This is a genomic window from Streptomyces sp. NPDC050528 (assembly GCF_044457795.1).
Lineage (GTDB): Bacteria > Actinomycetota > Actinomycetes > Streptomycetales > Streptomycetaceae > Streptomyces.
Genome location: NZ_JBITHH010000001.1, coordinates 279,735 through 336,401, shown reverse-complemented (window position 1 = coordinate 336,401; position 56,667 = coordinate 279,735). Strand labels below are relative to the sequence as shown.

At 69.9% G+C, this 56,667-nt stretch carries 50 protein-coding genes and 5 tRNA genes (2 of these 55 running past the window's edge); 40 read left to right on the top strand and 15 right to left on the bottom strand.

Features of this window, described 5'->3' with window-relative positions; translation table 11 throughout:
* Positions 1–3,519, bottom strand: partial view of a nitrate- and nitrite sensing domain-containing protein gene (locus ACIBK4_RS01650; RefSeq protein ID WP_398991096.1) — the 5' portion only. The gene continues 414 nt to the left of window position 1, outside the view; only the first 3,519 of its 3,933 coding nucleotides appear in the window; the start codon lies at positions 3,517–3,519; its stop codon lies off the left edge, out of view.
* Positions 3,520–4,091: 572 nt separating this feature from the next.
* Between ACIBK4_RS01650 and ACIBK4_RS01645 the strand changes: the two genes are divergently transcribed.
* The 10 genes from ACIBK4_RS01645 to ACIBK4_RS01600 all read left to right on the top strand — a co-directional run bounded on the left by ACIBK4_RS01645 (position 4,092) and on the right by ACIBK4_RS01600 (position 8,777).
* Complete coding sequence (locus tag ACIBK4_RS01645; RefSeq protein ID WP_019058645.1) at positions 4,092–4,277, top strand: hypothetical protein; 186 nt, start codon at positions 4,092–4,094, stop codon at positions 4,275–4,277.
* 79 nt (positions 4,278–4,356) lie between these two features.
* A complete protein-coding gene (locus ACIBK4_RS01640; RefSeq protein WP_390156818.1) occupies positions 4,357–5,133 on the top strand; it encodes a fumarylacetoacetate hydrolase family protein in 777 nt (258 codons plus the stop codon).
* Entirely contained in the window at positions 5,126–6,601 is a 1,476-nt protein-coding gene (gene gltX, locus ACIBK4_RS01635; RefSeq protein ID WP_398991093.1) for a glutamate--tRNA ligase, read from the top strand. The genes ACIBK4_RS01640 and gltX overlap by 8 nt, the downstream gene beginning before the upstream one ends.
* A gap of 114 nt (positions 6,602–6,715) precedes the next feature.
* Positions 6,716–7,375 (top strand): DUF4241 domain-containing protein, encoded by a 660-nt coding sequence (locus ACIBK4_RS01630; RefSeq protein WP_398991091.1) that lies wholly within the window; start codon positions 6,716–6,718, stop codon positions 7,373–7,375.
* A gap of 49 nt (positions 7,376–7,424) precedes the next feature.
* Positions 7,425–8,156, top strand: a complete 732-nt coding sequence (locus ACIBK4_RS01625; protein ID WP_398991089.1) for an HAD family hydrolase — start codon at positions 7,425–7,427, stop codon at positions 8,154–8,156.
* A 91-nt stretch (positions 8,157–8,247) separates the two neighbouring features.
* Positions 8,248–8,319: transfer RNA gene (locus ACIBK4_RS01620), tRNA-Gln, on the top strand.
* Between the two features lie 42 nt (positions 8,320–8,361).
* A tRNA-Glu gene (locus tag ACIBK4_RS01615) sits at positions 8,362–8,434 on the top strand.
* Between the two features lie 61 nt (positions 8,435–8,495).
* Positions 8,496–8,568, top strand: a tRNA-Glu gene (locus ACIBK4_RS01610).
* Between the two features lie 20 nt (positions 8,569–8,588).
* Positions 8,589–8,660 (top strand) — tRNA-Gln (locus ACIBK4_RS01605).
* A gap of 44 nt (positions 8,661–8,704) precedes the next feature.
* Positions 8,705–8,777, top strand: a tRNA-Glu gene (locus ACIBK4_RS01600).
* Between the two features lie 50 nt (positions 8,778–8,827).
* On the opposite strand, the gene ACIBK4_RS01595 is transcribed toward ACIBK4_RS01600, so the two are convergent.
* Positions 8,828–9,472 (bottom strand): MerR family transcriptional regulator, encoded by a 645-nt coding sequence (locus ACIBK4_RS01595; RefSeq protein ID WP_398991087.1) that lies wholly within the window; start codon positions 9,470–9,472, stop codon positions 8,828–8,830.
* 288 nt (positions 9,473–9,760) lie between these two features.
* Positions 9,761–10,477: an IclR family transcriptional regulator NdgR gene (gene ndgR, locus ACIBK4_RS01590; RefSeq protein ID WP_019068721.1), complete on the bottom strand. Its 717-nt coding sequence runs from the start codon at positions 10,475–10,477 to the stop codon at positions 9,761–9,763.
* A gap of 192 nt (positions 10,478–10,669) precedes the next feature.
* Here ndgR and leuC point away from each other — a divergent pair, with 192 nt between their 5' ends.
* The 4 genes from leuC to ACIBK4_RS01570 all read left to right on the top strand — a co-directional run bounded on the left by leuC (position 10,670) and on the right by ACIBK4_RS01570 (position 13,962).
* Positions 10,670–12,094 carry a 3-isopropylmalate dehydratase large subunit gene (leuC, locus tag ACIBK4_RS01585; RefSeq protein WP_398991085.1) on the top strand — a complete coding sequence of 475 codons (1,425 nt, stop codon included), beginning with the start codon at positions 10,670–10,672 and terminating at the stop codon, positions 12,092–12,094.
* Between the two features lie 5 nt (positions 12,095–12,099).
* A complete protein-coding gene (gene leuD / locus ACIBK4_RS01580) occupies positions 12,100–12,693 on the top strand; it encodes a 3-isopropylmalate dehydratase small subunit (RefSeq protein WP_398991083.1) in 594 nt (197 codons plus the stop codon).
* Between the two features lie 276 nt (positions 12,694–12,969).
* The gene (locus tag ACIBK4_RS01575; RefSeq protein WP_033282690.1) at positions 12,970–13,200 is read left to right on the top strand and encodes a hypothetical protein; all 231 of its coding nucleotides are present in this window, start codon (positions 12,970–12,972) and stop codon (positions 13,198–13,200) included.
* A 138-nt stretch (positions 13,201–13,338) separates the two neighbouring features.
* Positions 13,339–13,962 (top strand): HU family DNA-binding protein, encoded by a 624-nt coding sequence (locus tag ACIBK4_RS01570; protein WP_318019046.1) that lies wholly within the window; start codon positions 13,339–13,341, stop codon positions 13,960–13,962.
* Between the two features lie 104 nt (positions 13,963–14,066).
* Here ACIBK4_RS01570 and ACIBK4_RS01565 read toward each other — a convergent pair whose 3' ends face one another.
* Together ACIBK4_RS01565 and cofC are read right to left on the bottom strand one after the other, a co-directional pair.
* Positions 14,067–14,270 (bottom strand): hypothetical protein, encoded by a 204-nt coding sequence (locus ACIBK4_RS01565; RefSeq protein WP_033282688.1) that lies wholly within the window; start codon positions 14,268–14,270, stop codon positions 14,067–14,069.
* A 19-nt stretch (positions 14,271–14,289) separates the two neighbouring features.
* Positions 14,290–14,928 carry a 2-phospho-L-lactate guanylyltransferase gene (gene cofC, locus ACIBK4_RS01560; RefSeq protein ID WP_398991077.1) on the bottom strand — a complete coding sequence of 213 codons (639 nt, stop codon included), beginning with the start codon at positions 14,926–14,928 and terminating at the stop codon, positions 14,290–14,292.
* Positions 14,929–15,072: 144 nt separating this feature from the next.
* Here cofC and ACIBK4_RS01555 point away from each other — a divergent pair, with 144 nt between their 5' ends.
* The 3 genes from ACIBK4_RS01555 (at position 15,073) to ACIBK4_RS01545 (ending at position 18,232) form a co-directional block, all read left to right on the top strand.
* Positions 15,073–15,882 (top strand): lysophospholipid acyltransferase family protein, encoded by an 810-nt coding sequence (locus tag ACIBK4_RS01555; RefSeq protein ID WP_398991075.1) that lies wholly within the window; start codon positions 15,073–15,075, stop codon positions 15,880–15,882.
* Positions 15,879–16,889, top strand: coding sequence for an NAD(P)H-dependent glycerol-3-phosphate dehydrogenase (locus tag ACIBK4_RS01550; protein WP_033282685.1), 1,011 nt, complete (start codon positions 15,879–15,881; stop codon positions 16,887–16,889). The genes ACIBK4_RS01555 and ACIBK4_RS01550 overlap by 4 nt, the downstream gene beginning before the upstream one ends.
* A 185-nt stretch (positions 16,890–17,074) precedes the next feature.
* The gene (locus ACIBK4_RS01545; RefSeq protein WP_398991073.1) at positions 17,075–18,232 is read left to right on the top strand and encodes a D-alanine--D-alanine ligase family protein; all 1,158 of its coding nucleotides are present in this window, start codon (positions 17,075–17,077) and stop codon (positions 18,230–18,232) included.
* A gap of 23 nt (positions 18,233–18,255) precedes the next feature.
* Here the strand turns inward: ACIBK4_RS01545 and ACIBK4_RS01540 are convergent, their stop codons facing one another.
* The gene (locus ACIBK4_RS01540) at positions 18,256–18,747 is read right to left on the bottom strand and encodes a DUF3515 domain-containing protein (protein WP_398991071.1); all 492 of its coding nucleotides are present in this window, start codon (positions 18,745–18,747) and stop codon (positions 18,256–18,258) included.
* A gap of 20 nt (positions 18,748–18,767) precedes the next feature.
* Entirely contained in the window at positions 18,768–19,001 is a 234-nt protein-coding gene (locus ACIBK4_RS01535; protein ID WP_003997603.1) for an Lrp/AsnC family transcriptional regulator, read from the bottom strand.
* A 212-nt stretch (positions 19,002–19,213) separates the two neighbouring features.
* On the opposite strand from ACIBK4_RS01535, the gene ACIBK4_RS01530 reads away from it, so the two are divergent.
* Together ACIBK4_RS01530 and thiD are read left to right on the top strand one after the other, a co-directional pair.
* Entirely contained in the window at positions 19,214–20,179 is a 966-nt protein-coding gene (locus ACIBK4_RS01530; protein ID WP_019058663.1) for a thiamine-phosphate kinase, read from the top strand.
* Entirely contained in the window at positions 20,176–20,970 is a 795-nt protein-coding gene (gene thiD / locus ACIBK4_RS01525; protein ID WP_398991069.1) for a bifunctional hydroxymethylpyrimidine kinase/phosphomethylpyrimidine kinase, read from the top strand. The genes ACIBK4_RS01530 and thiD overlap by 4 nt, the downstream gene beginning before the upstream one ends.
* Positions 20,971–21,093: 123 nt before the next feature.
* Here the strand turns inward: thiD and rpmB are convergent, their stop codons facing one another.
* Positions 21,094–21,279, bottom strand: a complete 186-nt coding sequence (gene rpmB, locus ACIBK4_RS01520) for a 50S ribosomal protein L28 (RefSeq protein WP_003973430.1) — start codon at positions 21,277–21,279, stop codon at positions 21,094–21,096.
* Positions 21,280–21,539: 260 nt separating this feature from the next.
* Here rpmB and ACIBK4_RS01515 point away from each other — a divergent pair, with 260 nt between their 5' ends.
* Positions 21,540–23,228 (top strand): DAK2 domain-containing protein, encoded by a 1,689-nt coding sequence (locus ACIBK4_RS01515; protein WP_398992898.1) that lies wholly within the window; start codon positions 21,540–21,542, stop codon positions 23,226–23,228.
* A gap of 26 nt (positions 23,229–23,254) precedes the next feature.
* Here the strand turns inward: ACIBK4_RS01515 and ACIBK4_RS01510 are convergent, their stop codons facing one another.
* Positions 23,255–26,206, bottom strand: coding sequence for a tetratricopeptide repeat protein (locus tag ACIBK4_RS01510; protein ID WP_398991066.1), 2,952 nt, complete (start codon positions 26,204–26,206; stop codon positions 23,255–23,257).
* Positions 26,206–28,032, bottom strand: a complete 1,827-nt coding sequence (locus ACIBK4_RS01505) for an HSP90 family protein (protein ID WP_398991064.1) — start codon at positions 28,030–28,032, stop codon at positions 26,206–26,208. Before ACIBK4_RS01505 ends, ACIBK4_RS01510 begins: the two co-directional genes overlap by 1 nt.
* Before the next feature lie 168 nt (positions 28,033–28,200).
* Here ACIBK4_RS01505 and recG point away from each other — a divergent pair, with 168 nt between their 5' ends.
* The 8 genes from recG to mutM all read left to right on the top strand — a co-directional run bounded on the left by recG (position 28,201) and on the right by mutM (position 35,549).
* Positions 28,201–30,414, top strand: coding sequence for an ATP-dependent DNA helicase RecG (recG, locus tag ACIBK4_RS01500; protein ID WP_398991062.1), 2,214 nt, complete (start codon positions 28,201–28,203; stop codon positions 30,412–30,414).
* 106 nt (positions 30,415–30,520) lie between these two features.
* Positions 30,521–31,108: a 16S rRNA (guanine(966)-N(2))-methyltransferase RsmD gene (gene rsmD, locus ACIBK4_RS01495; RefSeq protein ID WP_398991060.1), complete on the top strand. Its 588-nt coding sequence runs from the start codon at positions 30,521–30,523 to the stop codon at positions 31,106–31,108.
* Entirely contained in the window at positions 31,105–31,614 is a 510-nt protein-coding gene (gene coaD / locus ACIBK4_RS01490; RefSeq protein ID WP_398991058.1) for a pantetheine-phosphate adenylyltransferase, read from the top strand. Before rsmD ends, coaD begins: the two co-directional genes overlap by 4 nt.
* Before the next feature lie 99 nt (positions 31,615–31,713).
* On the top strand, positions 31,714–32,790 hold the full coding sequence (locus ACIBK4_RS01485; protein WP_398991056.1) for an ATP synthase F0 subunit B: 1,077 nt from the start codon (positions 31,714–31,716) through the stop codon (positions 32,788–32,790).
* Positions 32,791–32,923: 133 nt separating this feature from the next.
* The gene (locus ACIBK4_RS01480; protein WP_266776768.1) at positions 32,924–33,577 is read left to right on the top strand and encodes a DUF177 domain-containing protein; all 654 of its coding nucleotides are present in this window, start codon (positions 32,924–32,926) and stop codon (positions 33,575–33,577) included.
* A 2-nt stretch (positions 33,578–33,579) separates the two neighbouring features.
* A complete protein-coding gene (gene rpmF, locus ACIBK4_RS01475) occupies positions 33,580–33,753 on the top strand; it encodes a 50S ribosomal protein L32 (protein WP_015657589.1) in 174 nt (57 codons plus the stop codon).
* A gap of 19 nt (positions 33,754–33,772) precedes the next feature.
* Entirely contained in the window at positions 33,773–34,615 is an 843-nt protein-coding gene (gene rnc, locus ACIBK4_RS01470; RefSeq protein ID WP_398991053.1) for a ribonuclease III, read from the top strand.
* Between the two features lie 79 nt (positions 34,616–34,694).
* Complete coding sequence (mutM, locus tag ACIBK4_RS01465) at positions 34,695–35,549, top strand: bifunctional DNA-formamidopyrimidine glycosylase/DNA-(apurinic or apyrimidinic site) lyase (protein ID WP_398991051.1); 855 nt, start codon at positions 34,695–34,697, stop codon at positions 35,547–35,549.
* A 15-nt stretch (positions 35,550–35,564) separates the two neighbouring features.
* Here mutM and ACIBK4_RS01460 read toward each other — a convergent pair whose 3' ends face one another.
* Both ACIBK4_RS01460 and ACIBK4_RS01455 read right to left on the bottom strand, forming a co-directional pair.
* Entirely contained in the window at positions 35,565–35,966 is a 402-nt protein-coding gene (locus tag ACIBK4_RS01460; RefSeq protein WP_398991050.1) for a winged helix-turn-helix transcriptional regulator, read from the bottom strand.
* A 104-nt stretch (positions 35,967–36,070) separates the two neighbouring features.
* Positions 36,071–37,342 carry a CAP domain-containing protein gene (locus ACIBK4_RS01455; protein WP_398991047.1) on the bottom strand — a complete coding sequence of 424 codons (1,272 nt, stop codon included), beginning with the start codon at positions 37,340–37,342 and terminating at the stop codon, positions 36,071–36,073.
* 155 nt (positions 37,343–37,497) lie between these two features.
* Here ACIBK4_RS01455 and ACIBK4_RS01450 point away from each other — a divergent pair, with 155 nt between their 5' ends.
* The 4 genes from ACIBK4_RS01450 (at position 37,498) to ACIBK4_RS01435 (ending at position 43,865) form a co-directional block, all read left to right on the top strand.
* The gene (locus ACIBK4_RS01450) at positions 37,498–37,779 is read left to right on the top strand and encodes an acylphosphatase (protein ID WP_398991045.1); all 282 of its coding nucleotides are present in this window, start codon (positions 37,498–37,500) and stop codon (positions 37,777–37,779) included.
* A gap of 392 nt (positions 37,780–38,171) precedes the next feature.
* Positions 38,172–38,372, top strand: a complete 201-nt coding sequence (locus tag ACIBK4_RS01445) for a hypothetical protein (RefSeq protein ID WP_019068749.1) — start codon at positions 38,172–38,174, stop codon at positions 38,370–38,372.
* Between the two features lie 218 nt (positions 38,373–38,590).
* Positions 38,591–42,196: a chromosome segregation protein SMC gene (gene smc / locus ACIBK4_RS01440; protein WP_398991043.1), complete on the top strand. Its 3,606-nt coding sequence runs from the start codon at positions 38,591–38,593 to the stop codon at positions 42,194–42,196.
* Positions 42,197–42,443: 247 nt separating this feature from the next.
* Complete coding sequence (locus tag ACIBK4_RS01435) at positions 42,444–43,865, top strand: sugar porter family MFS transporter (RefSeq protein WP_398991041.1); 1,422 nt, start codon at positions 42,444–42,446, stop codon at positions 43,863–43,865.
* A gap of 97 nt (positions 43,866–43,962) precedes the next feature.
* On the opposite strand, the gene ACIBK4_RS01430 is transcribed toward ACIBK4_RS01435, so the two are convergent.
* The gene (locus ACIBK4_RS01430; protein WP_398991039.1) at positions 43,963–44,322 is read right to left on the bottom strand and encodes a hypothetical protein; all 360 of its coding nucleotides are present in this window, start codon (positions 44,320–44,322) and stop codon (positions 43,963–43,965) included.
* 70 nt (positions 44,323–44,392) lie between these two features.
* Entirely contained in the window at positions 44,393–45,364 is a 972-nt protein-coding gene (locus tag ACIBK4_RS01425; RefSeq protein WP_398991037.1) for an LLM class flavin-dependent oxidoreductase, read from the bottom strand.
* Between the two features lie 190 nt (positions 45,365–45,554).
* Here ACIBK4_RS01425 and ftsY point away from each other — a divergent pair, with 190 nt between their 5' ends.
* Complete coding sequence (ftsY, locus tag ACIBK4_RS01420) at positions 45,555–46,757, top strand: signal recognition particle-docking protein FtsY (RefSeq protein WP_366434071.1); 1,203 nt, start codon at positions 45,555–45,557, stop codon at positions 46,755–46,757.
* Between the two features lie 150 nt (positions 46,758–46,907).
* Here ftsY and ACIBK4_RS01415 read toward each other — a convergent pair whose 3' ends face one another.
* Positions 46,908–47,573 (bottom strand): bifunctional DNA primase/polymerase, encoded by a 666-nt coding sequence (locus ACIBK4_RS01415; protein ID WP_398991035.1) that lies wholly within the window; start codon positions 47,571–47,573, stop codon positions 46,908–46,910.
* 446 nt (positions 47,574–48,019) lie between these two features.
* Here ACIBK4_RS01415 and ACIBK4_RS01410 point away from each other — a divergent pair, with 446 nt between their 5' ends.
* From ACIBK4_RS01410 to ftsH, 7 genes are all read left to right on the top strand, one after another.
* On the top strand, positions 48,020–49,504 hold the full coding sequence (locus ACIBK4_RS01410; protein ID WP_398991033.1) for a hypothetical protein: 1,485 nt from the start codon (positions 48,020–48,022) through the stop codon (positions 49,502–49,504).
* Positions 49,505–49,760: 256 nt separating this feature from the next.
* Positions 49,761–50,402, top strand: a complete 642-nt coding sequence (locus tag ACIBK4_RS01405; RefSeq protein WP_398991031.1) for a hypothetical protein — start codon at positions 49,761–49,763, stop codon at positions 50,400–50,402.
* 311 nt (positions 50,403–50,713) lie between these two features.
* Positions 50,714–52,042, top strand: coding sequence for an ammonium transporter (locus ACIBK4_RS01400; protein ID WP_398991029.1), 1,329 nt, complete (start codon positions 50,714–50,716; stop codon positions 52,040–52,042).
* Positions 52,039–52,377 carry a P-II family nitrogen regulator gene (locus tag ACIBK4_RS01395; RefSeq protein ID WP_003997576.1) on the top strand — a complete coding sequence of 113 codons (339 nt, stop codon included), beginning with the start codon at positions 52,039–52,041 and terminating at the stop codon, positions 52,375–52,377. The genes ACIBK4_RS01400 and ACIBK4_RS01395 overlap by 4 nt, the downstream gene beginning before the upstream one ends.
* Before the next feature lie 26 nt (positions 52,378–52,403).
* Entirely contained in the window at positions 52,404–54,854 is a 2,451-nt protein-coding gene (locus ACIBK4_RS01390; RefSeq protein ID WP_398991027.1) for a [protein-PII] uridylyltransferase, read from the top strand.
* A gap of 105 nt (positions 54,855–54,959) precedes the next feature.
* Positions 54,960–56,519, top strand: coding sequence for a signal recognition particle protein (gene ffh, locus ACIBK4_RS01385; RefSeq protein ID WP_398991025.1), 1,560 nt, complete (start codon positions 54,960–54,962; stop codon positions 56,517–56,519).
* Positions 56,520–56,665: 146 nt separating this feature from the next.
* Positions 56,666–56,667, top strand: a 2-nt sliver of a protein-coding gene (gene ftsH, locus ACIBK4_RS01380) for an ATP-dependent zinc metalloprotease FtsH (protein WP_398991023.1). Its footprint extends 1,936 nt past the window's final position; a 2-nt sliver of its 1,938-nt coding sequence is all that appears in the window; only part of the start codon is in view: it crosses the right edge, with 2 bases visible at positions 56,666–56,667; the stop codon falls past the right edge of the window.

The following is a 56,667-nucleotide window of genomic DNA, read 5'->3' as shown; positions in this document are numbered from 1 at the left end:
GTGGAACCAGTTGGTCTCCAGCGTGTCGTACAGCGGCGTCCTGCCGTCACCGGGACCCGTGGCAGGCGGCAACGCCTCGGGCTCCTGGCGGGTGGGACGCTGCGGGGCGGGCGGCCGCTGGGCGCCGAGGTCGGCGCCGTTGCGGTTCCCGTTGACCTGCGGCCGCTCGAACTGCCCGGTGTTCGCGGGGTTCTGACGGTTCGGCAGATTGTGCTGACCGGTGGAGCCGTTGTCAAAGCCGGGTGTCGCGAACTGGCCCGTGGAGCCGGCGTCGTACGCCTGCGGGACGGCGAACTGTCCCGTGTTGGCCGGGTTCGACGGGTTGTTGGCCGGGCTGTTCGGGGCGCCGAAGACGTCCGAGCGGACGAACTGGCCGCCGTTCTGCGGGGAGTTGGCGCCGGGACGCGGGGCGTCGAAGTCCGGCCGCGGGAACGAACCCGTGTCCTGCGGTCCGCCCGCACCGGGGCGCGGGAACTGCCCCGAGTCCTGCGAGCCGTTCGCGCCCTGGCGGGGGAACTGCCCGGTGTTCTGCGACCCGTTGGCGCCGGGACGCGGGAACTGGCCCGTGTTCTGCTGCCCGTTGGTGCCCGGGCGCGGGAACTGACCGCTGTCCTGGGCGTCGAACCGCGGTATCGCCGGCATCTCCGTCGTGGCCGCGGGGCCCTGGTGGTCGTCGATGCGCGGCATCCGCGAGGTCTGCTCGGCGTCCCGCTCGTCGTGACCGCGCGGGGCGTCGAGGTTGCCGCGGCCCAGCGGGGGCTGCGCGTTCTCGTCGCTCCAGCTGGGGCGCTGGTTGTTGTTGCCGCCGGGCAGTTCGGCCCGGGCACCACCGCGCGGCGGGAGCTGCGGCTGACGGCCCCGACGCCGGCCACCACCGCGGGGCGGCTCGGGCTCGTCGTTGCTCGTGCGCTGCGGGGGCACCGGGTTGCCCTGCGGCGGGGGTCCGCCGAAGGCGTCCTGGCGACCGTCGCCGAAGCCCTGCGGGGCACCGGGACCGGCGGCCTGCAGACCCTGCGGGGCACTCGGGGCCTGGCCGAAGAGACCGGCACCGGAACCCGCGGTCGGACGGCCCTGCGGCGCCGAGGGACCCTGGGGCCCACGCGCACCGCCCGGACCACCGGGACCGCCGGGTCCACCCGGACGTCCGCCGCCCGCACCGGGCAGCGCGGCCCGCGGGCCCTGACCGGCACCGACCTGGCCGCGCGGAGCGGCCCCGGCACCGAGAAGTCCACCGTTGCCTGCGGGCGCACCCGCGCCGAGCGCGGAGCCCTGCTGGCCGTTGCCCCGGCGGGCCGCACCGGCACCGGCCGCGGCAGCCGCCGCGGCGGAACCGACGGCGGCCTGACCGGGCTTGCCCGGAGCGGGCTTCTTGCCGCCCTGGGCGACGTCGACGGGGAGCATGACCAGCGCGGTCGTACCACCGGAGTCGGACGGACGCAGCTGGATGCGGATGCCGTGGCGCTGCGAGAGGCGGCCGACCACGAACAGACCCATGCGGCGGGAGACCGAGACGTCCACGGTGGGCGGCGAGGCGAGCCGCTCGTTGATCGCCGCGAGGTCCTCGGGGGAGAGGCCGATACCGGTGTCGTGGATCTCGATCAGCACGCGGCCGTCGGGCAGCGCGTGACCGGTGACCTTGACCTTGGTCTGCGGCGAGGAGAAGGAGGTCGCGTTCTCCAGCAGCTCGGCGAGGAGGTGCACGAGGTCGTTGACCACACGGCCGGCGACTTCGGTGGTCGGCACGGAGGAGAGCTCGATGCGCTCGTACTGCTCCACCTCGGAGGCGGCGGCGCGGAGCACGTCGACCAGCGGGACCGGACGGGTCCAGCGGCGGCCGGGCTCTTCACCGGCGAGGACCAGGAGGTTCTCACCGTTACGGCGCATGCGGGTCGCGAGGTGGTCGAGCTTGAAGAGCGAGGACAGCTGGTCCGGGTCGGCCTCGCGGGACTCCAGCTCGGAGATGAGCGAGAGCTGACGCTGGATGAGGCCCTGGGAGCGGCGCGAGAGGTTGGTGAACATCGCGTTGACGTTGCCTCGCAGGAGGGCCTGCTCGGCGGCGAGGCGGACGGCCTCGCGGTGCACGTCGTCGAAGGCCGCGGCCACCTGGCCGATCTCGTCCCGGGAGTGCACACCGACCGACTCCACGGACGTGTCGACGTCCTGCGGGTCGGACTCGGACAGCTGCTTGACCAGCTCGGGCAGCCGGTCCTGGGCGACCTTGTTGGCGGTCTCCTGGAGGCGGCGCAGCGAGCGGATCATGGACCGGGCGATGACGAAGGCGCCGACGAGGGAGACACCGAGCACGAGCAGGATCAGCGCACCGGAGATGATCGCCTCGCGCTCGGAGGCGGAGCGCAGCTCGCGGGCCTTCTGCTCCATGTCCTCGAGGAGCGTGTGCTCGATCTTCTTCATCTGCTCGATCTTGGTCGAGCTGTCGTCCACCCAGTCCTTGTAGGACCGCTTGTCCAGCGAGGCCAGGCCGTTCTGGTTGTCGAGGACACGCTGGGCGTAGGTGTCGGCCGACTCGATGGTCGGGTTACCGTCCTCGATGGGCGCGATGAGGTCCTCGGCGCCCTGGTTGCCGTAGATGTTGCGGAAGATGCTCAGTTCCGACTTCTCGCTCTCCAGGGCGGAGTCGGCGTAGAGCCGGTCGTTCGGGGAGAGGGTGCCCAGCTCCGTGTTGTTGTTCGGCAGGGCCGCCGCGATCACGGCCCGCTGCACGGAGGAGAACTCCTTGGCGGCGGAGAAGGCCGCCAGGGCGCGGGTGCGCTGGATCATCTCCGGGTTGCTGGTCGCCTCGGCCATGTCCTGCGACAGGTCCAGCAGCTGGCTGATCAGCCGGTGGTAGGCGTCGACCGTCTGTGTCGAGTTGCCCTTCGACTGGTACGCCGACTTGCGGATCTTGTCGAGGTTGTCCAACTCGGTCGCGAGACCGACCAGGCTCTCCCGGACGCCCTGGAGCTGGCCGGACTTGCTGGCGCTGTCCACCTCTTCCGAGGCGTTGATGAAGTTGTCGCGGGCGCGGTCGGTCTTCTCCTCGTACCCCTTGACCTCGTAGTCGGTGGCCTTGCCACCGTGCGAGAGGGGACCGGCCGACTGGTCGCGCTCCTCCTGGAGCGCGGTGGCCAGCTCGGTGGCCTGCTTGGTCATGTCCGTCAGCAGCTTCATGTTGTCGAGCTGCTGGATGTCGGTCATGGAGTCGCTGATGCGCAGCGCGCCCAGCGAGGTGGCCGCGACCACCGGAAGCGCGAGCAGCGAGACCAGGCGCGTGGAGATGCGCCAGTTACGCAGAGCGACGCGCGATCCGGGTCCTGGCGCGCCCGACGGCGGCTTCACCGGGGGCGCGGGGGTCGGGGCTGCGGACACACCGGGGCGCCCGGGGCCTCCACCGTCGCCTGACGGTGCCGGGCCCGGGTTCTGGGCGTGCTGGGGCGAGGAGCTGCCGGTCTTGGGGCCAGCCCCGCCATGCGGCTCCGGCTCCGCCGAAGCACTGCCATCCCTCTTGAAACGTCCCTGCACTAGCGTCGCAACCTCTGGACCAGGCGCCCCTCCGCGCGAACGGAAGGACGGTGTCGGCGTCTTAGGGAGCGCCCTGAACGCGCCCCCCAGTGTGTGGTCGTGAGTGACCGGCGCTGCTCCCCCTTCCGCCGCCCCTGGCGCTGCGTTGCGCCCTCTGCGCGCCGGGCTGATTCTGCGGCGGTCCGTGGAATTCCAGCACAGTGCCGGATCTCCAACAAGGCCCGTAGGCCAGGCTGTGACCTGTGTGACACCGCGTGAGGGGTGCGTCACGAGACGTAGAAAGCTATTCACTCCAAAGGGGGCATATCCCTACGACCCCTGAGGGCATGGTGGGTGCCCAAGTCGCCATGATCAGGAGCGGAATGACAGCTTCAGGGGGTCAATGTCCGTTTCGTTGAGGTGAGTTGGGGGTCCGAATTGGACGCTTTGCCCATGCGGCCGTGAGCAAACTCACATGCAGATCAGGGGCTCTTCGCGTCTTCGGACGGGAATTGGATGTTTAGCCTGACGCTTTACATGAGGGCACATACTGCCAACCATCCACCCACGGACGACGAGGGTCGAGTACAACAGTGAAGACCACGATGATGTTCCGCAACATTGCCAACCCGCGACGCACGACGCTGGCGCACCTCACGGACGCCGAGCCGCTGCAGACGCCGGAGCTGCAGGAACACTCGCTCGACCTGCCGGCCCAGACCGCCAACCCGCGCCGGACGATCCTCATGGAGATCCCGGTCACCGCCGCCGCGGAGTAATCGCGCGAGCAGGGGTCCCGCACCGCGTTAGCCTGGAGCGTCAGACTCCAGCCAGCTCAGTGAGGGGCGCCAGGATCCCGTGCGCATCGCCAGATTCTCCATCGACGGGAACGTCGCCTTCGGCGCGGTCGAGGGCGACAAGCCGGACGAGCTCGTCCTCGACATCATCAAGGGCATCCCGTTCGCGGACTTCGAGCTCTCCGGTACGAAGGTCCCGCTCAGCAAGGTCAGGCTGCTGCCGCCGGTCCTCCCGAACAAGGTCGTCGCCTACGGCCGCAACTACGCCGAGCACGCCCGGGAATTGGGCAACGAGGTGCCGGACGTCCCCTTCGCCTTCTTCAAGCCCTCCACCTCGGTGATCGGCCCCGGCGACGACATCCAGTACCCCTCCTTCACCGAGGACCTCCACCACGAGGCCGAACTGGCCGTCGTCATCGGCCGGATGTGCCGCGAGGTCCCGCGCGAGCGCGTCAAGGACGTCATCCTCGGCTACACCTGCGCCAACGACATCACCGCGCGGGACGTCCAGAAGCGCGAGAAGCAGTGGGCCCGGGCCAAGGGCTTCGACACCTCCTGCCCGCTCGGCCCCTGGGTGGAGACGGACCTCGACCCGAGCGACCTCACCATCCAGCTCACCGTCAACGGACAGCAGCGACAGCTCGGCCGCACCAGCGAGATGATCCACTCGATCGAGGATCTGATCGTCAACATCACCGAGGCCATGACGCTGCTCCCCGGCGACGTGATCCTCACGGGCACCCCGGCAGGCGTCGGACCGCTCACCGTCGGCGACGAGGTCGCCGTCTCCATCGAAGGCATCGGCACTCTCACCAACAAGGTTGTCAAGCGTGGCTAGCGCACCCGTACGCGTCCGTTTCTGCCCCTCGCCGACCGGTAACCCGCACGTGGGCCTGGTCCGCACCGCCCTGTTCAACTGGGCGTTCGCCCGACACCACCAGGGCACGCTGGTCTTCCGCATCGAGGACACCGACGCGGCCCGCGACTCCGAGGAGTCCTACGGCCAACTCCTCGACGCCATGCGCTGGTTGGGCTTCGACTGGGACGAGGGCCCCGAGGTCGGCGGCCCGCACGCGCCGTACCGCCAGTCGCAGCGGATGGACCTCTACAAGGACGTCGCGCAGAAGCTCCAGGACGCCGGCCGCGCCTACCCCTGCTACTGCTCCACGGAGGAGCTGGACGCCCGCCGCGACGCCGCCCGCGCCGCCGGCCGCCCGTCCGGCTACGACGGCCACTGCCGAGACCTCACGGACGAGCAGAAGGCCGCCTACGTGGCCGAGGGCCGCACGCCGATCATCCGCTTCCGGATGCCCGACGAGACGATCACCTTCACGGACCTGGTCCGCGGCGAGCTGACGTTCACCGCGGAGAACGTGCCGGACTACGGCATCGTCCGCGCCAACGGCGCCCCGCTGTACACGCTGGTCAACCCGGTCGACGACGCCCTGATGGAGATCACCCACGTCCTGCGCGGCGAGGACCTGCTCTCCTCCACCCCGCGCCAGATCGCCCTCTACAAGGCGCTGATCGACCTGGGCATCGCCAAGGAGATCCCCTCCTTCGGCCACCTGCCGTACGTGATGGGCGAGGGCAACAAGAAGCTCTCCAAGCGCGACCCGGAGTCCTCGCTCAACCTCTACAGGGAGCGCGGTTTCCTCCCCGAGGGGCTGCTCAACTACCTTTCCCTGCTGGGCTGGTCGCTCGCCGCCGACCGGGACGTCTTCTCGATGGACGAGATGGTCGCGGCCTTCGAGGTCTCCGACGTGAACCCGAACCCGGCGCGCTTCGACCTGAAGAAGTGCGAGGCGATCAACGCCGACCACATCCGCCTGCTCGACGTGAAGGACTTCACCGAGCGCTGCACCCCGTGGCTGAAGGCCCCCTTCGCCCCCTGGGCGCCGGAGGACTTCGACGAGGCCAAGTGGCAGGCGGTCGCGCCGCACGCGCAGACCCGCCTGAAGGTGCTCTCCGAGATCACGGACAACGTCGACTTCCTGTTCCTCGCCGAGCCGGTCGAGGACGAGGCGTCCTGGGCGAAGGCCATGAAGGAGGGCTCCGACGCCCTTCTCCGCACGGCCCGCGAGAAGCTGGAGTCCGCGGACTGGACCTCGCCCGAGTCCCTCAAGGAGGCCGTCCTGGCCGCCGGTGAGGCCCACGGCCTCAAGCTCGGCAAGGCGCAGGCCCCGGTCCGTGTCGCCGTCACCGGCCGCACGATCGGCCTGCCGCTCTTCGAGTCCCTGGAGATCCTGGGCAAGGAGAAGACCCTCGCCCGGATCGACGCGGCCCTCGCCAAGCTGGCCGCGTAAGGCACGCACGCGTGAAGGGGCGGCAGCCGCAACGGCCTGCCGTCCCTTCGGCGTTGTCAGTGCGGGGCGTTAGGGTTCCGGATCATTGAAGATCGTTCAGGAGAGGCGCCTTTCATGCCGATGACCGCTCGTGACTACGCCTGGCTGTTCACGCCGGGCAGCGAGTTCAGGGAGGACGAGACCGGCACGGTCGGCGTGATCCACCTCGTCGACGGCGGCCAACTCTGGCTCCCCACCGGCCAGGTGGTGGCCTGCGACCCGTTCGTCGGCCTCGGCCAGGGCGAGGCGGAACCCTTCACGGTCGCCGTACCGCCCGGCCACTACCGAGTCGAAGCGGCCGTCGCCACCCTCACCCAGCCCGACCAACTCCCCTCCGACGACCCGCACTTGCGCGTGGCCGCCGCCCGCCTGGTCATACGGGACGAACCAACCGCCGCCTGGGAACTCGCCCTTCAGCCCGGCCAGGACCTCGCCGAACTCACGGAGGACGAGTTCTACGGCTACGGGGTCGACGCCGGTACGGGCGCGTTCTACGACGCGTCGGTCGACGGCTCCTTCCCGGAGTGCGAGGGCGACGAGGGCCCGCTGTGGGACGCCTTCGAGCAGAACAAGTGGGCCCCGGGACCCCACCTGATCACCGCCCCCGACACCGGGCACAACCTGATCGCCTTCACCTCGGGCTGGGGCGACGGCGCGTATCCCACCTGGATCGGCCGTACGGCGACCGGTGAAGTCACCTGCTTCGTCACGGACTTCTTCGTCGTCCCCGAGTGACGGCGGCCGGGGGCAGACGTGCCCCCGGGCTCCGGGTTACCGTCGGATCATGACCATTAGGGCCGTTGTCTGGGACGTCGACGACACCTTGTTCGACTACACCGGTGCGGACCGCGCGGCCATGCGCGAGCACCTGCTGGCCGAGGGCCTGGCCGACGGAGAGGCGAGCCTGGCGGAGGCCCTGGAGCGCTGGCGGGTGGCCACCGAGTTCCACTGGGCGCGCTTCGCGGCCGGCGAGGTCACCTTCGAGGGACAGCGGCTGGACCGCGTCCGGCTGTTCCTGGACCGGGAGTTGACCGACGCCCAGGCCGAGGACTGGTTCGGGCGCTACAAGGCCCACTACGAGACCGCCTGGGCCCTCTTCCCCGACGTCCTGCCCGTCCTCGACGCCCTCGCGGCCAGCCACCGGCACGCCGTCCTCTCCAACTCCAGCCGCACCGTCCAGGACCGCAAACTGCGCACCCTCGGTGTCCACGACCGCTTCGAGGCCGTCCTGTGCGCGGCCGAGCTGGGTGTCTCCAAACCCGAGGCCGGCGCCTTCCTCGCGGCCTGCGAGGCGCTGCAACTCCCGCCGCACGAAGTCGCGTATGTCGGAGATCACCCCGAGATCGACTGGAGGGGCGCCGCGGACGCCGGGCTGCTGTCCGTGTGGATCGACCGGCGCGGTGGGCACACCCCTGGTGAGGCCCTCGCTGGCCGGCACCGGATCGCCTCGCTCGCCGAACTTCCCGCGATCCTCCGCGCTGATACCCGTTTTGGAGCCCCGTCCACCTTCAGGTAATGTTCTTCCTGCGCCGCCGGAGAACAGACCGCAAGGTCCGGTAACCGGAAGCGCACGCTAGAACAAGATCCCTACGGGGGTTGAGTCTTAGTGGCCTATGGTGTAATTGGCAGCACGACGGTTTCTGGTTCCGTTAGTCTAGGTTCGAGTCCTGGTAGGCCAGCTCGCAGAGCTCATCTGCAACCGCAGAGGTCAACTCTGCAAAGCCCCCGTTGTGTAGCGGCCTAGCACGCTGCCCTCTCACGGCAGTAGCGCCGGTTCGAATCCGGTCGGGGGTACAGATCCTTCCCAGGAAGGTGGTCGGGTCGCACCCGCCGCCTCTCATGCAGGATCGCTAGGGCCCCCGTTGTGTAGCGGCCTAGCACGCTGCCCTCTCACGGCAGTAGCGCCGGTTCGAATCCGGTCGGGGGTACGCTTTACCTTGAATCACCTTGGTCTATGGTGTAATTGGCAACACTACGGTTTCTGGTACCGTCATTCTAGGTTCGAGTCCTGGTAGACCAGCTCTGATCTGCGGTGGTGTAGTTTTAACCGCTTGCACGATCTAGGCCCCCGTTGTGTAGCGGCCTAGCACGCTGCCCTCTCACGGCAGTAGCGCCGGTTCGAATCCGGTCGGGGGTACGTACAGCAGAGCCCCTCCACCTCGGTGGAGGGGCTTTCGCGTTCCCGGCTCACTCGAAGCCGTAGCGCCGCGTCGTCTCCTCCTCCTGGGCCAGCCGGTGCAGCGACTGCAGGATCGGCTCGTTGATGATCGCCCCCAGGATCGCGAACTCGATCTGCTCCTCCTGCGAGGGGTGCGTCTCCATGTTGTCCAGGTCGAGGACGGCCGTCCGGTGCATCAACTCGGCGTACGGCGCGAGCAGTTCAGCCCCCCAGCCGTAGCCGATCCGGCGGAACGCGGCGACCGAGACCACCAGTGAGCGGTACGCGGGGGAGATGGTCGAGAGCTGCTTGACGTTCTCCCAGCCGAGCAGGTCCAGGAGCCGGTCGACCTCCTGGTGTGCGGCCCGGACGTACTCGTCGTCCTCGTCCGGCTCCCGTACCTGCGGCAGCGCCCACATCGCCGCGCCGAGGCGGATCGTGCGGCCCAGGGAGTCGTCGTCCACATGGCCGAGCACCTCGCGGACCGTCGCCACCGGCACCCGGCCGACCTGGATCATCGCGCGCACCAGCCGCAGCCGGCGCAGATGCTCCTCGTCGTACTCGGACGTGGTCGCGTTGACCTGCCGGCCGGGCCTCAACAGCCGTTCGCGCAGGTAGTACTTGATCGTCGCGACGGACACACCGCTGCGCTCGCTCAACTCGGCCAGCCGCATCTCTCGCGCCTCTCTTCGGGGGGCTTGCGCCCCTCCTTGGGAAGTGTCACTATCCAATCACCGCCCAGAAGGATAGTGAAGCTATCCGACCGGGCGGCGCACCAGTGGCCCCCGGGGGCGCTGTCGCCGTTCCGCACGCTGGGGGAGCCTGCGCGGGACAGCACCCGGGGGCCACTGGGGCGAGTGCCGAGGTGGCGCGCGAGACGAGGTGACCGGGGGGATCGGGGGAAACGAAGGGGGCCTGCCGCGGCGTTGAGGCAGGCCCCCTTCGTTCTGTGTCCCGGAAAGTCAGCCGGTGCGGCGCAGGGCCTCGGAGAGGCGGGCGGCGGCGTCGATGACTGCCTGGGCGTGCATACGGCCCGGGTGGCGCGTCAGGCGCTCGATGGGGCCGGAGACGGACACGGCGGCCACCACGCGGTTGGAGGGGCCGCGCACGGGCGCCGAGACGGACGCGACGCCCGGCTCGCGCTCGCCGATCGACTGGGCCCAGCCCCGGCGTCGTACGCCCGAGAGGGCGGTGGCCGTGAAGCGGGCGCCCTGGAGGCCGCGGTGCAGGCGCTCCGGCTCCTCCCAGGCCATCAGGATCTGCGCGGACGAACCTGCTTTCATCGTGAGCGTCGAGCCGACCGGGACCGTGTCCCGAAGTCCGGACAGGCGTTCCGCCGCGGCGACGCAGATGCGCATGTCGCCCTGGCGGCGGTAGAGCTGCGCGCTCTCGCCCGTGATGTCCCGCAGATGCGTGAGCACCGGGCCCGCCGTGGCGAGCAGACGGTCCTCGCCGGCGGCCGCGGCCAGCTCGGCGAGACGGGGGCCGAGAATGAAACGGCCCTGCATGTCGCGCGCCACCATGCGGTGGTGTTCCAAAGCCACGGCCAGCCGGTGTGCCGTGGGTCGTGCCAGCCCGGTCGCCGCGACCAGACCCGCGAGGGTGGCCGGACCGGACTCCAGAGCGCCCAGGACAAGGGCTGCCTTGTCCAGGACGCCGACGCCGCTACTGTTGTCCATGAAACGATACTCGCGTCTCACTCTGTGAAACGCAAGTTCCTTTTTTCGTGAGACGCGCAACTCTTGTAGGCACAGCGGCCCGCGTACCGAACGGGCCAGGCGGCGGCTGCCCGTGAACCAGGGGGTGCGAGCGCCGTCTCCTCAAAGATCTCTAGTTGGGCCGGCGCTGTTTCGCCGGCCGGAGGGAAAGCGATGGGTAGGACACTCGCGGAGAAGGTCTGGGACGACCATGTCGTCCGGCGCGCCGAGGGCGAGCCCGACCTCCTCTTCATCGATCTGCACCTGCTGCACGAGGTGACCAGCCCGCAGGCCTTCGACGGTCTCCGTCAGGCGGGCCGTCCGGTGCGGCGCCTCGACCTCACCATCGCCACCGAGGATCACAACACCCCGACCCTCGACATCGACAAGCCCATCGCGGACCCGGTCTCCCGGGCCCAGCTGGAGACGCTGCGCAAGAACTGCGCGGACTTCGGCGTGCGCCTGCACTCCCTGGGCGACGTCGAGCAGGGTGTCGTCCACGTCGTAGGGCCGCAGTTGGGTCTGACCCAGCCCGGTACGACGGTCGTGTGCGGTGACTCCCACACCTCCACCCACGGCGCGTTCGGTGCGCTGGCGTTCGGCATCGGCACCTCCCAGGTGGAGCATGTGCTGGCCACCCAGACGCTGCCGCTGGCCCGCCCGAAAACGATGGCCATCACGGTCGACGGCGAACTGCCCGACGGCGTCACCGCCAAGGACCTGATCCTCGCCATCATCGCGAAGATCGGCACCGGCGGCGGCCAGGGCTACATCCTCGAATACCGCGGCTCCGCCATCGAGAAGCTCTCGATGGAAGCCCGCATGACCATCTGCAACATGTCGATCGAGGCCGGCGCCCGCGCGGGCATGATCGCCCCCGACGAGACCACCTTCGAGTACATCAAGGGCCGCGCCCACGCCCCCGAGGGCGAGGACTGGGACGCCGCCGTCGCGTACTGGAAGACCCTGAAGACCGACGCGGACGCGGAGTTCGACGCCGAGGTCGTCATCGACGGTCCCTCGCTGGCGCCGTTCGTCACCTGGGGCACCAACCCCGGTCAGGGCGCGCCGCTTTCGGCGTCCGTCCCCGACCCTGCTTCGTACGAAGACGCTTCGGAGCGCCTCGCCGCCGAAAAGGCCCTGGAATACATGGGGTTGGAGGCCGGACAGGCGCTGCGCGACATCAAGGTCGACACCGTCTTCGTAGGTTCGTGCACCAACGGCCGTATCGAGGACCTGCGTGCGGCCGCCGCGATCGTCGAGGGACGCAAAGTCGCCGACGGCGTACGGATGCTGGTCGTCCCGGGCTCCGCGCGGGTCGGTCTGCAGGCCGTCTCCGAGGGCCTGGACGTCGTGTTCAAGGAGGCCGGCGCCGAATGGCGGCACGCGGGCTGCTCGATGTGTCTGGGCATGAACCCGGACCAGCTGGCGCCCGGTGAGCGCTCCGCGTCCACCTCCAACCGCAACTTCGAGGGCAGGCAGGGCAAGGGCGGCCGTACGCACCTCGTCTCGCCGCAGGTCGCCGCCGCGACCGCCGTGCTGGGTCACCTGGCCTCGCCCGCCGATCTGTCCGACGCCCCCGTGCCCGCTGGAGTCTGAGAGTCATGGAAGCATTCACCACGCACACCGGCCGGGCCGTTCCGCTGCGCCGCAGCAACGTGGACACCGACCAGATCATCCCCGCCCACTGGCTCAAGAAGGTGACCAGGGACGGCTTCGAGGACGGGCTCTTCGAGGCCTGGCGCAAGGACGAGAACTTCATCCTCAACCGCCCCGAGCGCAAGGGCGCGACGGTCCTGGTCGCCGGTCCCGACTTCGGTACGGGTTCCTCGCGTGAGCACGCCGTGTGGGCGCTGCAGAACTACGGCTTCAAGGCCGTCATCTCCTCGCGCTTCGCCGACATCTTCCGCGGCAACTCGCTGAAGAACGGCCTGCTCACGGTGGTTCTGGAGCAGAAGACCGTGGACGCGCTGCAGGTCCTCGTGGAGAACGACCCGCAGGCCGAGGTCACGGTCGACCTGGAGGCCCGCGAGGTGCGCGCCGAAGGCATCACCGCGTCCTTCGAGCTCGACGAGAACGCCCGCTGGCGGCTGCTGAACGGCCTGGACGACATCTCCATCACCCTCCAGAACGAGGGCGACATCGCCACGTACGAGGCCAAGCGCCCCTCGTACAAGCCCAAGACGGTCCAGGTCTGACCCCGGGGTCTCTCACGAGGCCTTCCCCGGGTCGAGATTCGGCCACGCGACACCCCGTCTGTACCCCCGATCGCCACGATTGGGGGTACAGCCATGTCTGCACCCGAACGGCCCTGCGCGCCTGCAACGCTTTGCTCAACTCCCTGTGTTAGACAGGGTGTTGACGGGGTACGCGCAGCTTTGAGCCAAGGCTGCCGCCGGGCTCCGGAACGCTGTTTGAGGCACCAGTTGCTACCCCCGCAGGCGACAACTCGCCCCAGATGGCACAATCTGTGCATGGAACACGACGGCCAACTCAAGCTCTATGCGGCAGTCGCGGACCAACTCAAGGAAGCGCACACAAGGGTGCGCGCACTGCAAGTCCCGGAGGGCGTACGGATGGCGCTGGCCCGGAAGCTGCTGGTCATTACGGCCGCGGCCAAGCACGATCTCGCCGACGCGACAAGGCGGCTGGACCGGTTCACAGAGGACCTCGACGCGGGTCGATTCCCGGAAGAGGAACGCTGAAACAAGTCCAGGACAGCCGAAATCGTTGCGGCGCACGGGTGATTAGCCCGTTTCGTGTTTGATTTGCGGTATATATCTGCCTAACGTGCGAAAAAGCCGGAGCAGTTTCGTTCCGGCAATGTCTCCGAAGGGGAAGACGTGAACAAGGCGCAGCTCGTAGAAGCGATTGCGGACAAGGTCGGCGGCCGTCAGCAGGCCGCCGAGGCGGTCGACGCGGTTCTGGACGCAGTCGTCCGTGCCGTCGTCAATGGGGACCGGGTTTCGGTCACCGGCTTCGGTTCGTTCGAGAAGGTCGACCGTCCGGCCCGTTACGCCCGCAACCCCCAGACGGGCGAGCGGGTTCGGGTCAAGAAGACCTCCGTGCCGCGCTTCCGCGCGGGCCAGGGTTTCAAGGACCTGGTGAGCGGCTCGAAGAAGCTCCCGCGCGGCGGCGAGGTCGCCGTCAAGAAGGCGCCCAAGGGCAGCCTGAGCGGCACCGCTTCGGCGACGGTCAAGAAGGCCGCGGCCAAGAAGACCACCGCCAAGAGGGCGACCGCCGCCGCGAAGAAGACCGTGGCGAAGAAGACGGTCGCCAAGAAGACCACCGCCACGGCCAAGAAGGCCACGGCCAAGAAGGCGACCGCCAAGAAGACCACGGCGACGGCCAAGAAGACGGCGGCCAAGAAGGCCACCGGCACCGCCAAGAAGGCGACGGCCAAGAAGGCCCCCGCCAAGAAGTCGGCGACCCGCAAGACCACCGCCAAGAAGGCCACCACCCGCTAGTCACGGGGCGCAAGGGCACTCACGCGCCGGGCCGGACTCCCTCTGGGAGTCCGGCCCGCGGCGTGTTCAGGGGCGTACGGAAGGGGCGCGTACGGAAACGGCGTTCAGAAGGTCTGCAGCGTCACCAGCGTGACCCTGAGGCCGTCCCTGGGCCCCTCGGTCTCGATCCGCACCCGCTGTCCCGGCCGCAGCAGCCGCAGCCCGCCCGCGTCGAACGCGGCGGCGTCGAAGGACACCGGGGTGCCGTCGTCGAGCAGCACACTTCCGGTACGGGTCCCGGCGTCGTAGGTGTAAGCGGTCGCCTGCATGGGCGCAGCCTACTGCCGGTCACTGCCCCGGAATCAGCAGCCCCGCCGCCGCTGCCGCCGTGCGCGGCCCCACCCCGAGGGCCAGCGCCGCCCGCAGGTCCTCGCCGGTGTCCACGTCCTGTCGTACGGAATCCACCGCGTCCAGGGTGAGTTCGCCCGCCCCGGAGGCGCGATGGCGGGCGCGGGAATCGGCGCCGAATGCCGGGCGCAATTCGCGGCCCTCTCGGGCGGTGAGCAACGTGGTGCCGATTGCGGCCGCGTCCGGGAGAAAAGCGCGGGGGAATTCGGCGGCCGCGTCCAGGACGCGGGCCAATTCCGCGGGGCGCAGCGCCGGCAGATCGGCGTTCAGGGCCGCGACCGCGCTTTCGGGGCGGGAAACCCGCACGACCGCCGCCGCGTGCCGCAGAGCGGCGTTCAGGCCGCCTCCCGGCTCGTCCGCGACGATCCGGGCGCCCAGCGCGGCCAGTTCGCGGCCGGCCAGGGCGTCGTCCGTGACGACCGCCACATCGCGGACCCCCGGGCAGGCCAGCGCGGCCGCCACGGTGTCCTGGGCGAAGGCGAGGGCGAGCCCGGGGCGCAGCCCGTCGCCCGCGGTGTCCGAGAGCCTGCTCTTGGCGCGCGCCAGAGGCTTCAGGGGGATGACCAAGGTCCACTGCACGGGCGTTCCGTCCCTCTCTTGTCGCGGCCATTGTCACCCGGCACCCCTGGCGGTGTCGGTGGCGGGGCGTACGGTGTTCTCGACAGACCGACGGCCTGGGGCGACACTTGTGCGGCCCCCCAGGTCCAAGAGGAAGGTGTTCGCGTGCCCCGCCGCAGAATCGGGTTCTGGTACCGCTTCGCCGCGGTCCTCTGCAAACCGCCGCTGGTGGTTCTGATCAAGCGGGACTGGGGCGGAATGGAACACATTCCGGCCGAGGGCGGGTTTATCACCGCGGTGAACCACAATTCACAAGTCGACCCCTTCGCATACGGACACTTTCAGTACAACACCGGACGTGTTCCGCGATTCCTGGCGAAGAGCAGCCTTTTCGGGAAGGGATTCGTCGGCGCCGCGATGCGCGGCACCGGACAGATCCCCGTCTACCGCGAGACCACGGACGCGTTGAGTGCCTTCCGCGCCGCGATCGCCGCAGTGGAACGCGGTGAGTGCGTCGCGTTCTATCCCGAGGGCACCATCACCCGGGACCCCGACCAATGGCCCATGACCGCCAAGACCGGCGCCGCGCGCGTGGCCCTGCAGACCCAGTGCCCGGTGATTCCCGTGGCCCAGTGGGGCGCCAACGAATTGCTCCCGCCGTATGCCAAGAAACTGCACGCCTTTCCGCGCAAGACCAGCCATGTGCTCGCGGGCCCGCCGGTGGACCTCACGCGGTTCTACGGCAAGGAGATGACCCCGGAGCTCCTCAAAGAGGCGACCGAGGTCATCATGGCCGACATCACCCGCCTGTTGGAGCGGATCCGCGGCGCGAAGGCGCCCGAGGTGCCCTACGACCCGCGCCGCGAGCGGATCGAGCAGCGGCGCCGAACGGCCGCGGAGACACAGGAGTTGGAGGCTCAGGCCCAGGCGGCACTGGAGCCGAAGGTCGAGCAGGAAGAGGGGCAGGGCACGTGAGCAAGCCGGTCAAGGCGGCTGTCTTCAGCGCCGGTTCGTGGGGCACCGCCTTCGGCATGGTGCTCGCCGACGCGGGGTGCGAGGTCACGCTGTGGGGTCGTCGCGCGGAGGTCGTGGAGGCCATCAACTCCACGCGTACGAACCCCGATTACTTCCCCGGCGTGGAACTCCCGGAGAACCTGCGGGCCACCACCGACGCCGCCGAGGCCGCCGCCGACGCCGACTTCACCGTTCTGTCGGTCCCTTCGCAGACGCTGCGCGCCAACTTGGCCGACTGGGCACCCCTGTTGGCGCCCGACACGGTCCTCGTCTCGCTCATGAAGGGCGTCGAGCTCGGCTCCGTCATGCGGATGAGCGAGGTCATCGAGGACGTCGCGAAGGTCGGCCGGGACCGGATCGCCGTGGTCTCCGGGCCCAACCTCGCGCGCGAGATCGCCTCCCGGATGCCGGCCGCCGCGGTGGTCGCGTGCACCGACGAAGCGGTCGCCCGGCGGCTCCAAACCGCTTGCCACACGCCGTACTTCAGGCCGTACACCATCACCGACGTCGTGGGCTGTGAGCTCGGTGGCGCGGTGAAGAACGTGATCGGGCTCGCCGTCGGTATCGCGGACGGCATGGGGCTCGGGGACAACGCGAAGGGGTCGCTGATCACCCGGGGGCTTGTCGAGACGACGCGGCTCGGGCTGGCGATGGGGGCGGATCCGTTGACGTTCTCCGGGCTCGCGGGGCTGGGTGACCTGGTGGCTACTTGCTCGTCGCCGTTGTCGCGCAATCACACCTTCGGGACGAACCTCGGCAAGGGCATGACCCTTCAGGAGACGATCGCGGTCACCAAGCAGACCGCGGAGGGCGTCAAGTCCTGTGAGTCCGTGCTGGACTTGGCCCGTCGGCACGATGTGGATATGCCCATCACGGAGACGGTGTTCGAGATCGTGCATGAGGGGAAGTCGCCGGTGGTGGCCGTCAAGGAGCTGATGTCTCGGAGTGCCAAGCCTGAGCGGCGCTGAGGGCTCCGCGGGGGTGGGGGGTGCCTTGTGCTGTCGGGCGGCTGCGGCTGCGTCGTGGCTTGTCGCGCAGTTCCCCGCGCCCCTCTAGGGCGCTGTCCGACCGCGTGCTTCAAGGGGCGGCCTGAACCGCCGCTCGTCAACGGACGCTGACTCAAGCCACTACCACCGGGTACTCTCATCGCGATATGAGCACCGAGAACCTCTCCCAGAACCCTGAGCAGCCGCCTCGCAAGCCGCGTGTGGCCGTTGTGTTCGGCGGTCGCAGCTCCGAACACGGGATCTCCGTGGTCACCGCCGGCGCCGTCCTCGCGGCCATCGACCGGGACAAGTACGACGTCCTGCCGATCGGCATCACGCGCGAAGGCCGCTGGGCCCTCACCGCCGACGCGCCGGAGCGGATGGCGATCACCGACCGCCGTACGCCGGACGTCGACGAACTCGCCGAGTCGAGCGAGGGCGGAGTGGTGCTCCCGCTCGACCCCGGAAACCGTGAAGTCGTCCTCAGCGAACCGGGATCCGTGCCCAAGGCCCTCGGTGACGTCGACGTCGTCTTCCCCGTCCTGCACGGCCCCTACGGCGAGGACGGCACCCTTCAGGGACTCCTGGAGCTGTCCGGTGTGCCGTACGTGGGCGCGGGTGTGCTCGCCTCGGCCGTCGGCCAGGACAAGGAGTACATGAAGCGGGTGTTCACCTCGTTCGGCCTCAAGGTCGGCCCCTACCTGGTGATCCGGCCGCGCGAGTGGGAGCGGGACGAGTCCGCCGCGCGCAAGAAGATCATCGACTTCGCCGGTGAGCACGGCTGGCCGCTGTTCGTGAAGCCCGCGCGCGCGGGTTCGTCCATCGGTATCACCAAGGTCGACGGCCTGTCCGGCCTCGACGAGGCGATCGCCGAGGCGCAGCGGCACGACCCGAAGATCCTCGTGGAGGCCGCGCTGCGCGGACGCGAGATCGAGTGCGGGGTCCTGGAGTTCGAGGACGGGCCGCGCGCGAGTGTGCCGGCCGAGATTCCGCCGCCCCAGGAGCACGCGTACTACGACTTCGAGGCGAAGTACATCGACTCGACCCCCGGTATCGTGCCCGCCCCGCTGACGCCGGAGGAGACCGCCGAGGTCCAGCGGCTCGCGGTGGACGCCTTCGACGCGGCCTCCTGCGAGGGGCTCGTGCGGGCGGACTTCTTCCTTACCGAAGACGGCGAGTTCGTCATCAACGAGATCAACACGATGCCCGGATTCACGCCGATCTCGATGTACCCGAAGATGTGGGAAGCCAGTGGCGTCCCCTACGGGGAGTTGGTCGACCTGCTGGTGCAGGCGGCGCTCCGCCGTTCAACAGGGCTTCGCTGAGGCCGAGGTCGAGGTCGAGCCGGTCAGTCGGCGATCCCTGCGGGGATCGCCTTCTTGATTGACTTCGCGAGGTCGACCAGCGGCGCCATGCCGTCTCCGGTGCGGTCCTTCGGGATGGTCACCTCCACGTAGGCCTTCCGCAGCGTCGTGGTGAAGCGGAACGAGCCGTCGTCCTCCTTCTGGAGGAGCCAGCCGACGCCGTTCACCTCGACGCCGTCGGCCTCCGGGTCGTTCATCTTCGCGGGTCGGACGACACCGCAGCGCAGTATGATCGCCGGGTTCCCCCAGCCCGCGGTCAGCGCTGACGCGGGCTCGGGATCCCGGCGGTCCTGGTCGTCGACCTTGGACGGCAGCATCTTGTCCAGGCTCCGGCACAGCCCGGTGACCTTCGCGCCCGGCGAGGGAACCGCCGCCGACGCGCTGTCGTCTGCTGAGGAGCAACCCGCGACGGTGATCAGCGCGGCGAGCACGGACAGCCCGATGACAGAACGGTGCCGGTGACGGAGAGAGTTCACCGGCCAAGGGTAGACGGGGGCTACAGATGCACCACCGGGCAGGTCAGGGTGCGGGTGATGCCGTCCACTTGCTGGACTTTGGCGACCACCATGCGGCCGAGATCGTCGACCGTGTCGGCCTGGGCCCGCACGATCACGTCGTACGGTCCTGTCACGTCCTCGGCCTGGATCACTCCAGGGATCTTGCTGATCGTTTCGGCGACGGTCGACGCCTTGCCGACCTCCGTCTGGATCAGGATGTACGCCTGTACCACGGAACCTCCAGGGCGGCCACGAGGATCATGTGGGGAAAAGGAACGCCACGGTATCGCGTCGCCGCTCGCCGCGGGGAGACCCGCGGAGGCCCGACACGACCTGGTCCCCGTGCCGGGGCGCGGGCACGACTGAAGTCGACGGTCACCTCGACCGTACCGAGCACACCGACGGCTCGCGACCGGGCGCTGCCGTCACGAGAAGAGGACGAACGATGAAGGGCACCGTCGGTGAGTTGGGGGAGTTCGGGCTCATCAGGGAGCTCACTTCCCGGCTCACCACCACCCCCGCGGTCCGGGTCGGCCCCGGCGACGACGCCGCGGTCGTGGCCGCGCCCGACCGCAGGGTCGTGGCGAGCACCGACATCCTGCTGGAGGGCCGGCACTTCCGCCGCGACTGGTCCACCGCCTACGACGTCGGACGCAAGGCCGCCGCGCAGAACCTCGCGGACATCGCCGCCATGGGCGCCGTACCGACCGCGCTGCTGCTGGGCCTGGTCGTACCGGCCGAACTCCCGGTCACCTGGCCCATGGAGCTGATGGACGGCCTGCGCGACGAGTGCCAGGTCGCGGGCGCCTCGGTGGTCGGCGGCGATGTCGTACGGGGCGACACGATCATGGTGTCGATCACCGCGCTCGGCGATCTGCGCGGCCGCGAGCCGGTCACCCGGGGCGGCGCGCAGCCCGGTGACGTGGTCGCCGTGACGGGGTGGCTGGGCTGGTCCGCGGCCGGGTTCGCGGTGCTGTCGCGGGGCTTCCGCTCGCCGCGCGCGTTCGTGGAGGCGCACCGGCGCCCCGAGCCGCCGTATCACGCGGGTCCGGCGGCGGCCGGGCTCGGGGCGACCTCGATGTGCGACGTGAGCGACGGGCTGATCGCCGACCTCGGGCACATCGCGGAGGCCAGCAAGGTCCGTATCGACATCCGGTCCGGCGCGATCGACGTCCCGACGCAGATGAACGACATCGGGCAGGCCGTCGGCGTCGATCCCATCCAGTGGGTGCTCACCGGGGGAGAGGACCACGCGATCGTGGCGACCTTCGCGCCGGACGTGAAGCTGCCCGCCCGCTGGAAGGTGATCGGCGAGGTCCTCAACCCCTCCGCGCTGCCCCAGGTGACGGTCGACGGGGCGCCGTGGACCAGCAAGGGCGGCTGGGACCACTTCGGGGACATCGAGTCGTGAAGCCCCGTGTGCTGACGGTGGCCGGCTCCGACTCCGGTGGAGGGGCCGGAATCCAGGCCGACTTGAAGACCATGCTCGCGCTCGGTGTGCACGGCATGAGTGTCGTCACGGCGGTCACCGCGCAGAACTCCCTCGGCGTGCAAGGGGCTTGGGAACTTCCGGCGGAGGCGGTGCGCGCCCAGTACCGCAGCGTCGTCGACGACATCGGCGTCCAGGCCGTGAAGACCGGGATGCTCGCGTCGGCCGAACTCGTCGAGACGGTCGCGGGGTTGATCGGCGGCACGGACGTTCCTACGGTCGTCGACCCGGTCGGCATCTCGAAGCACGGGGACTCGCTGCTGGCGGACTCCGCGCTGGACGCCGTACGGACGAAGCTGTTGCCGGTGGCGACCGTGGCCACGCCGAATCTGGACGAAGTGACGCAACTCACCGGCGTGCGGGTCGATTCGGAGGGGCAGTTGCGCGAGGCCGCGGCGGCCGTGCTGGCGTACGGGCCGCGTTGGGTGTTGATCAAGGGGGGTCATCTGCCGGGTGACGCCGTGGATCTGCTCACCGACGGTTCTGAGGAGCACTGGTTGCGTGCGCCTCGGCACGACAACCGGCATACGCATGGGACCGGCTGCACGCTCGCCTCGGCGATCGCGTCGCAGCTCGCCAAGGGGGAGTCCGTGCCGGAGGCGGTGACGGCGGCGAAGGCGTATGTCACGGGGGCGATCGCGGCGGGGTTCGCGCTGGGTGGAGGGATCGGGCCCGTGGACCACGGGTGGGCGCTACGACGTGAGCTTTCCTGACGTGCGCTTCTTTTAAGAAGGCGACGTGCGCTTCTTCTGAGCGGGCACGGCAAAAAGCCGGCCCACACTAGGTGGACCGGCTCGATGCAGCGAACCAGCAGTGGCCGCGCGCTCAGCAGTGCGTCAGCGCGAGACCTTGCCGGCCTTGATGCACGAGGTGCAAGCGTTCACGCGCTTCGGCGTCCCACTGACCACGGTACGGACGCGCTGGATGTTCGGGTTCCAGCGACGGGACGTACGGCGGTGCGAGTGCGAGATGTTGTTGCCGAAGCCCGGCCCCTTGCCGCAGACGTCGCAGTTGGCAGCCACGGGTCACTCCAAAGACTTCAGATGCACAGATGCACTTACGGATGATCCCGGCATGCCGGGATCGAGATCGTAGGATCTGGAAGTGGCACTGCCAGGGGGGATGGCCCGATCGGGATCGGGCAACCGGAGCAGCATACAACGACCGCGCCAGTACAACGAAACTACCATGCCTGGTCGGGGGCCCGCTCCGGCCCTCCTCGGGCCCGGGCCGTCCCAAGGTCTACGCTGCGTTGCCAGTCCAGCAGCTCAAGGAGGCGCAGGTGCCGCAGGTGCCGCAGACATTCTTCGATGCTCTCGCGGTGCGCACCTGGTGCGGGCTCGCGCTGCGGTCGCTGGGGCGTGCGCGCGAGGAGATCGACGCGATCAACGTGTACCCGGTGGCCGACGGGGACACCGGCACCAACCTGTACCTGACCATGGAGTCCGCCGTCGCCGCGGTCGAGGCGGTGTTCGACGGACACGGCACCCTGAGCGAGCGGAAACCGCCGCTGGCGGACGCCGTCCGCGCGATGGCCCACGGGGCGCTCATAGGCGCGCGCGGCAACTCCGGGACGATCCTCGCCCAGCTGCTCCGGGGCATGGCCCAGGTCCTCGCCGCCGACGGTGAGACGGCTCACACGGACGGCGAGGGCCTACGGCTCGCGCTGCGCCGCGCCGCCGACTCCGCCCGGCACGCGGTGGCCCACCCCGTCGAGGGCACGGTCCTCTCCGTCGCCTCGGCCGCGGCGAACGCGGCCGACGACACCGAGGGCGACTGCGGGACCGTCGCACGGGCCGCCTACGAGGGAGCGCGCGCGGCGCTGGCCGCGACCCCGGGGCAGCTGGCCGTCCTGGAGCGTGCGGGAGTCGTCGACGCGGGCGGGCGGGGGCTGGTGGCGGTGCTGGCCGCGCTGGTGGAGACGTTCACGGGGGAGGTGCCGGTTTTCGGGGCGCACGCACGCGTGGAGGCCGTTTTGGCTTCCGGCTCTCCTGATGTCGCCGATGTCACCCTGTGCGGTGACGGTCCGGAAGCTGTTCAGGAGGGTGGCCCCGCCTTCGAGGTGATCTACCTCCTGGAGGCCGACGACTCCGCCGTGACGCGGTTGCGGGAGCGGCTGGACGCCCTCGGTGACTCGCTCGTCGTGGTCGGCGGCGACGGTCTGTGGAACGTCCATGTGCACGTGGACGACGCCGGCGCCGCCGTCGAAGCGGGCGTCGAGGCGGGACGGCCGTACCGGATCCGGATCACGCACTTCGGGCTCGGTGACGTCCACACCACCGGTGCCGAACGGCCGCCCAGGGAGCGTGCGCAGCGGGCCGTCGTAGCCGTGGTGCCGGGGGAGGGGCTCGCCGGGCTCTACGGCGAGGCCGGCGCGACCACCGTGCTCGCGCGCCCCGGGGAGCCGCCCGCCAGCGGGGAGTTGGTCGCGGCCGTACGGCGGGCACACGCGCGTGAGGTCGTGCTGCTGCCCAATGACGCCGACCTGCGGCACACCGCCGCCGCTGCCGCCGAGCAGGCCCGGGCCGAGGGCATCCGGGTCGCGCTGATCCCGACGCGCTCCGCCGTGCAGGGCATCGCCGCGCTCGCCGTGCACGAGCCGGAGCGGCGCTTCGACGAGGACGTCGTCTCCATGACCTCGGCGGCGGGCGCGACCCGGTACGCCGAGGTCGCCGTCGCCGAACGCCAGTCCTGGACCATGGCCGGCATCTGCCAGGCCGGGGACGTCCTGGGACTCGTCGACGGCGATGTGGCCGTGATCGGCGCCGACGTCACGGCCACCGCCCGGGCCGTCCTGGACCGCATGCTCGCGGCCGGCGGTGAGCTCGTCACGCTCGTCCTCGGCGACGAGGCACCCGTGAGCGTCGCCAACATCCTGGAGACGCACGTCCGTGAGTCGTACCTCGCCGTCGACACCGTGGTGTACCGAGGCGGCCGGCAGGGTGCCCTGCTGCTCATCGGCGTGGAGTAGGGCTCCCGGCCCCACCCCAACTCCCCCTACTTCTCCGTCTGTTCCTCCATCAGCTGGAGCAGCTGCTCCGCCTCGGCGCGACGGGCCCGTACCGTCTCGTCGCCGTCGTCGGCACCTTCGTAGGCCTTCAGCACGCCACGCGCGCGTGCCGCCGCGTCGGCCGGGCGGCTGAGGTCGGCCTCCAGCCAGCCCGCAGCGAGTTCTGCGCCGGTGCGGGTGTGCACCGCGCCCTCCCCGAGGGCGGCGAAGACGGTGACCGACTCCGCGGTCTGGGTCAGGGCGTCCTCGAACGCGGCCTGGATCGCGGTGTCCTCGGCCTCCTCGGCGACGGAACGGGCCAGCAGTTCGCCGAACTGCCGGTGCGTGTGGCCGAGTTCACCGGTGAGCCGCTGCCGCGCCTCCTTGTCGTCCGTCACGAGCAGCGCGGCCTCGCACTCCTCGATCGCGCCTGCCATCAACTCCCGCGCCCGGTCCAGGCCCCGGTCCTCCAGGTCCGCGCGCAACGCCAGCCACGCGCGGGCGCGCAGCGAGCGGACGAGCCCGTGCACGTTGCCCAGGGAGCGCCACAGGTCGCCCGCGCGCTCGTACGCCCGGTCCGCCTCGGCGGGCAGTTCCGCGTGGCCCAGCGACTCGGCGGCGAGGTGGGCGAGGGTCGCGTGGTCGTTCTGCTCGGGCCAGGTCCGGGCGATCTCGGCCGCCTGCAACCGCCGTTCGGCGGCGGCCCGGTGCTCGCCCAGCTCGCTGAGACAGTCACCGAGCCACCACTGCGTCTGGACGATCGCGCCGTCGCCGTGCGTCTCGACGCTCAGGTCGGGCAGCGCCGACTCCAGCACCTCGGCGGCCTCGGCCCAGCGGCCCTGGCGCAGCAGGAACCCGCCGAGCTGGTGCCGTGCCCAGGCGCCCAGCGTCGGTCCCTCGCCGGCCTCGTCGGACCAGTGCGCGGCCTCCAGGGCGTGCTCAGCGGCCTCCTCGGACCGTCCCCGGCCCCCGAGCACCTCGGCGAGCTGGAGATGCAGCTGAGCCCGTCCAGGGGCCTCCAGGTACGGTCCGCCGTGCTCCAGGGCCGCCCGAAGCGCCCGCTCCGCCTCCGTGACATCGCCGAGGTGATGGGCGAGCCCGGCCAGCCGTGCCTCGTACTCCACCGCGAACCACGGCAGCCCCGCGACCACGAACGCCGTCGACGCCTTCGAGAACAGCCGCACGGCCGTCTCCACGTCCTCGGCCCGCACCGCGAGTTCGGCCAGCATCGCCTGGCCCTCGGCACCCCGCGCGGCCAGCCGCACATCGGCCACGTCACCCGGAAGGGGCTGCCCCTCGACCAGAGCCAGCACCTCCCGTACGGCGGCTTCGGCGGCGGTCAGGGCCGCGGGGCTGGGGGAGTCCTCGGGGGACTCCCCGTGGACCCTGCGCATCAGGATGCGCGCCCGGCTCATCAGCACGGCCGCCGTCTGCCGTACGCCGGTGCCGTCCTCCGAGTACAGGGCGAGCACCCCGTCGTACGGCTCGGCGATCGCCACGAGAGCCTCGTCGATCTCGCCCGTGAGCGCGCGTACGTACGCTCCACGCGCGCGTGCCGCCCACGCCTCCCCGGGGTCGCCCGCCTCGGCGAACAGCTCGGCCGCGTGCTCGAAGAGGTCGATGCCCTCGGGGCCCTGGTCCATCGCCTGGTGGTCGGCGATCTCGGCGCGGTCGCGGGCGGACAGCTCGACGCCCTCGGAGGCCCGGGACACCGCCAACCAGGCCTCCACGGCGTGCGGTTGGAGGGTGTCCGACAGGTGCCGCGCCTCTGCGAGGAGCGCGGTGAGGTCCTTCTCCGGGATGACCTCGGGCGCCGCGGTCGGCACCGGTGCCGCGGCCGGCCGGCCCGCCGAACGCACTCCCAGGGGGAGCCGTTCCACCAGGGGCCGCTGGTCCATGCGCGCGCGTACCCGGTCGCCGATGTGGGGCGTGCCGTTGCGTGCGTCGAAGCGGGCGGCCAGCGCGAGGCTCTCCGCGCGCGCGTGGACGGCGAGTTCGCGTGCCGTCCAGGCACGGCCGGCCGGCCCGGGCACCTCCTGGTCGCCGAGGCCCAGCTCGGTCAGCCGGTCCATCAGCAGGGTCACCACGGACAGGAAGTCCAGCCCGCTGAGCGGGTTCCCGGAGTCCGTGAAGTACGCCGGACGCTCCGCGAGCAGCTCAAGTCCCCGTGCCTCGTTGCCGCTCAGGGCGCAGAACTCCACGTGGTCCGCGTAGGCGCCCCGCATGCTCTCCATGGGCCGTACGAGACGGAAACCGCGCAGGTGATGGGCGCGCGCCTCGTCGGCGCGGCCCAGGCGCAGCAGCGGGGTCAGGGAGGACGCGAGGACGGTGTGCGGCTCGTGGGCGCACGTGAACTCGCCCCCCAGGACCGGCTCCCACAGGTCGAGCGCCTCGGCGTAGCGCTCCTGCTGCACCTGCCACTCGCCCTGGGTGTGCAGTTCGCACGCGTGGCAGTCGGCCATGGTGTCCCGGTCGGCGGTCAGCCACGCGGCGTACGCCCGCTCGGCCCGCGCGAGGTCGCCGATGTGCGAGGCGACGCTGAACTCCGCGCTGCGGACGGCTCGTTCGGAGTGTCCGGCCAGCCGGTAGCGGTGCTCCATCTCGCCGAGCCACTTCTCGATCGACGCGAGCGGGATGTGCGGCTGGCCGAGCATCCCCGACGACATCCACTTGAAGACCCAGTGCAGCGAGTGGACCTCGTACTCGTCGAAGTCCTCGGGCCGTTCGTCCCACATGCGCAGCAGGCGCGCGAAGGGGACGAACATCTTGTCCTTCTCGGAGCTGTAGTTGTAGACCTTCAGCTGGTGTCCGAGCGCCTCGACGACGGCGAGCGGGATGTCCAACTTCTCGGCTTCGACGAGCAGTTGCTCCGCGCGCGCGTTGCGGGCCGGTCCCTCCGGCTCCTCGGAGTTCTCCGCCATCGCCCGGCGCAGCGCGTCGAAGTCCGTGATCCCCGTCATCAGTGGTCGCCCTCCCCGTGTGTGGCCCACTCCAGGAGGCCGATGAACGCCCGGTTCAGCAGAGCCGAATCGGCGGGGCGCAGTGGTCGCTGCGCCATCAGGAGTGCCTGCCCGTAGAGCGACTCGGTCGCCGTCCCGATCAGGTCCCGGTCCCCCAGCGAACTGATGCGCCGGATCAGCGGGTTGAGATGGTTGAGCACGAGACGCGCGCGGGGAGCGCTGCCCCGCAGCGAGCCCAGGATGCCCGCCCACAGGTCGTCGGCCTGCTCCTCGGCCTCCGCGCGGGCCTGCTCGTGCCGGGCGGAGCGGTCGTCCAGGTGCAGCGCGGGCACCGACAGCGGATGGAACGCCCGCAGGACGACATCACACCCCAGGGGGTCCAGTTTGGCCCGCGCGGCGACCAGGAAGTCCGCCAGGGCCAGCTCCTCGGCCGGGTCCACCGAGTCCAGATGCGCGGTCACGGTGTCCGGGTCCAGCTCGGCGACCACGGTCCCCGGGCGCACCGACGGCAGCGCCTCGACCAGTTCGCCGTCGTAGGTGTAACCGCCGTTGATCACCCCGATGCCCTGCGCGGACGCGATCGGGGCGACCTGCCGGTACTCCTCGACGGTCCGCGTGAAGTGCACCACCGGGTGGCGCTGCGCGAACTCCTCCAGGGACACCCGTCCGTCGGTCGTCTCGAACGGGAGCCACGGCAGCATCGTGCGCAGCATCTCCTTGTCGTGCCGCGCCAGGGACTTCACCCCCAGGTGGTGCACCGACAGGAGCGCGGCGAGCCGCTCCGGATCACCCGCCGCGAGCCCGGTCAACCAGCCCCGGATCCGCTCCCCGAGCGCCTCCCGTACGGCCGCCAGCGTCTCGTCCTCGTAGAGGGACTCGCGCGAGGCGGTGGGCCGCAGACTGTCCGTGTCCAGCACACAGCGCACGAAGAACGCCCAGTCGGGCAGCAGCTGTTCGGCCCGCTCGGTGAGCAGCATGCCCTTGAGATGCACCCGGTGACTCGCCCGCTGCGCCGGACTGACGGCACCGGGAAGGACGTAGGCCACCCCGCGGATCCCCGCGAGCGGCACGGCGAGGTCGATCGAGTCCAACGGCGTGAACCCGAACAGCTCGTGACAGTGCCGCGCCAGCGCCACCCTCCGGGTACTGGGACTCGGGTACGGCCGGTCCCAGGGCGCGGGCAGATCGGTGACCGCCTCGCCGTCCACGCGGACGTCGTACGGCAGCAGCGCCCCGAAGTCCCGGGCCAGCGCGAGGACCCGCTCCTTGGTGAGCCACTCGCCGGCGCCCGCGCGGGCCACCAGGTGCACGGTGGTGCCCGGTTCGGGGCGTTCGCTGTCGGGCAGGGTCCGCACGGTGTACGAGCCGTCGTCGGTCGCCGTCCACTCCACGGGCGGCGCGTCCGGCGTACGGGCGCTGCGGCTGACGACCCGGATCCGCTCGGCGACCACGAAACAGGCGAGCAGCCCGATGCCGAACTGCCCGAGGAAGTCGGACCGGACCTCCTGGAGCCCGTCGGCGCGCTTGGAGCTACGGCCGATGGTGGCAAGGAGGTTGTGCACGTCCGCCTCGGTGAGCCCGACGCCGGAGTCCTCGACGCGCAGGGTGCGCCCGTCGGCGAACAGCCGCACCAGGGCAGGGGAGTCGGGCTGCTCGGACCGGCGGGCGGTGATCGCGTCCACGGCGTTCTGCAGCAGCTCGCGCAGATAGACCTTGGGGCTGGAGTAGAGGTGATGGGAGAGCAGGTCCACCAGACCGCGCAGGTCGACCTGGAACGTGTGAGGTGACTGGGATGCCTGGGATGACTGTGAGGTCTGGGAGTCCATCGTCGCAGCGCCGAGGTGGGGGAAGTGCGATCGGCGCGAGGGTCGGGCGGTCCCTGTGAGGCGGTGACCGCGGGGGATGGCCGGAGCGCGCCATCCTAGGCCTCGAACGACCCACCTGACCAGGGGTTTCGCAAGACGTATACGGCATTGTCAGTGGCGTGGTGTGCAATGGATCTCGTGCCCGCACTGGAAGAACCACTGAAAAAGGTGCTCGGCCCCGCCACCGCGAAGGTGATGGCCGAGCATCTCGGCCTGCACACAGTAGGCGACCTCCTGCACCACTACCCGCGCAGATACGAGGAGCGGGGCCAGCTCACGCACCTCGCCGAGCTGCCGATGGACGAGCACGTCACCGTGGTCGCCCAGGTCGCCGACGCCCGCCTGCACTCCTTCGCGTCGAGCAAGGCCCCCCGGGGCAAGGGCCAGCGTCTCGAAGTCACGATCACGGACGGCAGCGGCCGGCTCCAACTCGTCTTCTTCGGCTCGGGAGTTCACAAACCCCACAAGGAACTCCTGCCGGGCACCCGCGCGATGTTCGCCGGCAAGGTCTCCGTCTTCAACCGCCGCCTTCAACTCGCCCATCCGGCATACGAGTTGCTGAAGGGCGACGCCGAGGAGACGGTCGAGACCTGGGCGGGCACCCTGATCCCCATCTACCCCGCCACCGCCAAACTGGAGTCCTGGAAGATCGGCAAGGCCCTCCAGACGGCACTCCCCAGCGCCCAGGAAGCCGTGGACCCCCTCCCGGACTCCCTCCGCGAGGGCCGCGGCCTGGTCTCCCTCCCGGAAGCCCTCCTCAAGATCCACCGCCCCCACACCAAGGCGGACATCGCCGCCGCCCGCGACCGCCTCAAGTGGGACGAGGCCTTCGTCCTCCAGGTGGCCCTGGCCCGCCGCCGCCACGCGGACGCCCAACTCCCGGCGGTGGCCCGCAAACCATCTCCGGACGGCCTCCTCGCCGTCTTCGACGACCGGCTTCCGTTCACGCTCACGGAGGGGCAGGTGAAGGTCTCCAGGGAGATCTTCGACGACCTGGCTACGGAGCATCCGATGCACCGGCTGCTGCAAGGGGAAGTGGGTAGCGGAAAGACAATGGTGGCCCTCCGAGCCATGCTCGCCGTGGTCGACGCAGGCGGCCAGGCAGCCATGCTCGCGCCCACCGAAGTGCTCGCTCAGCAGCATCACCGGTCGATCACCGAGATGATGGGGGAGTTGGCCGAGGGCGGGATGCTGGGCGGGGCCGAGCGGGCGACCAAGGTCACGTTGCTCACCGGGTCCATGGGGACGGCCGGGCGGCGGCAGGCCCTCCTCGACCTCGTCACCGGCGAGGCCGGGATCGTGATCGGCACGCACGCGTTGATCGAGGACAAGGTCCAGTTCCACGACCTGGGCCTGGTCGTGGTCGACGAACAGCACCGCTTCGGCGTCGAACAGCGCGACGCCCTGCGCGGCAAGGGCAAGCAGCCCCCGCACCTCCTCGTCATGACCGCGACCCCCATCCCGCGCACGGTCGCCATGACGGTCTTCGGCGACCTGGAGACCTCGGTCCTTGACCAACTCCCGGCAGGCCGCTCCCCGATCGCCAGCCACGTGGTCCCCGCCGCCGACAAACCCCACTTCCTCGCCCGCGCCTGGGAGCGCGTCCGCGAGGAGGTCTCCAACGGCCATCAGGCGTACGTCGTCTGCCCCCGCATCGGGGACGAGGACGACGACCCCAAGAAGGCCGGTAAGGGCAAGAAGAAATCCCCGGAGGACGAAGCCGAGAAGCGCCCGCCGCTCGCCGTCCTCGACATCGCCGCCCAGCTCGCCAAGGGCCCCCTCCAGGGGCTGAAGATCGAGGTGCTGCACGGCCGTATGCACCCCGACGACAAGGACGCCGTGATGCGCCGGTTCGCCGCCGGGGACACGGACGTCCTGGTCGCCACGACGGTCATCGAGGTCGGCGTCAACGTGCCCAACGCCACGGCCATGGTGATCATGGATGCCGATCGTTTCGGCGTCTCCCAGCTCCACCAGCTTCGGGGTCGCGTGGGCCGTGGCTCGGCTGCCGGCCTCTGTCTCCTGGTCTCCGAAATGCCCGAGGCCAGCCCCGCCCGCCAACGCCTCAACGCCGTCGCCTCCACCCTCGACGGCTTCGAACTCTCCCGCATCGACCTCGAACAGCGGCGCGAGGGCGATGTGTTGGGGCAAGCGCAGTCCGGTGCCCGTACGTCCCTGCGGGTCCTGTCCGTCATCGAGGACGAGGAGGTCATCGCGGAGGCGAGGGAGGAGGCGACGAAGGTGGTGGAGGCTGACCCCGAGCTGGAGCGTCTGCCGGGCCTGCGAACGGCGCTGGACGCGCTGTTGGACGAGGAGAGAGAGCAGTACTTGGAAAAGGGCTAGGGGCACCCACCCAGGGGCGCGGGGCTGTATTGAATATGCGGCTACCGCCGCGTGCGCGCGACCAGCCACACTGATACCTGAAGACGCCCACAAGCAAGGACCCAACATGACCCGCGTGATCGCCGGCGAAGCCGGTGGACGTCGACTCGCCGTGCCGCCCGGCACCGGCACCCGCCCGACCTCCGACCGCGCACGCGAGGGCCTCTTCTCCACCTGGCAGTCCCTCCTCGGCGCCCCCCTGAACGGTGAGCGCGTCCTGGACCTGTACGCGGGCTCGGGCGCCGTAGGCCTGGAGGCGCTGTCCCGGGGTGCGAGCCACACCCTCCTCGTGGAGGCCGACGCCAAAGCCGCCCGTGTCATCCGGGAGAACGTCAAGAACGTCGGCCTCCCCGGCGCCGAGGTCAGGGCGGGCAAAGCCGAACAGGTCGTCCAGACGCCGGCGCCCAGTGAGCCGTACGACATCGTCTTTCTCGACCCGCCGTACGTTGTCGCAGATCACGATCTTCGGGAGATTCTCCTCACACTCCGGTCGGGGGGCTGGCTCGCGCCGGACGCTCTCGTCACCGTGGAGCGCAGCACCAGAGGCGGCGAATTCGGGTGGCCGGACGGATTCGACGCGATCCGGGCCCGTCGCTACGGCGAGGGGACCTTTTGGTACGGTCGCGCCGCCTCTACGTGCGAAGACGCACGATGACCGGACCGGAGAGCGAGGGAACTCAGTTGCGCCGCGCCGTATGTCCGGGGTCGTTCGACCCCATCACCAATGGACACCTCGACATCATCGCCCGTGCCTCCCGGCTGTACGACGTCGTGCACGTCGTGGTGATGATCAACCAGTCGAAGAAGGGCATGTTCACCGTCGACGAGCGGATCGAGCTGATCCGCGAGGTGACCGCCGAGTTCGGCAACATCCAGGTCGAGGCGTACCACGGCCTGCTCGTCGACTTCTGCAAGCAGCGCGACATCCCGGCCATCGTCAAGGGCCTGCGCGCGGTCAGCGACTTCGACTACGAACTCCAGATGGCCCAGATGAACAACGGACTGTCGGGCGTCGAAACCCTGTTCATCCCCACCAGCCCCACCTACAGCTTCCTGTCGTCCTCGCTGGTCAAAGAGGTCGCGCAGTGGGGCGGCGACATCTCCCACCTGGTGCCGGGCGTGGTCCTCGAAGCGCTCACCGAGCGGCTCGGCAAGAGCTGACGGACTGACTGTGCGTCACCCGGTGTCGGGCGGGGCGGGAGTGGTCGTACAGTCGACCCGTCCGTCTCCAACACGTCGGTAGAGAGTGGCGAGCACACGGTGGACGTGCAGAAGAAGCTCGACGAGATCGTCGCCTCGGTCTCCAGCGCCCGGTCCATGCCCATGTCGGCCTCGTGCGTGGTCAACCGCGCCGAGCTGCTCACGCTGCTCGAAGAGGTGCGCGCGGCCCTGCCGGACTCGCTGGCGGAGGCGCAGGAGCTGATCGGCGGCCGGCACGAGATGGTCGAGCAGGCCCGCCAGGAGGCCGAGCGGATCATCCAGACCGCGCACGCCGAGCGCGGCTCGCTGATCTCCGACACCGAGGTCGCCCGCCGCTCGCAGAACGAGGCGGACCGCATCCTCGCCGAGGCCCGCCAGGAGGCCGAGGAGGTCCGCGCGGAGGCCGACGACTACGTCGACTCCAAGCTCGCCAACTTCGAGGTCGTCCTCACCAAGACCCTCGGGTCGGTGGGGCGCGGCCGCGAGAAGCTGCTCGGCACCGGTCCCGGCATCGACGACCAGGGCTACGAGGACGAGGACGCCCCCGAGCGCAGCCACGACCCGGAGACCCTGCGCCGCGACGCCGACGCGTACGTGGACGTCAAGCTCGGCGCCTTCGAGGCGGTTCTCGCCAAGACCCTGGAAGCCGTAGGGAAGGGCCGGCAGAAGCTGCACGGGCGGATCGCCAGCGACGATCTCGGGGCGCTCTCCCTCGACGACGACGGCAACCAGGTCCAGCACACCAGCGACGCCGACTACCTCGCCGACCTCGCGACCGTCACGGACACCCCGGTCTCGGCCACCCCGCTCCAGCCCGAGCAGCAGGACTACGCCCCGCAGGCGGCCTACGACTACCAGCAGACCGCCCAGCAGCAGGACCCGTACGGCTACCAGCAGCAGGGCTACGTCCAGCAGCAGGACCCCTACGGGTACCAGCAGGCCGACCCTTATGCCTACCAGGGCTACGACACCGGCCAGCAGCCCGTGTACGACCCGAACCAGATGCAGCAGGCTCAGGTCGACCCCCAGCAGAACCAGGGTCAGCAGGGCTACGCGCTCGACGAGACGAGTCTCTTCGACACCGGCATGATCAGCGCGGAGCAGCTGCGGGCGTACGAGCAGGGCCGGGGCCTGTAAGGAACCACCGGATTGGGCCGAGAGCGAAAGGTCCAGTACCCTGGTTCTTCGGTCGCGTGTACGTCCGCGATCACCGCTGCCCGGAAGCACCGAAGGGCAGCGCCCCATGAGCTCAGCAGACCGAAAGACAGGGATGGCTCTGAACGCCCGCCTCGACCACCGCAACCCTCTCGTGTTCGACACTCACGAGCTGGGTCGGCGTCCTGGTGCGCTGCAGCGCCTGAACCGTTCGATCGACGCTCCCAAGGATCTCGGGATCCAGGGAGTCATCGGAGTGCCGGAAGGCGCCCCGGTTGAGCTCGACCTCCGCCTTGAGTCGGTCATGGAAGGGGTGCTTGTCACAGGCACCGCCCGTGCACTGGCGAAGGGGGAGTGCGTAAGGTGTCTGGAGCCGGTCGAGCTGTCGCTCGAAGCGGACTTCCAGGAGATGTTCTCGTACCCTGACGCCGACGACCGTGGCCGCGTAAAGGCGGAACCGGTCGACGACGCCGAGGAAGACGAGGACAGGCTCTTCATCGAGGACGGCTTGTTCGACCTCGAACCCGTGCTGCGCGATGCGGTGGTGCTCGCACTGCCGATGCAGCCGGTGTGCCAGGACGACTGTCTGGGCCTGTGCTCCGAGTGCGGAGTACGGCTCACGGACGACCCGGACCACCACCATGACGCCGTCGACATCCGTTGGGCGGCACTGCAGGGACTCGCCGGTTCACTCGAAGACGGCGAGAAGGACGAGATCAGTGGCGAAGCGCCCCGACCGGCGCGCGCCAACGAGAAGCAGGAGAAGTAGCCGTGGCTGTTCCGAAGCGGAAGATGTCGCGCAGCAACACGCGCCACCGCCGGTCGCAGTGGAAGGCTGCGGTCACCCCTCTGGTTGCGTGCGAGCGCTGCCACGAGCCCAAGCAGCAGCACATCGCGTGCCCGTCTTGCGGCACGTACAACAAGCGCCAGGTCCTCGAGGTCTGAGCGGCTGGTGAGAGGCTCCATGTCTGACGTCAAGGCGGACTCAATCGCCAAGAACCAGGCGGACACGGCCTCGTCCCCCACGCTGTTGGAAGGGCGGCTCGGGTATCACCTCGAGTCCGCCCTTCTGGTGCGTGCGCTGACCCACCGTTCGTACGCGTACGAGAACGGCGGTCTGCCGACGAACGAGCGGCTGGAGTTCCTCGGGGACTCCGTGCTCGGTCTCGTCGTCACGGACACGCTGTACACCACCCACCCCGACCTGCCCGAGGGCCAACTGGCCAAGCTGCGGGCCGCGGTGGTCAATTCTCGTGCGCTGGCGGAGGTCGGTCGCGGTCTGGAACTCGGCTCCTTCATCCGGCTCGGCCGCGGTGAAGAGGGCACGGGAGGCCGGGACAAGGCGTCCATCCTCGCCGACACCCTGGAAGCGGTGATCGGCGCGGTCTATCTCGACCAGGGCCTCGACGCGGCCTCCGAACTGGTGCACCGCCTGTTCGACCCGCTCATCGAGAAGTCCTCGAACCTCGGTGCCGGCCTGGACTGGAAGACCAGTCTCCAGGAGCTCACCGCGACCGAGGGGCTCGGTGTCCCCGAGTACCTGGTCACGGAGACCGGCCCCGATCACGAGAAGACCTTCACTGCTGCCGCCCGCGTCGGAGGCGTCTCGTACGGCACCGGCACCGGCCGCAGCAAGAAGGAGGCGGAGCAGCAGGCCGCCGAGTCCGCCTGGCGGTCCATCCGGGCCGACGCGGACGAGCGCGCCAAGAAGGCGAAGGAGGCGGCCGAGCAGCCCGCCGAGGTCGCCGACGAGGCCGCCGAGCAGCCTGCCGAGGGAAGCGCCGACACGTCGTCGGCGTCCGCCTGACCGAACAGCGCGACCCGAGCGCCCGTCCCCACCGAGGGGCGGGCGCTCGGGTCATTCACCCGTCGTCACAGGGGATGCCATGCCCGAGTTGCCCGAGGTCGAGGTCGTCCGACGCGGTCTGGAGCGCTGGGTCGCCCAGCGCACCGTCGTCGACGCCGAGGTACTGCATCCGCGTGCGGTACGACGCCATGTCGCCGGCGCCGACGACTTCGCGCACCGGCTCAAGGGGCATCGGATCGGCACCCCGAGCCGGCGCGGCAAGTACCTGTGGCTGCCGCTGGAGGACACCCACCAGGCGGTGCTCGCGCACCTCGGGATGAGTGGTCAACTCCTGGTCCAGCAGCACGAGTTCCCCGATGAGAAGCACCTGCGCATCCGGGTCCGCTTCGCCGACGCTCTCGGTACCGAACTCCGGTTCGTCGACCAACGCACCTTCGGCGGGCTGTCGTTGCACGACACCACCCCGGACGGGCTGCCGGACGTCATCGCGCACATCGCGCGTGACCCCCTGGACCCCTTGTTCGACGACGAGTTGTTCCACCAGTCCCTGCGCCGCAAGCGCACGACCATCAAACGGGCCCTGCTCGACCAGTCGTTGATCAGCGGAGTCGGCAACATCTATGCGGACGAGGCCCTTTGGCGGGCCCGCGTCCACTACGAACGCCCGACCGCGACCTTCACCCGCCCGCGCACCGCCGAACTCCTGGGCCACGCACGGGATGTGATGAACGCGGCCCTCGACGTGGGCGGCACCAGTTTCGACAGCCTGTACGTCAACGTGAACGGGGAGTCGGGCTACTTCGACCGCTCGCTCGACGCGTACGGCCGCGAGGGTCTGCCGTGCCGGCGCTGCGGTACGGCGATGAACCGGCGGGCGTGGATGAACCGGTCCAGCTACTTCTGCCCCAAGTGCCAGCGGGCGCCGCGGAGTTGACGGACCCCCGCGGGTCTAGACGGCGCCGCGCGTCTCGTCGTAGCGCGTGCGGGCGGCGAGGACGTCGTCCATGCGGGACTCCATGAAGTCGACGAGCTCCGCCAGGCGCTCGGCGATGCCGCGGCCGAGCGGGGTCAACTCGTAGTCCACGCGCGGTGGGTTGGTCGGCTGGGCCTCGCGGTGGACCAGGCCGTCGCGCTCCAGGGCGTGCAGGGTCTGCGAGAGCATCTTCTCGCTGACGCCGTCGACGCGGCGCCGCAGCTCGTTGAAGCGCAGCGAGCCGTCGTGCAGCGCGCACAGGGTGAGTCCGCCCCAGCGGCCCGTGACGTGCTCCAGGGTGCCTCGGGAGGGGCAGGCCTTCGCGAAGACGTTGTACGGGAAGTTCTGCTCCTCCGTACGCTCCTGGGTCGTGTCCATGCCGCCAGGGTACGCGAACACAGCGCTAACCAAAAGGGAGCACTAACCGTTGGTTAGCGCTCCCTGTCGGTGTACCTGTGGTGTCCTACGGCGTCGGACCGGGACTAGTACCCGAAGTCCTGCGTCCACCAGGGGCCGCCGGCGCCGAGGTGCACACCGACGCCCAGGGTCTTGAAGTCGCAGTTCAGGATGTTGGCCTTGTGGCCGGGGCTGTTCATCCAGGCGTCCATGACCGCGGCCGCGTCGGCCTGGCCGCGGGCGATGTTCTCGCCGCCGAGGTTGGTGATGCCGAGCTTCTCCGCCCGGTCCCACGGGGTGGCCCCGCTGGGGTCGGTGTGGTCGAAGAAGTCCTCGTCGGCCATCTGCGTGCTGAAGTTCTCGGCCAGTTCGGTGAGTGAGCTGTTGGCCGCCACCGGGCTGCAGCCGACGAGCACGCGCTGTTCGTTGACGAGCTTGAGCACCTCGGCCTCGGCGGCGGCCTCCGCGGAGACCGTCACCGGCGCGGCGGCGGACTGCGTGGGCGCCGGAGTGGTGGGCTTCGCCGAGGGGGCCTTGGTCGTCGGCTCCTCGGTCGGGGTGGCCGCCGGCTTCTTCGTCGGGGCCTTGGTGGCGGGCGCGGTGGCGGACTTGGTCGGAGCCGCCGACGGGGAGGCCGCGCGGTTCGCGTCACGGCTCGTGGACGAACCGTCGTCGCGGGACTCCGCGTTGCCGGAGGTGCCGCCCTGCTCGGTCGCCGAGTTGGACGGCGAACCGGCCGCCTGCACCTTGTCGGAGCCGCCGCCACCGCCGAGCTTGTAGTTGTCCAGCCCCGGCATCGCACCCGCGGCGACCGCCACGGTGCCGATGGCCACCGCGGCGGAGACACCGAGCAGACCCGTCTTGACCGGCGTCACGCTCTTGCGCTTACGACGGCGACCGCGGCCCGGGCGTGAGCCGTCGCCCCGGGAGGCCGCGGCGCCCGCCGCCTCGGGGAAGACCACGGCGTAGTCCTCCTCGGTGGCGAAGAGGTAGGCCTCGCTCTTCCGGCGGGAGTCGGCCTTGAGGCGGGACTCGGCCTTCAGACGGGCTTCGCTCTTCGGCGGGACGGCGTTCCCGTTCGCGTGGACCCGGTGGTCGGAAGGGCCCTGGTGGTTCGTGTGGGGCTGGTGGTGCGGGTAGAACTCGGCGGGACCCTCCGGGTGGAGATAAGGAGCCATCCCGATCGTGGAGCCGTCCGCCGGGTTCCAGTCGGAGCGGTCGTTCCGGTCGAAGCGGTCGTTCCAGTCGTACGAGTCGTGCGGGTCGTAGCCGCTCGTGTATGAGCCGTGCGTCTCTGTGACCCCCGTGGCGCGGCTCGTGGCGGCGCGGCCGGCGGCGGAGCGTCGGTGGCGTCCCATGTCCTTGCCTTTCGTCCTTGCGGTCAACTCGTCCGTGCGGTGACCCAGCTCACTCGATCGAGTGAGTTTCATATGAGATTCATTGGGGCGGACGGTACCGCATGCCGGGAGGGGAGCAAGTGTCCCGAGAGACATTGGCCGGTTAGGTTGCAGCCATGAGCGAGGATGTGCGGATGGTCGCCTGGGTGCGAGGGCGTGTGCAAGGTGTGGGTTTTCGGTGGTTTACCCGTGCCAAAGCCCTGGAGATCGGCGGCCTGAGTGGTTTTGCTCTCAATTTGGGCGACGGGCGCGTCCAAGTGGTCGCAGAGGGATCGCGCGAGGGCTGCCAAGGACTCCTCGACTGGCTCCAGGGTCACGACACGCCCGGGCGCGTGGACGGCGTCACCGAGATCTGGGACACACCTCGCGGCGGCTACGACGGCTTCGCGATCCGCTGAGCACAAACTGCGAAACGGTGTAAAGCTGCCCTGGCGGAAGCGGAGGGACATGCCACCGGCAGCTGCCCACAGCAGAAATGACCTGGTGGTTGCCAAGAACGGCTCGCTCTGGCAGGCTCCGCACCTAAGGATGATCGCCACACTTGGAAAGGCCCCGCAGGAGTCGCAACGCCGCCCGGTCAGGGTCGCGTGCCCCCGGGTTGCCGCCAATACGGGGTGTGATCGTGTTGACCGTCAAACTTTTTGGTGAGACTCTGAAAGCCCCGCGCACCTTAGCTGTTTGGCATGGAAGAACAGCAGAGCAACACCCAGGATTGTCAAGCACCGCGGGTGCGATTCCCTCACGACCCACACCGCTTCGGTCGGTCACTCAGTGTGGAGGACCATCCATCATGGCAAAGGCGCTTCTCGGTTACGTCGGCGGCTCCGACCCGCGACTCCTCGCCGAGATGCGACGGCTCCAGCAGCGCGTCCAGGACCTGGAATCCGAGCTCGTTCGGATCCAGGAAGAGAACGACGCGCTGACGGCTGCCGCAACTCACGATTCGCTTCTCGAGCTCGACGCACGCCAGGCGGAGCCCGCGCTCACCTGATCACTGCGACGCATCACATGACAAGCAGTGGTTGGGCGGCCTGCATCAACCGCTAAATTGTCAGAGTTTGCAAGGGACGCTTCGGCGTCCCTTCTTTCTTTCCCCCGCATGCCTCCACCCTCTTTAACGTTTGGTGTGCCCTGCACGTTCAAGGGCGAAACCGCGGGGAACCGGACGTTCATGGAGAGAGCGAGCGGCGGAAGGTAGAGTCCAGCGGCGTGCACCTCAAGGCCCTGACCCTGCGGGGGTTCAAGTCGTTCGCCTCGGCGACCACGCTCCGGTTCGAGCCGGGGATCACGTGCGTCGTGGGACCGAACGGCTCGGGCAAGTCCAATGTGGTGGACGCGCTCAGCTGGGTCATGGGCGAGCAGGGCGCCAAGTCGCTGCGCGGCGGCAAGATGGAGGACGTCATCTTCGCCGGCACCACCGGCCGCCCCCCGCTGGGCCGCGCCGAGGTGTCCCTCACCATCGACAACTCCGACGGTGCGCTGCCCATCGAGTACGCCGAGGTCACCATCACGCGGATCATGTTCCGCAACGGCGGCAGCGAGTACCAGATCAACGGCGACACGTGTCGCCTCCTCGACATCCAGGAACTCCTCTCCGACTCCGGCATCGGTCGCGAGATGCATGTCATCGTCGGCCAGGGTCAGCTCGACTCCGTGCTCCACGCCGACCCCATGGGCCGCCGCGCCTTCATCGAGGAGGCGGCCGGCGTCCTCAAGCACCGCAAGCGCAAGGAGAAGGCCCTCCGCAAGCTGGACGCGATGCAGGCCAACCTCGCGCGCGTGCAGGACCTGACGGACGAACTCCGCCGCCAGCTCAAGCCCCTGGGCCGCCAGGCCGCGGTCGCCCGCCGCGCGGCCGTCATCCAGGCGGATCTCCGAGACGCGCGCCTGAGGCTGTTGGCCGACGATCTCGTACGACTGCGCCAGGCGCTGAACACCGAGATCGCCGACGAGGCCGCACTGAAGGAACGCAAGGAGGCCGCAGAACTGGAGCTGCGCAAGGCCCTCCAGCGCGAGGGTCACCTGGAGGACGAGGTACGGCAGCTCACCCCGCGCCTCCAGCGCGCCCAGCAGACCTGGTACGAACTGTCCCAACTGGCCGAGCGGGTACGCGGCACGATCTCGCTGGCCGACGCCCGCGTGAAGAGCGCCACCTCGGCACCGCCTGAGGAACGGCGGGGCCGCGACCCCGAGGACATGGAGCGCGAGGCCGCCCGCATCCGCGAGCAGGAAGCCGAACTCGAAGCAGCCCTTGAGGCGGCCGAGCACGCCCTGGAGGACACGGTCGCCCACCGCTCCGAACTGGAACGGGAGTTGACGACCGAGGAACGCCGCCTGAAGGACGTTGCCCGTTCCATCGCAGACCGCCGCGAGGGCCTCGCCCGCCTCAACGGCCAGGTCAACGCGGCCCGTTCACGCGCGGCCTCCGCCCAGGCCGAGATCGACCGCCTCGCCTCCGCCCGCGACGAGGCCCAGGAACGAGCGGTCACCGCACAGGAGGAGTACGAGGCCCTCCAGTCCGAGGTCGACGGCCTCGACGCCGGCGACGCGGAACTCTCCGACCAGCACGAGCAGCTCAAGCGCCAACTGTCCGAGGCAGAGGCCGCGTTGACGGCAGCGCGCGAGGCGTCGACAGCAGCAGAACGCAAACGAGCCGCCACCCAGGCCCGCCACGAGGCACTGGCGCTGGGTCTACGGCGGAAGGACGGCACCGGGATACTGCTCGGCGCACGGGACAGGCTCACCGGTGTTCTGGGTCCGGCGGCGGAGCTGCTGACGGTAACCCCGGGCCACGAGGTAGCCCTCGCGGCAGCCTTCGGCGCGGCGGCGGACGCGATCGCCGTGACAACTCCGGCATCGGCAGCAGACGCAATCCGCTTGCTGCGCAAGCAGGATGGGGGCAGAGCAGCGCTTCTGCTGGCAGGAGCCCCGGACGATCCAACACCGGGCACGGGCACCCCCCAAAGGGGCGCGGGGAACGGCGCGACCAGCCACGACGAGCCCGCAGACAACAGACAACCCTTCGCCGCCGATTTCGTCCGCGCCCCCGCCGAACTCATGCCCGCAGTCCGCCGCCTCCTCCACAACTACGTCGTGGTCGACACCCTCGAAGATGCCGAGCAACTCGTATACACCCACCCCGAGTTGACCGCGGTCACCGCCGAAGGCGACCTGCTCGGCGCCCACTTCGCCCACGGCGGCTCCGCCGGCGCCCCCAGCCTCCTCGAAGTCCAGGCCTCCGTAGACGAAGCCGCAGCCGAACTCGAAGAACTGGCAGTCCGCTGCGAGGAGTTGGCCGACGCACAGCAGACCGCAGGCGAGCGCCGCAAGGAAGCCGCCGCGCTGGTCGAGGAGTTGGGGGAGCGCCGCCGAGCCGCGGAGCGCGAGAAGTCGGCCGTGGCACAGCAGTTGGGACGCCTGGCCGGGCAGGCACGCGGCGCTGCCGGAGAAGCCGAGCGATCGACCGCGGCGGCGGCACGAGCGCAGGACGCCCTCGACAAGGCCGTAGAAGAGGCTGAGGTTCTCGCTGAACGGCTGGCTGTTGCTGAGGAGATGCCGGTCGAGGAGGAGCCCGATACCTCTGTGCGGGATCGGCTTGCCGCCGATGGGGCCAATGCTCGGCAGACCGAGATGGAGGCGCGGCTTCAGGTCCGTACGCATGAGGAGCGGGTCAAGGGGCTTGCAGGGCGGGCCGATTCGCTGGACCGGGGTGCCCGAGCGGAGCGTGAGGCGCGGGCGCGGGCCGAGCAGCGGCTCGCGCGGTTGAGGCATGAGGCCGCCGTCGCCGAAGCCGTTGCCTTCGGGGCGCGGCAGTTGCTCGCGCACGTCGAGGTGTCCCTCGCCCGCGCCGACGAGGAACGCACCGCCGCCGATGCCGCCAAGGCGCGCCGCGAGCAGGAGTTGGCCGCCGCTCGGAACCAGGGGCGTGACCTCAAGGGCGAGCTCGACAAGCTCACCGACTCCGTGCACCGGGGGGAGGTGCTCGGGGCCGAGAAGCGGATGCGGATCGAGCAGTTGGAGACCAAGGCGCTGGAGGAGTTGGGGGTGGAGCCGGCGGGGCTCGTCGAGGAGTACGGGCCGCATCAGCTCGTGCCGCCCTCGCTCGCCGCCGAGGGCGAGGTGCTGCCCGATGATCCGGAGGATCCGCGCAACCAGCCCCGGACCTTCCACCGCGCGGAGCAGGAGAAGCGGCTCAAGTCAGCCGAACGGGCGTACCAGCAGCTCGGCAAGGTGAACCCGCTCGCGCTGGAGGAGTTCGCGGCGCTGGAGGAGCGGCACAAGTTCCTCAGCGAGCAGCTGGAGGACCTGAAGAAGACCCGCGCCGACCTGCTTCAAGTGGTGAAGGAGGTCGACGAGCGCGTCGAACAGGTCTTCACCGAGGCGTACCGGGACACGGCCCTGCAGTTCGAGGGGGTCTTCAGCCGACTGTTTCCGGGCGGCGAGGGCAGGTTGATCCTGACCGACCCCGACAACATGCTGACCACGGGGGTGGATGTGGAGGCCCGCCCGCCCGGCAAGAAGGTCAAGCGGCTCTCCCTGCTCTCCGGCGGTGAGCGGTCCCTGACCGCCGTAGCGCTGCTGGTGTCGATCTTCAAGGCCCGGCCCAGTCCGTTCTATGTGATGGACGAGGTCGAGGCGGCGCTCGACGACACCAACCTGCAGCGGCTGATCCGGATCATGCAGGAGCTGCAGGAGGCCTCGCAGCTGATCGTGATCACCCACCAGAAGCGCACGATGGAGGTCGCCGACGCGTTGTACGGCGTCTCCATGCAGGGCGATGGAGTGTCGAAGGTCATCTCGCAGCGCCTTCGCTAGATCCGCGCCTCCGCCAGAGTTGCGTGCGCCTCCGCTGGACCTTCACTGCGCGTTCAAGTCTTGAACGTATGGCTGTCACCTGTGGGGTTGGATTTCACAGGGGACCCCCTATTGACTTCGAAACTTGAAGGCATAGTCTCTGCAACGTTGCTTTTACCTTCAGGTGGTGGGCAGCGGGAAGCTGTGCGCCACTGGAAGGGTCGCCCCCCCACCCCGGCAGCGACGCCGGTGGCCTCAGGAGTTACACGTGACCAGCACTGCGCAGGCACCTCAGTCAGGAGCCGGGTCGGCTCATCCCGAACATCTCGCGCACGTCATCTTCATCGCGGCGGCGGCCGCGATGGGCGGCTTCCTCTTCGGCTACGACAGTTCCGTGATCAACGGAGCCGTCGAGGCGATCCGTGACCGCTACGACGTGGGCTCGACGGTCCTGGCGCAGGTCATCGCCATCGCCCTGATCGGCTGTGCCATCGGCGCGGCGACGGCCGGCCGGATAGCCGACCGCATCGGCCGTATCCGCTGTATGCAGATCTCCGCCGTGCTGTTCACCGTGAGCGCCGTCGGTTCGGCGTTGCCCTTCGCGCTCTGGGACCTCGCCTTCTGGCGGGTCATCGGCGGTTTCGCCATCGGTATGGCCTCCGTCATCGGCCCGGCCTACATCGCCGAGGTCTCCCCGCCCGCCTACCGTGGCCGGCTCGGCTCCTTCCAGCAGGCCGCGATCGTCATCGGCATCGCGATCTCGCAGCTGGTCAACTGGGGCCTGTTGAACGCCGCCGACGGCGACCAGCGCGGCAAGCTCATGGGCCTGGAAGCCTGGCAGGTCATGCTCGGCGTCATGGTGATCCCGGCCGTCCTCTACGGCCTGCTCTCCTTCGCGATCCCCGAGTCCCCGCGCTTCCTGATCTCCGCCGGCAAGCTGGACCGCGCGCACGACGTGCTGCGTGAGGTCGAGGGCGACGACGTCGACCTGGACGCCCGCGTCGCCGAGATCGAGCACGCGATGAAGAGCGAGCACAAGTCGACGTTCAAGGACCTGCTCGGCGGTGGCGGCTTCTTCTTCAAGCCGATCGTCTGGGTCGGCATCGGCCTCTCGGCCTTCCAGCAGCTCGTCGGCATCAACGTCGCGTTCTACTACTCCTCGACGCTGTGGCAGTCGGTCGGCGTCGACCCGACGCAGTCGTTCTTCTACTCCTTCACCACGTCGATCGTGAACATCATCGGCACCGTGATCGCCATGATCTTCGTGGACCGCATCGGCCGTAAGCCGCTGGCTCTCATCGGTTCGGTCGGCATGGTCGTCGGTCTCGCGCTGGAGGCCTGGGCCTTCTCGTACCACCTGGTCGACGGCAAGCTGCCCTCCGCGCAGGGCTGGACCGCGCTGATCGCGGCCCACGTCTTCGTCCTCTTCTTCGCCCTGTCCTGGGGTGTCGTGGTCTGGGTCTTCCTCGGCGAGATGTTCCCGAACCGCATCCGCGCCGCCGCCCTCGGTGTCGCCGCCTCCGCACAGTGGATCGCCAACTGGGCCATCACCGCGAGCTTCCCGTCCCTGGCCGACTGGAACCTCTCCGCGACCTACGTGATCTACACGGTCTTCGCCGCGCTCTCCATCCCGTTCGTCCTGAAGTTCGTGAAGGAGACGAAGGGCAAGAGGCTGGAGGAGATGGGCTGACCGGCCCCAAGAACCGGGTCCCGTGAGCTGGGACCCCATGAACTCGGGGAGACGGGCTCCATCCCCCGCCGCCCGTCTCCCCGAAACCACCCCTCAGTCACCAGATGAGGACACCGCCGCCGATCTCCCGGGCCCGGAGAGCGGCGGCTTCGATGTTGTCCAGGCGGCTCTCGACCAGGTCGGGACGCTCCCCGACCGCCGCGGCGACGGCTTCCAGATGCTCCCGCAGCAACGCCAGCTCGCGCAGGAACTCCGGTACGTCCGCGGCCTCGACGTACAGGTCGCTGGAGGCCAGCACGGGAAGGTACACGCAGCCCAGCGCGCGCACGGGCGGCGAACCCCACACGGTCTCGCGCCAGTTCTCGAAGCCGGCCGAGTCGTTGCACCCCTCCGGAACGTCGAGCACGTTCCACTGGCCGTCCGCGTCACGCAGGAACACATCCACAGCCAAGGTCATGACCGCAGTGGACCACCGGTGGAGCGGCCGGTCCACCGGTTGCGGGTAAAGGTCACTCTCCGAATCGGGGTCACTCCCCGAGCCGCGGCAGCACCCGTTCCGCGAACAGCCGCAGGCTGCGCCACCCCTCGTCCACCGGCATCCCGCCCGACAGCGGATGCAGGACGAGGTTGTCGAGCCCCAGCGCCACACACGCGTCCGGCGTGAGGATGCGGTACACGCCCTCCGCGCGCAGCTCCGCCACGGTCGTGGCCCCCGATTTCACCGCCGAGCGGATGTCACCGGACTGCCAGGAGGCGTACGTCCGCGCCTCGTGCAGGAAGTGCGCCCCGTACTCGGCCCAGGCCCGGTCCGGGTCCTCGGCGATGTGCAGCAGCGGGGTCTCGGCTCCCGGCATCATGGTCCAGCCCTCGGTGCCGTACTCGACGAGCCGGTCCTTGTAGTACGCCTCCAGGTCGGGCAGGTGCGCGCTGGGGAAGAAGGGCAGGCCCAGCCGGGCGGCCCGACGTGCGGCCGCCTTCGAGGAGCCGCCGACCAGCAGCAGGGGGTGCGGGTCGGAGAAGGGGCGCGGGGTGACCCGTACGGTACGGCCGCGGTACTCGAACTCCTCGCCGGACCACGCCTTCAGGACCGTCTCCAGCAGCTCGTCCTGGAGCCTGCCCCGGCGTTTCCAGTCCACGTCGAACTGCGCGTACTCCTCGGGCCGGTAACCGATCCCGGCCACGGTCACCAGTCGGCCGCCGCTCAGCAGATCGAGTACGGCGATGTCCTCGGCCAGTCGCAGCGGGTCGTGCAGCGGGCCGATCACCGCCGAGACGGTCACCGCGATGTGCCGGGTCGCGCCGAACACCGCGCCCGCGAAGGCGAAGGGCGAGGGCAGCCAGTTGTTGGCCACGCCGTGGTGCTCCTCCGTCTGCACGGTGGTGATCCCGTGCTCGTCGGCGTACGCGGCCATCTCCAGGGCGGCCCGGTAGCGGGCGCTCAGCGAGGCGGGGGTGGCACCGGGTTCGACGAGGTTGAAACGTACGACCGAGACGGGCATGGGAGGTCCCCCTTCGTCTGTGGCGGGGTCGTGTGTGGTGGGGGACGGTAGCTGACGGTGCATCAGATGGCCATGGTCATGACTGTGACCATCCGGGCGCCTCCGCGTGCGACGAGTCGGGAGGCGCGCGACGACCCGGCCGCGCCCGCGCTGGGCCCCGGCGATGGCCATGGCTGATACTGGGTGGGTTATGGAAACCGTCATCCTTGCTGTAGTCATCGCCGTGGTCGTGCTCGGTGCGCTCGGCGGGCTCGTCGTCGGCAGCCGGCGCAAGAAGCCGCTGCCCCCGCCGCCCACCTCCGTGCCCGACATCACCGCCCCGCCGGCCGAGCCGCACGTCGGCGACGAGGCCGAGACCCCGCGCGACGAAGCGCGCCGGACCATAGAGGAGGTGGATCTTCCGGACGGTTCGGCCCCGGCCGCCGTCGAGGAACCCCCTGTCCTGGACGTCCCCGTACTGGATGTCCCCGAGCCCACCGCAGGCCGACTCGTCCGGCTGCGTTCGCGGCTCTCCCGCTCGCAGAACGCGCTCGGCAAGGGGCTGCTCACGCTCCTGTCGCGCGAGCACCTCGACGAGGACACGTGGGAGGAGATCGAGGACATCCTCCTCACCGCCGACGTCGGCGTCGCCCCCACCCAGGAACTCGTCGACGGCCTGCGCGCCCGCGTGAAGGTGCTCGGCACCCGCACCCCGCAGGAGCTGCGCACGCTGCTGCGCGAGGAGCTGCTCAAGCTGGTCGGTACCGATGTCGACCGGACCGTGAAGACCGAGCCGGAGGATCGCAAGCCGGGCATCGTGATGGTCGTCGGGGTCAATGGCACGGGCAAGACCACCACCACCGGGAAGCTCGCCCGGGTGCTCGTGGCCGACGGGCGGACCGTCGTGCTCGGTGCCGCCGACACCTTCCGGGCCGCCGCCGCGGATCAGTTGCAGACCTGGGGGGAGCGGGTCGGTGCGCACACCGTGCGGGGGCCCGAGGCCGGGGATCCCGCCTCCGTCGCGTTCGACGCGGTGAAGGAGGGCAAGGAGATGGGAGTCGATGTCGTCCTCATCGACACGGCCGGGCGGTTGCACACGAAGACCGGGCTCATGGACGAGCTCGGGAAGGTCAAGCGGGTTGTCGAGAAGCATGCGCCGCTTGATGAGGTGTTGCTGGTGCTCGATGCGACGACCGGGCAGAACGGGCTTGTGCAGGCGCGGGTCTTCGCCGAGGTTGTCGACATCACCGGGATCGTGCTGACGAAGCTGGACGGCACGGCCAAGGGGGGCATCGTGATCGCCGTTCAGCGTGAACTGGGTGTTCCGGTCAAGCTGATCGGGCTTGGTGAGGGCGCGGATGATCTGGCGCCGTTCGAGCCGGAGGCGTTTGTTGACGCCCTTATCGGCGACTGACGCTCCGCGGGTTGGGCGGTTCTTTGACTGCCGGTCGGTGGGGGCTGGTCGCGCAGTTCCCCGCGCCCCTTTGGGGCGCGTTGTAGCCGCCCCCCCCTTCGAAAAAGTGCCCTTCTCCAGCTTGGAGAAGGGCACTTCGTCGTCTACGACCTACGCGCGCGACCTGTGTGCCACGTACGCCAGCGTGCCCAGGAGCAAGCGGGCCGCCGGGGGCTTTGTCGCCGAGTCGAGGGCGGGGGAGCGGAGCCAGCGGACCGGGCCCAGGCCGCCCTGGTCTGAGGGTGGGGCCGTGATGTGGGTGCCGGGGCCCAGGCCTCGGAGGTCGAGGGAGGTGGGGTCGTCCCAGCCCATGCGGTAGAGGAGGGAGGGGAGTTCGGCGGCCGCGCCGGGGGCGACGAAGAAGTGGGCGCGGTGGTCGGGGGTCGCCGTGACCGGGCCGAGCGGGAGGCCCATGCGTTCCAGGCGGGCGAGTGCGCGGCGGCCGGCGGGTTCGGCCACCTCGATCACGTCGAAGGCGCGGCCCACCGGCAGCATGATCGCGGCACCCGGCAACTCGGCCCAGGCGTCGGTGACTTCGTCGAGGGTCGCGCCGACTCGCACCTCCGGCGCGAAGGTCAGTGGATGTGCGCCCGGCGCGGGGCAGTTGGTGTCGCCGCAGGAACACGCGCCGCCCGCCGCCCGTGCGCCGGCGACCACGTCCCAGCCCCAGAGGCCGGTGAACTCGGCCACCGCCGTGCACTCCGACGCGCGGCCGCGGCGGCGCGTGCCGGACCGGATGTCGCGGATGGTCCGGCTGCTGCCGATCGTGAAGCCCATGCCCCCTCCAACGGGTCCAACGCACCGGTGGTTACGAGACGGATGCGTGTCGTCACTCTGTGTTCACGCCTGCCCCGCGCCGCGTGGTCCAGGCAGCGTCCGGGAGTGCCGTGGGTGGTGTGTTCGACAGTGCGCGCCCCTGCGTGCACCGCTGCGCCCACCTTTGGTCGTCCTATGTCAAGTGAATCGTGCGCGGGCAACCGTAGGTTCATTCGAAGGGGTGGCGAATGGTGGCGTTTCCGGGATCGCCGTGGCTGGACGGGTGATCGTAGGATTACTTTGAGTGCACAAGTCCTCGGGGCACATGCGCTTGTGGGTATGCCGGAGGCAACTCGTCATCTCGTTCGAAGGGTGACAAGTGCGGGACGGGAAGCCGTATTTACCGGCATTCTGATAGGGCTTGGCGCACAGCGGCGACAAGTGGTTCCAGGGATGGGGGCGTTCCAGTGGGCGGCAACGGCGGAAGCGGGACAACCGCGGCCAGTACGGACAAGCGCCCCAATGAGCTGCTCGGCTCGTGGTTCGTGCGCAGCGGCTGGTCCAAGGGTGAGCTGGCGCGTCAAGTGAACCGCCGGGCGCGGCAGTTGGGGGCCAATCACATCTCCACGGACACCTCGCGGGTGCGCCGCTGGCTGGACGGCGAGAACCCGCGCGAGCCGATCCCGAGGATCCTCTCGGAGCTGTTCTCCGAGCGCTTCGGCTGTGTCGTCTCGGTCGAGGACCTGGGCCTGCGCGCGGCCCGCCAGGCACCCTCCGTGTCCGGCGTCGACCTGCCGTGGACCGCCCCGCAGACGGTGGCCCTGCTCAGCGAGTTCTCGCGCAGCGACCTGATGCTGGCCCGGCGCGGCTTCCTCGGGGCCTCGCTGGCCCTGTCGGCGGGACCGTCCCTCATCGAGCCGATGCAGCGCTGGCTCGTCCCCGGCCCCTCGGCCCACCCGTCGGAGCCCGAGCCCGCGAGCGCCTCCCGGCATCAAGGGCGGCTCTCCCGGCCCGAGTTGGAGCTGCTGGAGTCCACCACCGCGATGTTCCGCAAGTGGGACGCCCAGTGCGGCGGCGGCCTGCGGCGCAAGGCGGTCGTAGGACAGCTGCACGAGGTGACCGACCTCCTCCAGGAGCCCCAACCCGAGGCCACCACGCGGAAGTTGTTCAAGGTGGCCGCCGAACTCGCCGAGCTGGCCGGGTGGATGTCCTACGACGTGGGGCTCCAGCCCACCGCCCAGAAGTACTTCGTCCTCGCGCTGCACGCCGCCAAGGAGGCGGGCGACAAGCCGCTCGGGTCGTACGTGCTGTCCAGCATGAGCCGGCAGATGATCCATCTCGGGCGGCCCGACGACGCGTTGGAGCTGATCCACCTCGCGCAGTACGGCAGCCGGGACTGCGCCAGTCCGCGGACCCAGTCGATGCTGTATGCGATGGAGGCCCGTGCCTACGCCAACATGGGCCAGCCCGGGAAGTGCAAGCGGGCGGTCCGGATGGCCGAGGACACCTTCGGGGACGTGGACGACTGGGACGATCCGGACCCCGACTGGATCCGTTTCTTCTCCGAGGCCGAGCTGTACGGCGAGAACTCGCACTCCTATCGCGACCTCGCCTACGTCGCCGGCCGCAGCCCCGCCTACGCCTCGCTCGCCGAGCCCGTCATGCAGCGGGCGGTGGACCTCTTCGCCAAGGACGACGAGCACCAGCGGTCGTACGCACTCAATCTCATCGGCATGGCCACCGTGCATCTGCTGCAGCGCGAACCCGAGCAGAGCACGGTGCTGGCGACCGAGGCGATGACCGTGGCCAAGAAGGTGCGCTCGGAGCGCGTCAACACCCGTATCCGAAAGACCGTCGACACGGCCGTCCGTGACTTCGGCGATCTGGCCGAGGTCGTCGACCTCACCGACCGGCTCGCGATCGAGCTGCCGGAGACCGCCGAAGCGGTCTGACCACCCCGAACCCCGGCCGCGACGGCCGTCCCCCGATGTCCGACTCGGCTCCCCCATGCCCAGTCATCGGGACGGCGGTCGCGGCCGGTCCGCCGGTCCGGCGGGGTCCCGATCTTGGTAAAACCTTTTCGCTTGATCGCTTGTGCCGACCGCGAGGACGTCGCCAAAGTAAAGCTCCGCCGCCGTCGATCATGGGTGGCGGAGTTTCGAACGGCGGCACGGGGCCGCCGTTCCTGACGTATACGGGGATTCACACATGGCCAAGAGGCTATTCGCGGTTGCCCTTGCAACGGGTGTCCTGTCGAGCGGGCTGATCGCCGCCACCGCCACCGACGCGTCGGCGATCGACACCAAGACGTACACCAAGCCCTACAGCAAGAGCGCGAACTTCTACTCCAAGCCGCTCGGGCGCTGCGTGAAGACGACGCTCTCCGGCAAGGTCACCTTCAAGCACTACTACTACAAGCAGCACGGCGCCATCTCGGACGCCTTCCTCGGCGTCAAGCTCATCAACCCGACGATGCACACCACCGTGCTGACCAAGTGCACCGGCGGCAAGAGCGCCACCGTCACCAAGATGGCGATGACGCAGCGCTGGTACGAGAGCACGAAGTGCAAGCTCAACGTCGCGATCGCCGCCGGCTACCAGTGGACCGTCGCCGTCACCCCCACCGTGGAGTGCGGCCGGCGCAAGGCGGGCACCCGGGCCACCACGTACGGGGTCAAGGCGAACAACTACACCCAGAGCAACAGCGGCCGTCCGGTCGGCTTCAACGGTGAGGTGCACATCAAGTACAACACCGCGCTCTGCCTCTCGGCGCGGACCACGGTGACCGCGTACATCAACAACAAGTCCGACTCCGGGACCAACACCATCAAGGCCTGCGTCAAGGTCTGACGTAGATTCGGAAGTCAAGGGGGCGGGCGCCGAACGCGCCCGCCCCCGCGCGTCTGTGCGCGGGGTGCGAACGGTCCAGGTCAAACGGGCCGTATACAGCTCCAGGGGGCTCTTCGGGCGATCACGGAGTGGTCACGGTGGCCACGACGGGGAGGCGATTCATCCGCCCGTAACGTGGGCGACTTCTTCGTCACGCGTTCGAAACGTCGGGCGGTATCCATCGAAACCAGCCTGGGACAACCTCTTGGCGAAAACCGGCCCAAACCCTGACCCTGCCCGCACGGGCCGTTCCGAATGACGAGGAGACGCCGATGCCAGATGGCATCCTGACGCTAGCAGCAGCCGCTCCCAAGATCGACACCGGCAATACCGCCTTCATGCTGCTCAGCGCCGCGCTGGTGCTGCTGATGACTCCGGGCCTCGCCTTCTTCTACGGTGGCATGGTCCGCGTCAAGAGCGTGCTGAACATGCTGATGATGAGCTTCATCAGCATCGCTGTCATCACCATCCTCTGGACGCTCTACGGCTTCAGCATCGCCTTCGACACCGGCAACGGCTTCCTGGGCGGGTTCGACTGGGTCGGCATGCGGCACATCGGCCTGACCGAGCCGTTCGCCACCTACAACATCCCGATCTACGCGTTCGCCGTCTTCCAGCTGATGTTCGCCATCATCACCCCGGCGCTGATCAGCGGTGCCCTGGCCGACCGCGTCAAGATCGTCTCGTGGACGCTCTACATCGCGCTGTGGGCCACCCTCGTCTACTTCCCGGTCGCCCACTGGGTCTGGGAGCCGACCACGGGCTGGCTGTTCAAGTACGGCGTGATCGACTTCGCCGGTGGTACGGCGGTGCACATCAACGCCGGTGCCGCTGCGCTCGGCGCCATACTCGTCATCCGTAAGCGGGTCGGCTTCAAGAAGGACCCGTTCCGGCCGCACAGCCTGCCGCTGGTCATGCTCGGCGCCGGTCTCCTCTGGTTCGGCTGGTTCGGCTTCAACGCGGGCTCCTGGCTCGGTGCCGACGGCGTCTCCGCCGTCGCGTTCACCAACACCCAGGTCGCCACCGCCGCCGCCATGCTCGGCTGGCTCGCCTACGAGCGCATCAAGCACGGCGCCTTCACCACCCTCGGTGCCGCCTCCGGCGCCGTCGCCGGTCTGGTCGCCATCACCCCGGCCTGTGGCTCGGTCAGCCCGCTCGGCGCCATCGCGGTCGGCGTCATCGCCGGTGTCCTGTGTGCCGCCGCCGTCGGCCTGAAGTACAAGTTCAACTTCGACGACTCCCTCGACGTCGTCGGTGTCCACCTCGTCGGCGGTATCGTCGGCTCGCTCCTCATCGGCCTCTTCGCCACCGGCGGCGTCGGCCAGACCGCCAAGGGCCTCTTCTACGGCGGCGGCCTCGCCCAGCTCGGCAAGCAGTTCGTCGGTGTCGGCGCGGTGCTCGGCTACTCGCTGGTCGTCTCCGCGATCCTCGCCTTCGTCATCGACAAGACGATCGGCTTCACCGTGGACGAGGACGTCGAGGTCGCCGGCATCGACCAGGCCGAACACGCCGAGACCGCGTACGACTTCACCGGCGCCGGCGGCGGCCTGAGCGGCGGCACACTCACCTCTGCCACGTCGACCAAGAAGGTGGACGCATGAAGCTCATCACCGCCGTCGTGAAGCCCCACCGGCTCGACGAGATCAAGGAAGCGCTGCAGGCCTTCGGGGTCCACGGTCTGACGGTCACCGAAGCGAGCGGCTACGGTCGTCAGCGGGGGCACACCGAGGTCTACCGGGGCGCCGAGTACACGGTCGACCTGGTCCCCAAGATCCGCATCGAGGTGCTGGCCGAGGACGACGACGCCGAGCAGCTGATCGACGTCATCGTCAAGGCCGCCCGCACCGGCAAGATCGGTGACGGCAAGGTCTGGTCCCTCCCGGTCGAAACGGCCGTCCGGGTCAGGACCGGCGAGCGCGGACCGGACGCGCTCTAAAAAAGCAACAGAACAGGAGTCGCTGGGTGACGAGTACGGACGTGCGCAAGGATGCAGAGGACTCCGGACCCAGCGGCTACGCGGCGGCCCGGCTGCGCCTCCTCACTGAGGGGGTGCGGTCCGGGCCGCCGCGCCGTGCCGCCCTCGCCGAACTGACCGACGAATGGCTGACCGGCCTCTTCGCCGCCGGATCCGAGGCGCTCAAGGGCGTCTCCCTGGTCGCGGTCGGCGGCTACGGCCGCGGCGAACTCTCCCCGCGCAGCGACCTCGACCTGCTCCTCCTCCATGACGGCGGCGACTCCGGCGCGGTCGCCGCCCTGGCCGACCGCATCTGGTACCCGGTCTGGGACCTCGGCCTCGCCCTCGACCACTCCGTCCGCACCCCCGCCGAGGCCCGCAAGACCGCCGGCGAGGACCTCAAGGTCCAGCTCGGCCTCCTCGACGCCCGCCACATCGCCGGCGACCTCGGCCTCACCGCCTCCCTGCGCACGGCCGTCCTCGCCGACTGGCGCAACCAGGCGCCCAAACGCCTCCCCGAACTCCAGGAACTCTGCGCCGAACGCGCCGAGCGCCAGGGCGAGTTGCAGTACCTCCTCGAACCCGACCTCAAGGAGGCCCGCGGCGGCCTGCGCGACGCCACCGCGCTGCGCGCCGTAGCCGCCTCCTGGCTCGCCGACGCCCCGCGCGAAGGCCTCGCCGACGCCCGCCGCCGCCTCCTCGACGTGCGCGACGCCCTGCACCTCACCACCGGCCGCGCCACCGACCGGCTCGCACTCCAGGAGCAGGACCAGGTCGCCGCCGAGCTGGGCCTCCTCGACGCGGACACCCTGCTGCGCCAGGTCTACGAAGCGGCACGTGTCGTGTCGTACGCCAGTGATGTCACCTGGCGTGAAGTGGGGCGCGTGCTGCGGTCGCGCGCCGTGCGGCCGAGGCTGCGCGCCATGCTCGGCGGGGGCGCCAAGCCGACCGCCGAGCGCTCCCCGCTCGCCGAAGGCGTGGTCGAGCAGGACGGCGAGGTGGTGCTCGCCCGCGCCGCGCGCCCCGAGCGTGACCCCGTCCTCCCGCTGCGCGCCGCCGCTGCCGCCGCGCAGGCCGGGCTTCCGCTCTCGCTGCATGCCGTACGGCGCATGGCGACGGCCGTGCGCCCGTTGCCCACGCCGTGGCCCGCCGAGGCGCGTGAGCAGCTGGTGACGCTGCTCGGTTCCGGGCAGCCGACGGTGGATGTGTGGGAGGCGCTGGAGGCCGAGGGCCTGATCACCCGTCTCCTTCCCGACTGGGAGCGGGTGCGCTGCCGGCCGCAGCGCAACGCCGTGCACATCTGGACCGTCGACCGGCACCTCATCGAAACCGCCGTCCGCGCCTCGGAGTTCGCCCGCCGCGTCAGCCGCCCCGACCTCCTCCTGGTCGCCGCGCTGCTGCACGACATCGGCAAGGGCTGGCCCGGCGACCACTCGGTGGCCGGCGAGATCATCGCCAAGGACGTCGCCGCCCGCATCGGCTTCGACCGCGCGGAGGTCGCCGTACTCGCGACTCTCGTACGGCATCACCTGCTGCTCATCGAGACGGCGACCCGGCGCGACCTGGAGGACCCGGCGACGGTCCGTTCGGTCGCCGAGGCGGTCGGTACGACGAGCACGCTGGAGTTGCTGCACGCACTGACCGAGGCGGACGCGCTGGCCACCGGCCCGGCCGCCTGGTCGTCCTGGCGGGCGGGCCTCGTCACCGACCTGGTGAAGCGGGTCGCTGCGGTCCTCTCCGGGGACGCCCCCGAGGAGCCCGAGGCGGGCGCGGCCACCGCCGAACAGGAACGCCTCGCGATCGAGGCGGTCGCGACCGGCGGCCCGGTGCTGGCCCTCCGCGCCCAGACCGAACCCCCGTCCGAGGACGAGCCCGCGGGCGACCCCGAACCGCTCGGCGTGGAACTCCTGATCGCCGTCCCCGACCAGCCGGGCGTACTCCCCGCGGTGGCCGGCGTCCTGGCGATGCACCGTCTGACGGTCCGCACGGCGGAACTCCGCGCGCTGGACCTGCCGGACGGCGTGGAGGGTTCTGTCCTGCTGCTCAACTGGCGGGTCGCCGCGGAATACGGCTCCCTGCCCCAGGCCGCCCGGCTGCGCGCCGATCTCGTACGCGCCCTGGACGGCTCGCTCGACATCGCGGGCCGCCTCGCCGAACGCGACGCCGCGTATCCCCGCCGCCGGGGTGTCGTGGCCCCGCCGGCCCGCGTGACGGTCGCCCCGGCCGCGTCCCGGCACGCGACGGTGATCGAGGTGCGCGCTCATGACGCCCCGGGGTTGCTGCACCGGATCGGGCGGTCCCTCGACGACGTGGGGGTGCGGGTCCGGAGCATGCATGTCTCGACCCTCGGCTCCAACGCGGTCGACGCCTTCTACGTGACGACGGCGGAGGGCGTGCCGTTGGTGGGGGACGAGGCGGCGTCGGTGGCACGGAAGCTGGAGGAGACCTTGCGGGCGTGAGCCCGTGCCGGCTTTCCGACCCCGCAGGCGGGGATGATTCGCTTGCGCGGCCGGATACCCTGGAAGACGCTCACACTGCCCCCGACTCCGAGGACCGACGCCGCCGTGTTCGATACTCTCTCCGACCGCCTCTCAGCGACCTTCAAGAATTTGCGTGGCAAGGGGCGTCTGAGCGAGGCGGACATCGACGCCACCGCGCGTGAGATCCGGATCGCCCTTCTCGAAGCCGACGTGGCCCTGCCGGTCGTCCGCACGTTCATCAAGAACGTCAAGGAGCGTGCGCTCGGCGCCGACCTCAACAGGGCGCTGAACAACCCGGCCCAGCAGGTCGTGAAGATCGTCAACGAGGAACTCGTCACGATCCTCGGCGGCGAGACCCGGCGCCTGCGCTTCGCCAAGAACCCGCCCACCGTCATCATGCTCGCGGGTCTGCAGGGTGCCGGTAAGACGACCCTCGCGGGCAAGCTCGGCAAGTGGCTCAAGGACCAGGGGCACTCGCCGCTGCTCGTCGCCGCCGACCTCCAGCGCCCGAACGCCGTGAACCAGCTGAGCGTCGTCGCCGAGCGCGCCGGTGTCGCGGTCTACGCGCCCGAGCCGGGCAACGGGGTGGGCGACCCGGTCAAGGTCGCCAAGGACTCCATCGAGTTCGCGAAGTCCAAGGTCCACGACATCGTGATCGTGGACACCGCGGGCCGCCTCGGCATCGACCAGGAGTTGATGCAGCAGGCCGCGGACATCCGTGACGCGGTCTCGCCGGACGAGATCCTCTTCGTCGTCGACGCGATGATCGGCCAGGACGCGGTCAACACCGCCGAGGCGTTCCGCGACGGCGTCGGCTTCGACGGCGTGGTGCTCTCCAAGCTCGACGGCGACGCCCGCGGTGGTGCGGCCCTGTCGATCGCGTCCGTCACCGGCAAGCCGATCATGTTCGCGTCGAACGGCGAGAAGCTCGACGACTTCGACGCCTTCCACCCGGACCGGATGGCCTCCCGCATCCTCGACATGGGTGACCTGCTCACCCTGATCGAGCAGGCGGAGAAGACGTTCAGCCAAGAAGAGGCCGAGAAGATGGCCTCCAAGCTGGCGTCCAAGAAGGGCCAGGACTTCACCCTCGACGACTTCCTGTCCCAGATGGAACAGGTCAGGAAGATGGGCAGCATCAGCAAGCTGCTCGGCATGCTTCCCGGCATGGGCCAGATCAAGGACCAGATCAACAACCTCGACGAGCGTGAGGTCGACCGTGTCGGCGCGATCATCAAGTCGATGACCCCGGCCGAGCGCGCCGAGCCGACCATCATCAACGGCTCGCGCCGCGCCCGTATCGCCAAGGGCTCCGGCGTCGAGGTCAGCGCCGTGAAGGGCCTGGTCGAGCGGTTCTTCGAGGCCCGCAAGATGATGTCCCGCATGGCGCAGGGCGGCGGAATGCCCGGCATGCCGGGGATGCCGGGCATGGGCGGCGGCCCCGGCCGCACCAAGAAGCAGCCCAAGCAGGCCAAGGGCAAGCAGCGCTCCGGCAACCCGATGAAGCGCAAGCAGCAGGAACTGGAAGAGGCCAAGCGCCGCGAGGCCGGCGCCGCTCAGGGCGGCGGCAACGCGTTCGGTCTCCCCGAGCAGGGCGGCAAGGACTTCGAGCTGCCGGACGAGTTCAAGAAGTTCATGGGCTGAGCCTCAGAAGCTTCATGGGCTGAGCTTTGGAAGGTTCATGGCTGACGGCCCGTCTTCTACGTCGCCGAGGGCGCCCCTCTCCAAGAAGGGCGCCCTCGGCGCATCCTGGGCGTGCCGACGCCTGGCCCGTGTCGTAACTTGCCGATAT

What these genes read in the sequence shown, in the direction of transcription:
- ACIBK4_RS01460 (WP_398991050.1), bottom strand. Translation starts at nt 35,966, where the DNA reads ATGGACACGACCCAGGAGCGTACGGAGGAGCAGAACTTCCCGTACAAC.
- ACIBK4_RS01400 (WP_398991029.1), top strand. Translation starts at nt 50,714, where the DNA reads ATGCCAGATGGCATCCTGACGCTAGCAGCAGCCGCTCCCAAGATCGAC.
- rnc (WP_398991053.1), top strand. Translation starts at nt 33,773, where the DNA reads ATGTCTGACGTCAAGGCGGACTCAATCGCCAAGAACCAGGCGGACACG.
- ACIBK4_RS01425 (WP_398991037.1), bottom strand. Translation starts at nt 45,364, where the DNA reads ATGCCCGTCTCGGTCGTACGTTTCAACCTCGTCGAACCCGGTGCCACC.
- ACIBK4_RS01530 (WP_019058663.1), top strand. Translation starts at nt 19,214, where the DNA reads ATGAAGGGCACCGTCGGTGAGTTGGGGGAGTTCGGGCTCATCAGGGAG.
- ACIBK4_RS01455 (WP_398991047.1), bottom strand. Translation starts at nt 37,342, where the DNA reads ATGGGACGCCACCGACGCTCCGCCGCCGGCCGCGCCGCCACGAGCCGC.
- ACIBK4_RS01505 (WP_398991064.1), bottom strand. Translation starts at nt 28,032, where the DNA reads ATGGACTCCCAGACCTCACAGTCATCCCAGGCATCCCAGTCACCTCAC.
- coaD (WP_398991058.1), top strand. Translation starts at nt 31,105, where the DNA reads ATGACCGGACCGGAGAGCGAGGGAACTCAGTTGCGCCGCGCCGTATGT.
- ACIBK4_RS01450 (WP_398991045.1), top strand. Translation starts at nt 37,498, where the DNA reads ATGAGCGAGGATGTGCGGATGGTCGCCTGGGTGCGAGGGCGTGTGCAA.
- leuD (WP_398991083.1), top strand. Translation starts at nt 12,100, where the DNA reads ATGGAAGCATTCACCACGCACACCGGCCGGGCCGTTCCGCTGCGCCGC.
- ACIBK4_RS01405 (WP_398991031.1), top strand. Translation starts at nt 49,761, where the DNA reads ATGGCCAAGAGGCTATTCGCGGTTGCCCTTGCAACGGGTGTCCTGTCG.
- ACIBK4_RS01430 (WP_398991039.1), bottom strand. Translation starts at nt 44,322, where the DNA reads ATGACCTTGGCTGTGGATGTGTTCCTGCGTGACGCGGACGGCCAGTGG.
- ACIBK4_RS01445 (WP_019068749.1), top strand. Translation starts at nt 38,172, where the DNA reads ATGGCAAAGGCGCTTCTCGGTTACGTCGGCGGCTCCGACCCGCGACTC.
- leuC (WP_398991085.1), top strand. Translation starts at nt 10,670, where the DNA reads ATGGGTAGGACACTCGCGGAGAAGGTCTGGGACGACCATGTCGTCCGG.
- ndgR (WP_019068721.1), bottom strand. Translation starts at nt 10,477, where the DNA reads ATGGACAACAGTAGCGGCGTCGGCGTCCTGGACAAGGCAGCCCTTGTC.
- ACIBK4_RS01395 (WP_003997576.1), top strand. Translation starts at nt 52,039, where the DNA reads ATGAAGCTCATCACCGCCGTCGTGAAGCCCCACCGGCTCGACGAGATC.
- ACIBK4_RS01545 (WP_398991073.1), top strand. Translation starts at nt 17,075, where the DNA reads ATGAGCACCGAGAACCTCTCCCAGAACCCTGAGCAGCCGCCTCGCAAG.
- ACIBK4_RS01565 (WP_033282688.1), bottom strand. Translation starts at nt 14,270, where the DNA reads ATGCAGGCGACCGCTTACACCTACGACGCCGGGACCCGTACCGGAAGT.
- ACIBK4_RS01630 (WP_398991091.1), top strand. Translation starts at nt 6,716, where the DNA reads ATGCCGATGACCGCTCGTGACTACGCCTGGCTGTTCACGCCGGGCAGC.
- ftsY (WP_366434071.1), top strand. Translation starts at nt 45,555, where the DNA reads ATGGAAACCGTCATCCTTGCTGTAGTCATCGCCGTGGTCGTGCTCGGT.
- ACIBK4_RS01415 (WP_398991035.1), bottom strand. Translation starts at nt 47,573, where the DNA reads ATGGGCTTCACGATCGGCAGCAGCCGGACCATCCGCGACATCCGGTCC.
- mutM (WP_398991051.1), top strand. Translation starts at nt 34,695, where the DNA reads ATGCCCGAGTTGCCCGAGGTCGAGGTCGTCCGACGCGGTCTGGAGCGC.
- ACIBK4_RS01480 (WP_266776768.1), top strand. Translation starts at nt 32,924, where the DNA reads ATGGCTCTGAACGCCCGCCTCGACCACCGCAACCCTCTCGTGTTCGAC.
- rsmD (WP_398991060.1), top strand. Translation starts at nt 30,521, where the DNA reads ATGACCCGCGTGATCGCCGGCGAAGCCGGTGGACGTCGACTCGCCGTG.
- ACIBK4_RS01510 (WP_398991066.1), bottom strand. Translation starts at nt 26,206, where the DNA reads ATGACGGGGATCACGGACTTCGACGCGCTGCGCCGGGCGATGGCGGAG.
- ACIBK4_RS01575 (WP_033282690.1), top strand. Translation starts at nt 12,970, where the DNA reads ATGGAACACGACGGCCAACTCAAGCTCTATGCGGCAGTCGCGGACCAA.
- ACIBK4_RS01595 (WP_398991087.1), bottom strand. Translation starts at nt 9,472, where the DNA reads ATGCGGCTGGCCGAGTTGAGCGAGCGCAGCGGTGTGTCCGTCGCGACG.
- ACIBK4_RS01625 (WP_398991089.1), top strand. Translation starts at nt 7,425, where the DNA reads ATGACCATTAGGGCCGTTGTCTGGGACGTCGACGACACCTTGTTCGAC.
- recG (WP_398991062.1), top strand. Translation starts at nt 28,201, where the DNA reads ATGGATCTCGTGCCCGCACTGGAAGAACCACTGAAAAAGGTGCTCGGC.